General features: G+C 42.1%; 52 protein-coding genes, 20 tRNA genes, 2 rRNA genes and 1 riboswitch (1 of these 75 running past the window's edge). Of the genes, 16 read left to right on the top strand and 58 right to left on the bottom strand.

Annotated features, from left to right (window positions below):
• Positions 1-185: 185 nt before the first annotated feature.
• Genes MKZ11_RS10345 through MKZ11_RS10330 form a run of 4 tightly spaced genes read left to right on the top strand, consistent with a single transcriptional unit; the run spans position 186 to position 1,860 of the window.
• A complete protein-coding gene (locus tag MKZ11_RS10345; protein WP_340794365.1) occupies positions 186-509 on the top strand; it encodes a PadR family transcriptional regulator in 324 nt (107 codons plus the stop codon).
• Complete coding sequence (locus MKZ11_RS10340) at positions 502-1,530, top strand: DUF4097 family beta strand repeat-containing protein (protein WP_340794364.1); 1,029 nt, start codon at positions 502-504, stop codon at positions 1,528-1,530. The genes MKZ11_RS10345 and MKZ11_RS10340 overlap by 8 nt, the downstream gene beginning before the upstream one ends.
• A complete protein-coding gene (locus tag MKZ11_RS10335) occupies positions 1,508-1,705 on the top strand; it encodes a hypothetical protein (protein WP_340794363.1) in 198 nt (65 codons plus the stop codon). The genes MKZ11_RS10340 and MKZ11_RS10335 overlap by 23 nt, the downstream gene beginning before the upstream one ends.
• Entirely contained in the window at positions 1,702-1,860 is a 159-nt protein-coding gene (locus MKZ11_RS10330; protein ID WP_340794362.1) for a hypothetical protein, read from the top strand. The genes MKZ11_RS10335 and MKZ11_RS10330 overlap by 4 nt, the downstream gene beginning before the upstream one ends.
• 151 nt (positions 1,861-2,011) lie before the next feature.
• On the opposite strand, the gene MKZ11_RS10325 is transcribed toward MKZ11_RS10330, so the two are convergent.
• Together MKZ11_RS10325 and MKZ11_RS10320 are read right to left on the bottom strand one after the other, a co-directional pair.
• Positions 2,012-2,515, bottom strand: coding sequence for a DinB family protein (locus tag MKZ11_RS10325; RefSeq protein ID WP_340794361.1), 504 nt, complete (start codon positions 2,513-2,515; stop codon positions 2,012-2,014).
• Positions 2,516-2,617: 102 nt separating this feature from the next.
• A complete protein-coding gene (locus MKZ11_RS10320) occupies positions 2,618-2,854 on the bottom strand; it encodes a hypothetical protein (RefSeq protein WP_340794360.1) in 237 nt (78 codons plus the stop codon).
• A 110-nt stretch (positions 2,855-2,964) separates the two neighbouring features.
• On the opposite strand from MKZ11_RS10320, the gene MKZ11_RS10315 reads away from it, so the two are divergent.
• Together MKZ11_RS10315 and MKZ11_RS10310 are read left to right on the top strand one after the other, a co-directional pair.
• The gene (locus MKZ11_RS10315) at positions 2,965-4,290 is read left to right on the top strand and encodes a M28 family peptidase (protein WP_340794359.1); all 1,326 of its coding nucleotides are present in this window, start codon (positions 2,965-2,967) and stop codon (positions 4,288-4,290) included.
• Positions 4,291-4,350: 60 nt separating this feature from the next.
• Positions 4,351-4,797 (top strand): YaiI/YqxD family protein, encoded by a 447-nt coding sequence (locus MKZ11_RS10310; RefSeq protein ID WP_340794358.1) that lies wholly within the window; start codon positions 4,351-4,353, stop codon positions 4,795-4,797.
• A 389-nt stretch (positions 4,798-5,186) separates the two neighbouring features.
• Here MKZ11_RS10310 and MKZ11_RS10305 read toward each other — a convergent pair whose 3' ends face one another.
• Together MKZ11_RS10305 and MKZ11_RS10300 are read right to left on the bottom strand one after the other, a co-directional pair.
• Positions 5,187-5,414: a hypothetical protein gene (locus MKZ11_RS10305; protein ID WP_340794357.1), complete on the bottom strand. Its 228-nt coding sequence runs from the start codon at positions 5,412-5,414 to the stop codon at positions 5,187-5,189.
• Between the two features lie 271 nt (positions 5,415-5,685).
• A complete protein-coding gene (locus tag MKZ11_RS10300; protein ID WP_340794356.1) occupies positions 5,686-6,690 on the bottom strand; it encodes an LLM class flavin-dependent oxidoreductase in 1,005 nt (334 codons plus the stop codon).
• Positions 6,691-6,825: 135 nt separating this feature from the next.
• Between MKZ11_RS10300 and MKZ11_RS10295 the strand changes: the two genes are divergently transcribed.
• Both MKZ11_RS10295 and MKZ11_RS10290 read left to right on the top strand, forming a co-directional pair.
• Positions 6,826-7,905: a type III polyketide synthase gene (locus MKZ11_RS10295; protein ID WP_340794355.1), complete on the top strand. Its 1,080-nt coding sequence runs from the start codon at positions 6,826-6,828 to the stop codon at positions 7,903-7,905.
• Positions 7,906-7,917: 12 nt separating this feature from the next.
• The gene (locus MKZ11_RS10290) at positions 7,918-8,448 is read left to right on the top strand and encodes an isoprenylcysteine carboxyl methyltransferase family protein (protein WP_340794354.1); all 531 of its coding nucleotides are present in this window, start codon (positions 7,918-7,920) and stop codon (positions 8,446-8,448) included.
• 143 nt (positions 8,449-8,591) lie between these two features.
• On the opposite strand, the gene MKZ11_RS10285 is transcribed toward MKZ11_RS10290, so the two are convergent.
• The 15 genes from MKZ11_RS10285 to MKZ11_RS10215 all read right to left on the bottom strand — a co-directional run bounded on the left by MKZ11_RS10285 (position 8,592) and on the right by MKZ11_RS10215 (position 25,103).
• Entirely contained in the window at positions 8,592-8,846 is a 255-nt protein-coding gene (locus MKZ11_RS10285) for a GlsB/YeaQ/YmgE family stress response membrane protein (RefSeq protein WP_340794353.1), read from the bottom strand.
• Between the two features lie 297 nt (positions 8,847-9,143).
• Positions 9,144-9,467, bottom strand: coding sequence for a hypothetical protein (locus tag MKZ11_RS10280; RefSeq protein ID WP_340794352.1), 324 nt, complete (start codon positions 9,465-9,467; stop codon positions 9,144-9,146).
• Positions 9,468-9,704: 237 nt separating this feature from the next.
• Complete coding sequence (gene nhaC, locus MKZ11_RS10275; protein ID WP_340794351.1) at positions 9,705-11,093, bottom strand: Na+/H+ antiporter NhaC; 1,389 nt, start codon at positions 11,091-11,093, stop codon at positions 9,705-9,707.
• A gap of 448 nt (positions 11,094-11,541) precedes the next feature.
• The gene (locus tag MKZ11_RS10270) at positions 11,542-12,408 is read right to left on the bottom strand and encodes an MBL fold metallo-hydrolase (protein WP_340794350.1); all 867 of its coding nucleotides are present in this window, start codon (positions 12,406-12,408) and stop codon (positions 11,542-11,544) included.
• Positions 12,405-13,823, bottom strand: coding sequence for a Na+/H+ antiporter NhaC (gene nhaC, locus MKZ11_RS10265; protein ID WP_340794349.1), 1,419 nt, complete (start codon positions 13,821-13,823; stop codon positions 12,405-12,407). The genes MKZ11_RS10270 and nhaC (MKZ11_RS10265) overlap by 4 nt, the downstream gene beginning before the upstream one ends.
• A 543-nt stretch (positions 13,824-14,366) precedes the next feature.
• Positions 14,367-15,107: a thermonuclease family protein gene (locus MKZ11_RS10260; RefSeq protein WP_340794348.1), complete on the bottom strand. Its 741-nt coding sequence runs from the start codon at positions 15,105-15,107 to the stop codon at positions 14,367-14,369.
• Between the two features lie 112 nt (positions 15,108-15,219).
• Positions 15,220-17,283, bottom strand: a complete 2,064-nt coding sequence (locus MKZ11_RS10255; RefSeq protein ID WP_340794347.1) for a catalase — start codon at positions 17,281-17,283, stop codon at positions 15,220-15,222.
• 59 nt (positions 17,284-17,342) lie between these two features.
• Positions 17,343-17,705 carry a fluoride efflux transporter FluC gene (locus MKZ11_RS10250; protein ID WP_340794346.1) on the bottom strand — a complete coding sequence of 121 codons (363 nt, stop codon included), beginning with the start codon at positions 17,703-17,705 and terminating at the stop codon, positions 17,343-17,345.
• The gene (locus tag MKZ11_RS10245; RefSeq protein ID WP_340794345.1) at positions 17,702-18,079 is read right to left on the bottom strand and encodes a fluoride efflux transporter FluC; all 378 of its coding nucleotides are present in this window, start codon (positions 18,077-18,079) and stop codon (positions 17,702-17,704) included. Before MKZ11_RS10245 ends, MKZ11_RS10250 begins: the two co-directional genes overlap by 4 nt.
• A complete protein-coding gene (locus tag MKZ11_RS10240; RefSeq protein ID WP_340794344.1) occupies positions 18,076-20,232 on the bottom strand; it encodes an ATP-dependent helicase in 2,157 nt (718 codons plus the stop codon). The genes MKZ11_RS10245 and MKZ11_RS10240 overlap by 4 nt, the downstream gene beginning before the upstream one ends.
• A gap of 145 nt (positions 20,233-20,377) precedes the next feature.
• The gene (locus MKZ11_RS10235; protein WP_340794343.1) at positions 20,378-20,791 is read right to left on the bottom strand and encodes a hypothetical protein; all 414 of its coding nucleotides are present in this window, start codon (positions 20,789-20,791) and stop codon (positions 20,378-20,380) included.
• A 107-nt stretch (positions 20,792-20,898) separates the two neighbouring features.
• Positions 20,899-22,182: a S41 family peptidase gene (locus MKZ11_RS10230; protein WP_340794342.1), complete on the bottom strand. Its 1,284-nt coding sequence runs from the start codon at positions 22,180-22,182 to the stop codon at positions 20,899-20,901.
• Positions 22,183-22,320: 138 nt separating this feature from the next.
• Positions 22,321-22,869, bottom strand: coding sequence for a GNAT family N-acetyltransferase (locus tag MKZ11_RS10225; RefSeq protein ID WP_340794340.1), 549 nt, complete (start codon positions 22,867-22,869; stop codon positions 22,321-22,323).
• A gap of 133 nt (positions 22,870-23,002) precedes the next feature.
• Positions 23,003-23,530, bottom strand: coding sequence for a signal peptidase I (lepB, locus tag MKZ11_RS10220; RefSeq protein WP_340794338.1), 528 nt, complete (start codon positions 23,528-23,530; stop codon positions 23,003-23,005).
• Between the two features lie 457 nt (positions 23,531-23,987).
• A complete protein-coding gene (locus MKZ11_RS10215) occupies positions 23,988-25,103 on the bottom strand; it encodes an IS4 family transposase (RefSeq protein WP_340792764.1) in 1,116 nt (371 codons plus the stop codon).
• Positions 25,104-26,375: 1,272 nt separating this feature from the next.
• Here MKZ11_RS10215 and MKZ11_RS10210 point away from each other — a divergent pair.
• Positions 26,376-26,603, top strand: a complete 228-nt coding sequence (locus MKZ11_RS10210; protein WP_340794337.1) for a hypothetical protein — start codon at positions 26,376-26,378, stop codon at positions 26,601-26,603.
• 483 nt (positions 26,604-27,086) lie between these two features.
• Complete coding sequence (locus tag MKZ11_RS10205) at positions 27,087-27,449, top strand: hypothetical protein (protein WP_340794334.1); 363 nt, start codon at positions 27,087-27,089, stop codon at positions 27,447-27,449.
• Between the two features lie 313 nt (positions 27,450-27,762).
• Here the strand turns inward: MKZ11_RS10205 and MKZ11_RS10200 are convergent, their stop codons facing one another.
• The 3 genes from MKZ11_RS10200 to MKZ11_RS10190 form a co-directional block, all read right to left on the bottom strand.
• The gene (locus MKZ11_RS10200; RefSeq protein WP_340794332.1) at positions 27,763-29,763 is read right to left on the bottom strand and encodes a methyl-accepting chemotaxis protein; all 2,001 of its coding nucleotides are present in this window, start codon (positions 29,761-29,763) and stop codon (positions 27,763-27,765) included.
• 219 nt (positions 29,764-29,982) lie between these two features.
• Positions 29,983-30,576, bottom strand: coding sequence for a histidine phosphatase family protein (locus MKZ11_RS10195; RefSeq protein WP_340794330.1), 594 nt, complete (start codon positions 30,574-30,576; stop codon positions 29,983-29,985).
• Between the two features lie 97 nt (positions 30,577-30,673).
• Positions 30,674-31,462, bottom strand: a complete 789-nt coding sequence (locus tag MKZ11_RS10190) for an alpha/beta hydrolase (protein ID WP_340794328.1) — start codon at positions 31,460-31,462, stop codon at positions 30,674-30,676.
• Between the two features lie 119 nt (positions 31,463-31,581).
• Between MKZ11_RS10190 and MKZ11_RS10185 the strand changes: the two genes are divergently transcribed.
• On the top strand, positions 31,582-32,094 hold the full coding sequence (locus tag MKZ11_RS10185) for a gamma carbonic anhydrase (protein WP_340794326.1): 513 nt from the start codon (positions 31,582-31,584) through the stop codon (positions 32,092-32,094).
• Between the two features lie 78 nt (positions 32,095-32,172).
• Positions 32,173-32,382 (top strand): hypothetical protein, encoded by a 210-nt coding sequence (locus MKZ11_RS10180; RefSeq protein ID WP_340794324.1) that lies wholly within the window; start codon positions 32,173-32,175, stop codon positions 32,380-32,382.
• A 209-nt stretch (positions 32,383-32,591) separates the two neighbouring features.
• Here MKZ11_RS10180 and MKZ11_RS10175 read toward each other — a convergent pair whose 3' ends face one another.
• From MKZ11_RS10175 to metK, 4 genes are all read right to left on the bottom strand, one after another.
• Positions 32,592-33,263 carry a glyoxalase gene (locus MKZ11_RS10175; protein ID WP_340794322.1) on the bottom strand — a complete coding sequence of 224 codons (672 nt, stop codon included), beginning with the start codon at positions 33,261-33,263 and terminating at the stop codon, positions 32,592-32,594.
• 77 nt (positions 33,264-33,340) lie between these two features.
• Positions 33,341-33,781, bottom strand: a complete 441-nt coding sequence (locus MKZ11_RS10170) for an NUDIX hydrolase (RefSeq protein ID WP_340794320.1) — start codon at positions 33,779-33,781, stop codon at positions 33,341-33,343.
• 1,177 nt (positions 33,782-34,958) lie between these two features.
• Entirely contained in the window at positions 34,959-36,074 is a 1,116-nt protein-coding gene (locus tag MKZ11_RS10165; RefSeq protein WP_340792764.1) for an IS4 family transposase, read from the bottom strand.
• Positions 36,075-37,134: 1,060 nt separating this feature from the next.
• Positions 37,135-38,331 (bottom strand): methionine adenosyltransferase, encoded by a 1,197-nt coding sequence (gene metK / locus MKZ11_RS10160; RefSeq protein ID WP_340794318.1) that lies wholly within the window; start codon positions 38,329-38,331, stop codon positions 37,135-37,137.
• Between the two features lie 191 nt (positions 38,332-38,522).
• Positions 38,523-38,640: riboswitch (SAM riboswitch) on the bottom strand.
• A gap of 182 nt (positions 38,641-38,822) precedes the next feature.
• Between metK and pckA the strand changes: the two genes are divergently transcribed.
• Positions 38,823-40,409 carry a phosphoenolpyruvate carboxykinase (ATP) gene (gene pckA / locus MKZ11_RS10155; RefSeq protein WP_340794316.1) on the top strand — a complete coding sequence of 529 codons (1,587 nt, stop codon included), beginning with the start codon at positions 38,823-38,825 and terminating at the stop codon, positions 40,407-40,409.
• A 149-nt stretch (positions 40,410-40,558) separates the two neighbouring features.
• Here pckA and MKZ11_RS10150 read toward each other — a convergent pair whose 3' ends face one another.
• The 5 genes from MKZ11_RS10150 to MKZ11_RS10130 all read right to left on the bottom strand — a co-directional run bounded on the left by MKZ11_RS10150 (position 40,559) and on the right by MKZ11_RS10130 (position 42,941).
• A complete protein-coding gene (locus MKZ11_RS10150; RefSeq protein ID WP_340794314.1) occupies positions 40,559-41,350 on the bottom strand; it encodes an alpha/beta hydrolase family protein in 792 nt (263 codons plus the stop codon).
• Entirely contained in the window at positions 41,340-41,801 is a 462-nt protein-coding gene (locus MKZ11_RS10145) for an NUDIX hydrolase (protein WP_340794312.1), read from the bottom strand. Before MKZ11_RS10145 ends, MKZ11_RS10150 begins: the two co-directional genes overlap by 11 nt.
• A 46-nt stretch (positions 41,802-41,847) precedes the next feature.
• Positions 41,848-42,156 carry a transposase gene (locus tag MKZ11_RS10140; protein ID WP_340794310.1) on the bottom strand — a complete coding sequence of 103 codons (309 nt, stop codon included), beginning with the start codon at positions 42,154-42,156 and terminating at the stop codon, positions 41,848-41,850.
• An 89-nt stretch (positions 42,157-42,245) separates the two neighbouring features.
• Positions 42,246-42,398, bottom strand: coding sequence for a putative motility protein (locus MKZ11_RS10135; protein ID WP_340794308.1), 153 nt, complete (start codon positions 42,396-42,398; stop codon positions 42,246-42,248).
• A gap of 93 nt (positions 42,399-42,491) precedes the next feature.
• Complete coding sequence (locus tag MKZ11_RS10130; RefSeq protein WP_067206501.1) at positions 42,492-42,941, bottom strand: Dps family protein; 450 nt, start codon at positions 42,939-42,941, stop codon at positions 42,492-42,494.
• Positions 42,942-43,044: 103 nt separating this feature from the next.
• On the opposite strand from MKZ11_RS10130, the gene yidD reads away from it, so the two are divergent.
• Both yidD and MKZ11_RS10120 read left to right on the top strand, forming a co-directional pair.
• A complete protein-coding gene (yidD, locus tag MKZ11_RS10125) occupies positions 43,045-43,275 on the top strand; it encodes a membrane protein insertion efficiency factor YidD (RefSeq protein WP_340794307.1) in 231 nt (76 codons plus the stop codon).
• Positions 43,276-43,435: 160 nt separating this feature from the next.
• The gene (locus MKZ11_RS10120) at positions 43,436-44,404 is read left to right on the top strand and encodes a metal ABC transporter solute-binding protein, Zn/Mn family (RefSeq protein ID WP_340794305.1); all 969 of its coding nucleotides are present in this window, start codon (positions 43,436-43,438) and stop codon (positions 44,402-44,404) included.
• 86 nt (positions 44,405-44,490) lie between these two features.
• On the opposite strand, the gene MKZ11_RS10115 is transcribed toward MKZ11_RS10120, so the two are convergent.
• The 5 genes from MKZ11_RS10115 to MKZ11_RS10095 form a co-directional block, all read right to left on the bottom strand.
• Positions 44,491-45,936, bottom strand: a complete 1,446-nt coding sequence (locus MKZ11_RS10115) for an o-succinylbenzoate--CoA ligase (RefSeq protein WP_340794303.1) — start codon at positions 45,934-45,936, stop codon at positions 44,491-44,493.
• Positions 45,937-46,031: 95 nt separating this feature from the next.
• On the bottom strand, positions 46,032-46,850 hold the full coding sequence (gene menB, locus MKZ11_RS10110; RefSeq protein WP_340794301.1) for a 1,4-dihydroxy-2-naphthoyl-CoA synthase: 819 nt from the start codon (positions 46,848-46,850) through the stop codon (positions 46,032-46,034).
• The gene (gene menH, locus MKZ11_RS10105) at positions 46,847-47,692 is read right to left on the bottom strand and encodes a 2-succinyl-6-hydroxy-2,4-cyclohexadiene-1-carboxylate synthase (protein WP_340794298.1); all 846 of its coding nucleotides are present in this window, start codon (positions 47,690-47,692) and stop codon (positions 46,847-46,849) included. Before menH ends, menB begins: the two co-directional genes overlap by 4 nt.
• Positions 47,685-49,397 (bottom strand): 2-succinyl-5-enolpyruvyl-6-hydroxy-3-cyclohexene-1-carboxylic-acid synthase, encoded by a 1,713-nt coding sequence (gene menD, locus MKZ11_RS10100; protein ID WP_340794296.1) that lies wholly within the window; start codon positions 49,395-49,397, stop codon positions 47,685-47,687. The genes menH and menD overlap by 8 nt, the downstream gene beginning before the upstream one ends.
• Positions 49,390-50,775, bottom strand: coding sequence for an isochorismate synthase (locus MKZ11_RS10095; protein ID WP_340794295.1), 1,386 nt, complete (start codon positions 50,773-50,775; stop codon positions 49,390-49,392). Before MKZ11_RS10095 ends, menD begins: the two co-directional genes overlap by 8 nt.
• Positions 50,776-51,580: 805 nt before the next feature.
• Between MKZ11_RS10095 and MKZ11_RS10090 the strand changes: the two genes are divergently transcribed.
• On the top strand, positions 51,581-52,321 hold the full coding sequence (locus MKZ11_RS10090) for a TraR/DksA C4-type zinc finger protein (RefSeq protein WP_340794293.1): 741 nt from the start codon (positions 51,581-51,583) through the stop codon (positions 52,319-52,321).
• A 97-nt stretch (positions 52,322-52,418) separates the two neighbouring features.
• Here MKZ11_RS10090 and MKZ11_RS10085 read toward each other — a convergent pair.
• The 22 genes from MKZ11_RS10085 to MKZ11_RS09980 form a co-directional block, all read right to left on the bottom strand.
• Positions 52,419-52,490: transfer RNA gene (locus MKZ11_RS10085), tRNA-Glu, on the bottom strand.
• A 10-nt stretch (positions 52,491-52,500) separates the two neighbouring features.
• Positions 52,501-52,591 (bottom strand) — tRNA-Ser (locus MKZ11_RS10080).
• 11 nt (positions 52,592-52,602) lie between these two features.
• Positions 52,603-52,677: transfer RNA gene (locus tag MKZ11_RS10075), tRNA-Asn, on the bottom strand.
• Between the two features lies 1 nt (position 52,678).
• Positions 52,679-52,755 (bottom strand) — tRNA-Ile (locus MKZ11_RS10070).
• Between the two features lies 1 nt (position 52,756).
• Positions 52,757-52,830 (bottom strand) — tRNA-Gly (locus MKZ11_RS10065).
• A gap of 7 nt (positions 52,831-52,837) precedes the next feature.
• Positions 52,838-52,913, bottom strand: a tRNA-Phe gene (locus tag MKZ11_RS10060).
• Positions 52,914-52,975: 62 nt separating this feature from the next.
• Positions 52,976-53,051 (bottom strand) — tRNA-Asp (locus MKZ11_RS10055).
• A 3-nt stretch (positions 53,052-53,054) separates the two neighbouring features.
• Positions 53,055-53,129 (bottom strand) — tRNA-Met (locus tag MKZ11_RS10050).
• A 40-nt stretch (positions 53,130-53,169) separates the two neighbouring features.
• Positions 53,170-53,262 (bottom strand) — tRNA-Ser (locus tag MKZ11_RS10045).
• Positions 53,263-53,279: 17 nt separating this feature from the next.
• A tRNA-Ile gene (locus tag MKZ11_RS10040) sits at positions 53,280-53,356 on the bottom strand.
• Positions 53,357-53,363: 7 nt separating this feature from the next.
• Positions 53,364-53,437: transfer RNA gene (locus MKZ11_RS10035), tRNA-Met, on the bottom strand.
• 22 nt (positions 53,438-53,459) lie between these two features.
• A tRNA-Ala gene (locus tag MKZ11_RS10030) sits at positions 53,460-53,535 on the bottom strand.
• A gap of 82 nt (positions 53,536-53,617) precedes the next feature.
• Positions 53,618-53,694 (bottom strand) — tRNA-Pro (locus MKZ11_RS10025).
• Positions 53,695-53,734: 40 nt separating this feature from the next.
• Positions 53,735-53,811, bottom strand: a tRNA-Arg gene (locus MKZ11_RS10020).
• 22 nt (positions 53,812-53,833) lie between these two features.
• Positions 53,834-53,919, bottom strand: a tRNA-Leu gene (locus MKZ11_RS10015).
• Positions 53,920-53,926: 7 nt separating this feature from the next.
• Positions 53,927-54,001 (bottom strand) — tRNA-Gly (locus MKZ11_RS10010).
• An 8-nt stretch (positions 54,002-54,009) separates the two neighbouring features.
• Positions 54,010-54,091: transfer RNA gene (locus MKZ11_RS10005), tRNA-Leu, on the bottom strand.
• A gap of 31 nt (positions 54,092-54,122) precedes the next feature.
• A tRNA-Lys gene (locus MKZ11_RS10000) sits at positions 54,123-54,198 on the bottom strand.
• 6 nt (positions 54,199-54,204) lie between these two features.
• A tRNA-Thr gene (locus MKZ11_RS09995) sits at positions 54,205-54,280 on the bottom strand.
• A gap of 17 nt (positions 54,281-54,297) precedes the next feature.
• Positions 54,298-54,373, bottom strand: a tRNA-Val gene (locus MKZ11_RS09990).
• Positions 54,374-54,514: 141 nt separating this feature from the next.
• Positions 54,515-54,630 (bottom strand): 5S ribosomal RNA (gene rrf / locus MKZ11_RS09985).
• 153 nt (positions 54,631-54,783) lie between these two features.
• A 23S ribosomal RNA gene (locus MKZ11_RS09980) occupies positions 54,784-57,671 on the bottom strand; it runs 45 nt beyond the window's last position.

The raw sequence follows: 57,671 nt of genomic DNA, 5'->3' as shown, positions 1-57,671 counted from the left end.
AAAAAGACGCTGTGACTACCTACAGCGTCTTTTTGTATTCACTACTATCAGTTGATAGTAATCATAACTTTCTTTTTAGAACAGTACCTTGCAATGAACAATACCATATGCTATATTATTGTCAGTTAGTACATTCCATAAGGTAGTACTATTCATTAACTAATAGTGAAAGGAGTTTATCTTACATGAATGTACAATTCAAAAAAGGTGTGCTGAACTTATGTGTACTTGTCCTGCTCGACAAGCAAGATCGGTACGGCTATGAACTTGTGCAAAAAATTTCGGATCAAATTTCAATTTCCGAAGGATCGGTTTATCCCTTACTTCGGCGGTTAACAAAAGAAGGTTATTTTACGACATATTTGCAGGAATCAACGGAAGGGCCTCCTCGTAAATATTATAAACTGACGGATGCCGGTCGCGAGTATCTATACGAGCAGTTAGAGGAGTGGAAGAATTTCACGAATGGTGTAAATACATTAATCGAGGAGGGTGTACGGAATGACTGAAAATCAATTTATAGGTGAACTTGAAACTGCTTTGAAAAAACTACCTGCTGAGGAACGCAACGATATCATTAAAGATATTCAGGAGTATTTTATTAACGGTCGTGAGGATGGAAAATCAGAAAGTGAGATTGCTACTTCTCTCGGGTCTCCCGAAAGTATTGCTAACGAATTGCTCACTTCCTATTCATTTGTGAATAAAGAAGTGGATGTGCAATCCTCGAATGAAGTCATTACAATCGAAGATGATCGATTTACAACTATCGATATCAACGTCCAGCATGGTGCCCTTTTTGTGAGACCTTCTGATAATTCGATAACGACAGTTGAATTGATTGGATCGAATGAAAAATTGCAACTGACTGCGGAAGTTGTAGGCGATACGTTGTTCGTTCGACTTAAAAATTTACGCCACTGGTTATTCATGTTCAATTTTAATATGAAAGCGGTGACACTAAACGTGTTTATTCCAACGAAGTTATACCAATCAATTGCGATGAAAACGGATAATGGGAGAATTTCCGCGGAGAAACTGCTCGGGAAAAAAATCGGTGCGAACACCGACAACGGAAAGATCCAATTAAGAGAGATTGCTGCCACGACGTTGACTGCTGAAACAGATAATGGTCGAATCGAAATTGATAAGGTGCAAGCCGATCTTTTACGAACAAAAACTGATAACGGGCGCATTGAAATGCGTCATGTCGATGCGGACAGCATTGCAGTTGAGTCTGATAACGGTCGAATCGAGCTTGAGCATGTATCCGGATCCATCGTCGGCAGTACGGATAATGGACGAATTACACTACAGACGGATAGTCTGGATCGTAATATCGATTTACAAACTGATAACGGAAGCATCGTTATCCAATCTAGTATTGAGCCTAAAAATGTTTCCATTCATGCGAAGACGGGCCACGGTAAAGTCGACATTTTTGGAGACCGCAATTCACGGACGGTCATCGGTGCCGGAGAACATACGATTCGATTGAAGTCGGATAATGGGCGGATTACCGTTAGTTGAATTTGGTATGTATGTCAGTGATATGATCGGTTGGTGTGGTTTTATGATTGGTACGCGTGGTTATATGATCGGTCCGCATGGCTATATGATCGCTCCACGTGGTTATATGATCGGTCCGCATGGCTATATGATCGGTCCACGTGGCTATATGATCGGTCCGCGTGGCTATTTGTGATCGGTCCACGTGGTTATATGATCGGTCCGCATGGCTATATGATCGGTCCACGTGGTTATATGATCGGTCCGCATGGCTATATGATCGGTCCACGTGGCTATATGATCGGTCCGCGTGGCTATATGATCGGTTGGCGCTTCTATATGATCGCTTAACGGAGTTATATGATCGGTCTACCTAGGGTTATATGATAGCTTAGCTCCATTATATAATCGCCTTCCACCGTTTATAATCTACTCTTTGATAAAAAATAATAAAGCAGATCATTCACCGATTCACTGGTGTCTGATCTGCTTTTGTATGTCATTAAACTTTCGGTGCTTCCTCACCGAACAATGCCCACTCTTCACGCGACGGTCCATAGACGCCGGGTACACTCAAACCCGCTTGTCTCATGAGTACAGTCATCTGTCCACGGTGATGCGTTTGGTGTGATGTTAATATACTTAGAATTGTGGCGACTGACCATTGCTCCCCGTACATTTCCTTTAATTCATTCAAAGTTTCTTCATTCCACTGTTCTTTAATTGCGGCGACCATCGTATTGTTTGAAGAACGGTATGCTTCCGCAATTTCAGAAGCTTTTTCTGGAACAGGCGCATCATGGGGAGTCGCTTTGAAATCGAGTCCTGTTCGCGACACCATCTCATCAAGGGTTGTAACGATATGCCATGCAATTCTGCCAAGCGTGCGATCTTTAGGCGAGACTTCTTGAGATAATGATTCATCTGTTAACGTGTCAAGGATTTTTTGGGTTGATTCGCTTTCATGATCCCAATTGGTAAGGAATTCTTCAATTGAATTAAACATGTACAGCCCCTCCGATGTGTTTGTTATCCTTATACGTTTCGTCATTTACTTAACGTTTTCCTTCATTGGCAGAAAAAAATGAGGATAGCGTAGCATCCTCATTCAACTATTTATGGAACTGGATGTCTTGTCGTCGTTCATGTTTTTAAAATTTTGCTCCCCAACGCGTTGCCTAATTTCTTCTTCTGTAAGTGGAGGCGGGACTTGATCGACAGTTAGTGCAACTTTTTCACTTTCTATCTCAACATTTTCATACTGTGCACTTCTTGCATTGATATCACGCCCGTACTTCTCCGACTCTTCCTTTGTCAATCGTGCATTTTCGGGTTTGTCGAACATATTATTTGCTCCTTTTCTAAAAAAAGCTTTTCAACAACTATTCCCCTTTTTGGCGTTAAAGAAACCACACGGCCATGGTATAATTTCCATAATTGGAATGGAGGATTCTCGTGACTTATAAAAGACTGCTGTTCTCGTTACTATTAGTACTATCTATTACTATGACAGCTTGTTCATCGAAAGATTCGATTGTAGAAAATCCTGAATTCGCTCAGGAACAAACGGACTTTATTAATGAACTAGATGTTGAAAACATTTATGCTTCACTAAAAAAACTAACGAAGGAACCCCGTGTAGCGGGAACTGATTCTGAACTACAGGCAGCCGCCTTTTTGACCGCTCAACTCAAAATGACTGGTTACAAAGTAGATGTTCAACCATTTGATTTCGAGAGATATGTGATGCCCGATTCGCACAGCCTTGTCGTTGAAGGATTTGACAGTCCTCTCTCCCCTGCCCCCTTTCAATATTCGGTTGCCGGGAACGCCACTGGAGAATTGGTCGACGCGGGACATGGATTGAAAGCCGATTACAAAAAGCTTGATGTCAAAGACAAAGTTGCGCTTGTCGCTGTTGCTGACACCCCCTTTTACGAACTCGTTTTATCCGCTTCGGATGCTGGTGCAAAAGCGATTTTACTCTATTTTCCTGATGAATCGGAAATTGATAAATGGTCTCTTGGCAGAGAGCGATATGAGGAATTCATTCCAGCACTTGCTCTTACCTACGAAGAAGGAAGGAAGCTTCTCGATTTTGTAAAATCCGTAAAATCCGCCAATGCTGCAGTCTCAATTGAAGGTGCCCGTATTGAAAAGGCAACATCACAAAACTTGATTGCTACTAAACAATCCTCTACAGAATCGAATGATGATATCATACTAATCGGCGCTCATTATGACTCTGTTGATGAAGCACCCGGTGCAAGTGACAATGCGAGCGGTACAGCAGTTGTCCTTGAACTGGCAAGGATATTCAAAGTGGTTCCAACAAATAAAGAAATCCGATTCTTATTTTTCGGCGCAGAAGAAGAAGGATTATACGGATCGGAAAAGTATGTAAGTGCACTTACGAAAAAAGAAATCAAACAATCTATCGCCATGTTTAACTTGGATATGGTGGGCAGTGCCGATGCGGGCGAATTATCCATCCAAACAATAGACGGAGCTGATAATACCGTTACAAAAGCTGCGAGCAGAGCAAATAAAGTTCTGAATGGTAAATCAATCGAGACTGACTTCGGAGACAGAAGCGATCACACACCGTTTCATAATGCAGGAATCGACGCAGCGTTGTTCATATATGATCCAGTTGAAGAGTGGTATCATACACCAGAAGACACAATTGAGAAAATAAGCAAGGAACGACTTCTTAACGTTGCTGAAATTGTAGGTACATCGGTTTTTAAATTGACTTCTCCAAGTATCAACAATGAGTAATATAATATGGGTTCTTTATTCATCAAGTTTGACATAATAAAGGTAAAGGAGTGCTGCTTGATGACGACAATTCTAATTGATGCAGATGCGTGTCCGGTTGTGAAAGAAACAATCCGAATAGCAGGGACTTTCGGTTTTCGTTGCATTCTTATCTGTGATACGACACATGAAATGCATCGGGATGGAGCAGAAACAATCATCGTCTCGAAAGGAGCAGATGCAGTCGACTTTGTGCTTGTGAATCGCGTACAGAAAGATGATATTGTCGTTACACAGGATTACGGTTTGGCCGCTATGGTGCTTGCAAAAAAAGGCCATCCTATCGATCAAAACGGACGACTTTATACGGAGGAGAACATTGACCAGCTGTTGTATGCCCGTCATACTGCTCAGAAAGTTCGAATGGCCGGCGGTCGATTACGCGGGCCCAAAAAGCGTTCTAAAGAAAGTGATTTGAAATTCGAAGAGAGTTTGAAGAAGCTGTGTACACAGCTTGTAGAGTTGTAGGGAAAAAGCCTGGCGATATCGCTTGAATTACAGGCAAAAGCCAAACTAACAATAGAGGGCGAGCTCTAAACCATAATCGGTTGAGCTCTTTTTTGTTGGTCTGACTGCATCATAAACTCATTTTACAAACGACCATGCAAAAAAACGCTGAACAATGAAGTTCCGCGTTTTATGGTTATCGTTATTTTTATCTCTTATTTCTTCTCAAAGTTCTATTACACGGTTGTTTTGTATTTGAATGGACTTTACCCTTTTCTTTATTACGCTTGAAGAAAAAACACAATAAGTACAATAGCAATCCTACAACTAATTCCTATGCAATCAATGCCGCAATATAGCCTTTTAATGTAAATAGCTTCCATTTAGGTATTCCTTACATTATCAACAATCTATACCTTTTTCTTCAATTCATCCCGTATTTCTTTCAGATATTCATTTCTTTGTTTCGCTGACTTTAAAATAGTAAGAACTGCATAAATACCAAATATTATAATTCCCCAATAAATTAAGAAGGGGAAAAATACCAATAAACTCATAACTTGAACCCCCTTTATTACTACTACACTACCACAATTGCCCATACCATTTTCAAAAAGATATATATGTTTTTCAATCATTTAGAATCCGAAATCGATGTGACCGCAAATGCAGTCTCCCCTTCCTATATCCTTCTTTACCAATTAGAGTAGTTAACCCTACTAAAAGTTCCTTCGAAATTAAATTTATTTCTTTCAAACAAAATAAAAGCACCGTCCGAAGACAGCGCTAATCTATGTCGTTACATAAAATTACTCTAGCAAAACGAAAACTGTACGGTTATTGATAGATTTTTTATCAGTTTGTCATCTTTTGTACAAGTTATGCGTAAGTTGAAGGGTAGTCAATTTTTCAGGATAACATTTCTTTGGCAATCAATTCATAGGATTTCAGCTTGTCTTGGAAATCGTAAGCAATCATGACGAGCATTACTTCATCCGCATTGTACTCTTCTGCAATCTTTTCGATTTCTGCCCGTACTATTTTTGGTGTACCAACAATCATCCGTTTGCGATTTTCTAGCACTCGCAATTGTTCATAATGACTGTATGGGTAAGCCTGTGCCTTTTCGGGCGAAGGCGTTCCTGTTGAGGGCATTCCTTGTTCAAGCATGACCATGGTCAAATCAAGTGACGAAATAATCCGTTCCGCTTCTTCTTCCGTTTCCGCGCAAGCGAAAAATACAGCGACTGCCTGCTTCGGCGTTTGTAAATAAGCAGATTGCTGGAACCTTGTATGGTAATGGTTCGCATACGTTTGGCCGCCTTCTCCGTTGATGAACTGCGCAAACATATACGGCAGCCCTTTTTCTGCGGCAAGAAGGGCGGAACTTTGGCTCGAGCCCAGCATCCAGACCGGCGGCGCCTCTTCAAGGACAGGTGTCGCTTTTAATCCCTGATAAGGATGATCCGCTGGCATTGTATCATTCAAATACATGAGCAAGTCATCTACTTGAGCCGGAAATTTATTGACATCCCGGTAGTTCCCGTCATGCAAGGCATATGTAGCCCGCGGCATTCCACCCGGCGCACGGCCAACTCCTGCGTCAATCCGTCCAGGAAAAAGTGCTTCAAGCAGTTTGAAATTTTCGGCGACTTTATAGGCGGAGTAATGAGGCAACATGACACCGCCGGATCCAATACGGATTGTAGATGTAACAGATGCAAGATGTGAGATGAGTATTTCAGGAGACGAACCGGCAAGTGTCGTTGCGTCGTGGTGTTCGGAAACCCAGAACCGAGTATAGCCCCATTCCTCGGCCTTTTGCGCGAGTTGGGCTGTATGTTTTAATGATTCCATTGCGTTACTGCCCTCAGAAATCGGTGATTGATCTAAAATACTTAATTTGATGGACATATACGATCCCCCTATCATCATTCCCTCCATTTTACATGAATTATACTGTTTATATGGTGGGCATGCTCAGTATCTGCGTTTGGTATATTCATATTTAGGTTATGTGTAGTATATAAATGAAGCTGGAGGTAGCCTATGCCGAAAATTCTTTCTGTAAGTACATTCAAACCACCTCATGAAGTGAAACAGCAACAAGCAGTGGAATTGACCCGTTCACTTTTCAGCAAGAAATATAAAGATATTGAGCGACTTTTGAAAGTCTTTCAAAATGGCGACATCGAGACACGCAATGTATGCATGCCGCTTGAATGGTACGGCAAAGCACATGACTTCGCGGAGCGGAATGATTTATACATCCATCATACAGTCGACTTCGGTGTACAAGCCATACTGACGTGCCTTCAAGGGGAAGGAATGCTTGACGCGCCGATTGAACCGTCTATGATCGACGCTATCTTTTTCATTTCAAGCAGTGGAATTTCAACACCAAGTATTGAAGCACGTATTATGAACAAAATTCCTTTTCGTGATAATACGAAACGTATTCCAATCTGGGGGCTCGGATGTGCTGGAGGTGCCGCCGGAATTAGCAGGGCGTATGAATATTGTCTTGCATTTCCCGAGGCAAATGTCCTCGTTCTATCCGCAGAATTATGCAGCCTTACATTTCAAAAAGACGACTATTCAAAAAGTAATCTGGTAGGCGTATCATTGTTTTCCGATGGTATTGCATGTGCGTTAGTTTCTGGTGATAAATCATCGGTGAGGGTAAAAAAAGCGATGCCTAGTGTTATTGCTACTACTTCAAAACTGATGCCGGATTCTGAGAATGTAATGGGCTGGGATGTGAAAAACACTGGACTCTACGTCGTCTTTTCAAAAAGTATTCCCGCCGTCATTACAAATTGGCTTGGTCCATTTGTCCATGAATTTCTAGGTGAACAAGGACTGACAAAAGATGCTATTACACATTTCGTCGCGCATCCCGGTGGTAAAAAAGTGCTTGAAGCCTATGAGACGGCGCTAGGGTTTGATCCGGCTAAAACAGATATTTCACGCGACGTCCTTCGTCACAACGGGAATATGTCGTCCCCTACGATTCTTTACGTTCTGGAGAAGTTCATGCAGAGTGAACCTGCAGCTGGTGATTATGGACTGATGGCTGCATTAGGGCCGGGATTTTGCGGTGAACTGCTGTTATTGAAATGGGAATGAGGTGTTTAATAGATGGTGTTTTCCATTGTCATTTCAATCGTTATCTTGCAGCGTCTCATTGAACTCATCGTCGCGAAGCGCAATGAGAAGTGGATGCGCGGCCAAGGTGCTTACGAAGCGGGTGCCGCACACTATCCCGTCATGGTTTCTATGCATATAGCGTTTTTCATTGTCCTTCTTGCAGAGGTCTTTCTGTTCGAAAGAGCGCTATCTCCAGTGTGGATTTTATTTCTCGCTATTTTTTTAACCGCACAAGCGGCACGGATTTGGTGTCTTACTTCACTAGGAAAGTATTGGAATACTAAAATCATCATTCTTCCAGGGGCGGATGTTGTACGCAAAGGCCCTTATAAGTGGGTGCGTCACCCGAATTATGTAATCGTGGCGACTGAACTGCTGGTTCTTCCCATACTATTCAGTGCTTATTTCACTGCTATTATTTTCTCGTTGCTGAATGTTTGGATGATGTCCGTGCGGATTCCCACAGAGGAAAAAGCGCTGAAAGAAGCGACGAATTACAGCAAAAAGTTTTCTTTGAAATAATGGATTTTGAAATATATTCATTACTTGCACATGAAACACATTTTCTCTGAACGATAAAAAAACGCTGAGCTTCTTAACTAGTCAGCGTTTTCCTATTCCCTTTACCATTGAATCGCTTGAATATAACCAATCATTTTAAAGAATTAATATCTCGTACGCATGGACTTCATAATAAAACTCACAATAATCACGAAAATAAGTGCGCCAATAATGGCCGGGACGATATAAAACTCAGCCAATTTCGGACCCCAATTCCCTAGCAACCTACTGCCGATCCATGCACCAATGATACCAGCAATTACATTACCTATGACTCCGCCCGGCATATCTTTTCCGGCTATTAACCCTGCTAACCAACCGATGATGCCACCGATAATTAAATACAATAGTAAACCCACGCCATACACCCCTTTGAAGTTATTTTTGCAACCTCTAGAACATGTTGAAAACGGGCTGAATAATTAGGAAAGACAAGCGGTACGTCACCACTCCTCCCTTTATCTAGCCCTACTAGTAATAAGTTTTTTTCATTTTTTGACCTACAAATGAATTCATTTTCTGGATTCTTTATAAGATAGTACGCTTTACAATTTGGGATTATGCCTTTTCTTCATAACTCTTTCCGCTTTCAATAGCTTTTAATTGAGGATTGTCCAAAGTAAACAAAATGCTGACGAATAACGGAATTCCTCAAACTACCCTTCATACATTCCTATATAAGGTATCTCCTTACCGCCCACTATTACAATGTATACGGGAGTGTCTGTTTCATAGATTTTTGTTCCTACAGGTAACTTGTTAGCGGTACCACTTTTAAATTCCGCTGCTATGTCGGTTTGTTTTGTTACTTTTCCAACTTGCTCACCCAAGGCATACGTTAACTCATTTACCCATTCTATATCCTGTGCGTTCGAATAGACGATGCTGTCCAGGACAAAAATATCTGCAGCACTACTTCCAAGAAAGTCTTTTGGAATTGGATTTCCTTTATAAGCTTCATTACAACCAGCTAATCCCAATAGAAGTAAAAGTTATTAAGAATAATAATTGACCTGGTTTCATGGACATACGAGCCCTCTCTACAGATGACTTACATACATAGTCATTCTCAAATTACTGGATGACGATTCGTGTTGGAGAAACATGATTAAACCGATAACCTATAGAATAGTTTCAAGCAAATGATTCATTTTCAAACAAAAAGAGCACTACCTAAAAAAGGCGTGCTCCTATACAAATCGTACTTTCAATTCCCATCACTTCTTATCTGCAGTATACGTCAGTGTCTTCCCAGTAAATCCGAACAATACCGTTAACACCGGAGATAACAGGCAAAAGAATGCAAATGGCAAGTATTCCACTGTCGAGACACCTAATACACCCGTGATGAAGATACCGCAGACACTCCATGGCACTAACGGGTTCACGACTGTTCCTGCATCCTCCATCACTCTACTTAAGTTTTTGCCGGCGAGGCCCACCTTTTCATATTGTGATTGAAAAGATTGTCCTGTCAATAAAATCGACAAATACTGTTCGCCAATCAATACATTGATACCTATCGCAGTTAGTGCAGAAGCCGCGATCACCGAGGAAGCTTTCTTCAAAAGTTTTTCGACTTTCGACAACAGTGTTTGGACAATTCCTAGTGTGAATAGTAACCCGCCCATACTGAGTGCAAGCAATACTAAACCGACTGTAAACATCATACTTTCCATACCGCCACGCGTGAGTAGCGCATCAATGTCCTCAATCCCTGTCGTTGAAACAAAACCACTGAATAATATGTTGAACACTTCTGTTACACTATAGCTTTGATGTAAAAATGATATACCAACAGCACTGATAGAGCTTAACGCCAATGTCATTAGCGCAGGTACTTTCATTATCGTTAAAATGAAGAGCACAACTAACGGAATTATCGTATACCAATGAATCATTCCTGTTCCCAAAAGCCCTTCCTTGAAAAAGGAAATTTTATCGACTTCAGTTACTGTGACACTGGGGGAAAGTACACCGAAGATACCTAGTGATATAACAAAGGCGGGAATCGTCGTCCAGCCCATATTCCGGATATGTTCAAACAAATCGACGCCGACGATTGATGATGCCAAATTTGTCGTATCCGAGAGTGGAGACATCTTATCCCCGAAAAATGCCCCCGAAACAATTGCACCGGCTGTTATCGCCATTGGCAAATCAAGCACAGAAGCCATGCCGATAAATGCAACACCAACCGTTGCAACCGTCGTTAACGAACTGCCGATTGAAACACCAACAATTGCAGTGACAACAAATACGATTGCGAAGAAAAATGAAGGTGTTATCAGATTAAAGCCTGCGTAAATTAACGTCGGTATCGTCCCGCTCATCATCCAGCTGCTGATTAATATCCCAATGAAGAAAAATAGGAATACAGCACTCATACCGGCCCCCGCGCCTTGCACTAAACCGCCTTCAAGTTTACGGTAAGATACTTTTTTGACCAGACCATAGCAAATCAATAACAATATGGAAAATAAAATCGGCAGATGCGGAACCGACTTAAATTTTATGATACTGACACTTATTATCGTTACAATTGACGCTACAAGTGCTAACGCCTCTATGAATGTGGGTGAAATAACTTCCTTTATTCGAAACATGGTGAAATCCTCCTCGATGGTTGAAAACGTATAAACCTATTTTTGGAATACAAAAAAGCCCCTTCAATCCCTTGGAAAGGGACGAAGAAGCTCTCCGCGTTACCACCCTAATTGATGGACCAGTTCTGGACTGGCCATCCACTTCATTAGTTGTTGAGAAAATCGGATGGCGTACTTCATACATATTGCTGCCTGAATTCTCACCCACCATTCAGTCTCTTGTTGCTGCACACAATATGTTTACTGGACCATCTCTCAAATCTATTTAATTTTAATGATTATCTTTTGCACAAAAGTAATTGATTTGAATCTTATCACGTTACAGTTGTAAGTCAAGTTATTATTAAGTCTTAAATTTCTCACTTTTCCACCATTAAGACGAGTTCATCTTCTACTTTTCATCCGAATACGTCTTGCGTTCAACTGCCACTATTTCCAGCACCTTTTATCACAAAACAAACTCCATGCCTTCCTCCGCAAGATGAAAGCCCTTCATTTCAATCTCTTTACGAATCGTTTTATCCGAATCGATGGCGGGATTCGAGTGATTGAGGTGAATGAAATAAATCTCAGTCTTTTCAACTAAATCTTGTAATCGATCCATTGTTTCTACCATGAGCGGGTGAGGAATTTCCCGATAATCACGGCCAATCTGTTCAAGATCTTCAGCCGAATGGAATGTACCATCAAGTAAGCATATGTCCGCTTCTTCGCACGCTTTGTAAATATCTTTATCCCATTGTTCCCAACGATCGATATCCGGTATGTAAAGAACTTTCTTCTTCGTCCCTTTAATCCAAAAAGCAAATGTCTCAGAAAATTCATTTCTGTGAGGGACATTAACGGGTATGACGGTGGCATGGGGTGAAACGACAATTGTTTGTCCATCACTAATTTCTTGTAGGTCAATATTGCGAAGTTTTGATAGTTGGCTCCAAGGTGCTTGTTCTTCTAACATTTTCTTCATTTTCGGGCCTGCCATTACAGGTACCTTATTTGCACCAATCGCTTCTTTTCCTAAAAACAATAACCCTGGGTAATGACCTAAATGAGCATGAGTTAAAAAAATGCTCGCCATTAGCTGACCTTGCATATTGTGTTTGATTTGTACACCTGCCATTTGCTCTTTTAAGTCTGGTGTTGCGTCAATCAAATGCCAAGCCTTCTCTTCAGGTAGCACAATTGCTAATGACGCCGCAGAGCGCCTATACTCTGGATTGCCAATTGCCTCCGCACAGTTTTTACAAAAACAATTCGGATGTGGAAGGCCAGCATCTTGTGCTGTTCCTAACACATGTAAAATGACTTTGCTCATAATTGTATTTCCCCTTTATTCTTTATTTCACTATCATCATTATAGTTTTTCTTAGTAATGGTCCAACCTGTGAATCCAAAAATGATATTGATGAGTGGAACGAGAAATGCGAAGAAAGCGTATGGGATGAATTCACCCGGACTAACGCCAAGTATACTTACTGCGAAAACGACAGGAACACTCCATGGGACAAGGTTAATTCCTACTGTACCTGCTGCTTCAACACATCTTGAAAGATTTTTTGTGTCAATTCCCATCTGTTTATACGTTTTGACAAATGTTCTTGCCGGTAAAATAATCGCTAAAAATTGTGCACCACTTGCAAAAGCTACGACAAAAGTTGATAAGATTGTCGAGCTAATCAATGTTCCAGTTGAGCGTACATTCTCCATCATTCTTCTCGTTAACACTTCAAAGGAGCCGGTTTCTTCTAGGATTCCCCCTAGGGATGTCGCGATGACTAACAGACCGATTGTAGCTAGCATGGACATGAGACCCCCACGATTAAGCAATGAATCCACTGTAGCCACACCTGAATCTACCGAAAATCCACTCGTCATCACTTGAACAATCGAGGAAGTGGAAACTCCTTGAACAAGGACTGCAAGTACCGCACCTAGAAGACCTACAATTGTTAACGCTGGAATCGCGGGTATGCGTTTCATCATTAAGAATATCGTGAACACCGGCATGAGTAATAGCAGTGGATGAATGACAAAGACACTTTCCAGCCCTTTGATAATCAAGTCAATTTCACTCGTATCTGCAGTATTGTAAGCTACAGCTGAATTCCCCACGAACCAATACAGAATAATTGAAATGACAAATGCAGGAATCGTGTCCCAAAGCATGTGTTTAATATGACTAAACAAATCCGTTTCCGCCATGGCAGGTGCGATGTTTGTCGTATCGGAAAACGGCGATAATTTATCGCCAAAATAGGCGCCTGAAATGACGGCTCCCGCAACAAGCCCTGGAGCAAAACCAAGTCCTTCTCCAATCGCCATAAAAGCAAGTCCAACTGTCGCAATTGAAGTAAACGAACTTCCTAAAGTAATCGATATAATTCCAGTAATTAGTGCAACAAGCGGTATAAACAGTGTAGGTTCAATAATCGATAATCCATAGTAAATCATCGTTGGGATAACGCCACTTGCAATCCAAGTTCCAACAATGATTCCGATGATAAGTAAAATAAAAACAGCAGGCAATGCCCGGGATACCCCATTAACCATCATTTTTTCTACTTCATGCCAACTCCAACCACAAACTTTCGCAATGACAGCGGCAACAATCACCCCAGTCATTAATGGAATATGCATCCCGGCCTCCCAAATGAAAATGGACGAAGCTGCCGCTGTAACTAACGCGAATATTGGGATAATTGACATTACAAAAGATAGTTCCTTTTTCATTTTCTCCATCCCCTTTTCGTTGATGATACGACTTGATTTTTTTGAGTGAGCGAAATCTTTCTTTATCGCAATCTACTTTCCATGCATTCTAAAATTTGATTGGTTTTAAGCTAAATGTGGGTGGTTTGATTTGTACAGCAATCTTAAGTAGTTGGTGACAGTCACTCACACAGCTTCGGCAAATGGAGTTAGACAAAAAATGAATACAAAAAAGCCCCTTCAATCCCTTGGAAAGGGACGAAGGAGCTCTCCGCGTTACCACCCTAATTGATGGACCAGTTCTGGACTGGCCATCCACTTCATTAGTTGTTGAGAAAATCGGATGGCGTACTTCATCCATATCGCTGCCTGAATTCTCACCTTCCATTCAGTCTCTTGCTGCTGCTCACAATATGATTACTGGACCATCTCTCAAATCTATTCAATTATAACGATTAGCTTTTGCGCAAAAGTAATTGATTTGAATCTTATCATGTTCACTCGGCATGTCAAGTACTTTACGAAACACAGAAAAATGAGTATTTTCTTTCTCTTCTCTAAGTGTCAACGTTCACACGCAAACCCATCCTTATTGCCATCCATTTTTTCAGAGTAAGCAGGATGCCCTTTTTTCACACCATTTGGATATTTCTTGCGCAGTTCCGTACAGTTTTTGAATGATTCCTTAGCACCCGATACGGGCTTTGTCGTCGTCTCTTTTTCGGCATATGTGTCACTGTCAAATCCGCGCTCTGTCGCATAGTCTTCAAGTGTCCAGATACCGATTCCCGCCTTTTTCGCTTTCTCTTCCGCTTCCTTGTATGCATCGAGATGCCTCGTGTTCGGCGGATACACATACGCAACGCGGGCAAGCCCTTCTTCCAAAAGTTTCTCTTGGACACTTACACCATCAATGTAAATATAGGCAAGGAGTCTGTCATACTTATCTGTTTTTCCGCCTATGTCAAATTCAATCTCGAGTTTCCCGCTGTTCATGAGCTCTCGATTGCGCTCTTTTGCCTTCTCTCCGAATGGCTGCTTTCCGAGACGCGGATGATTCGTTTCCGGTGTATCAATGAGTAAATAACGAACATTTTGTTCTTTGCCTTCATACCTAATTTTAATTGTATCGCCGTCAATCGTTTTCACAAGTTCGACTGGGATTAGACCTGCTCGGCTCGGTTCTGCTTCCTGTTCAGGAAAGAAAATATTGTACACAATCAACGCGAGCAAGACGACACCGATACTGACGATACTCGCCGGTTTTTTCAGTAAGGTGCTAGTATTCTTTTTGTTTTGCTTCATGTATCCGTCATCCTTTTACTAGTTCATTAGTTGTAACATTCCTATGTTATCAGTTCTGTAGCCAAATGAAAACAGCCGCCACATAAGTGACGACTGCTTCACTTTCAATCCATCAATAGATTTTACGTTCCCAATGCCGGTGTGCAGCGACTGCGGCTATGAACTCGCTGTTGAAATTCGCTGCACCCGCCAGTACGATACCTGGACCAACTTCCGCGTCTGATGCCTCGAAGAAAGGCTGGCCAGTCGTGGCGATGCCTATTGGTTTGTAATGCTGAAAAGCTTCGTTGATAAAATTGACGATATCTTTCTTAAGTTTCCTTGGATTTTCCGCGTCGCCTCCGACGACGTATAGTCCATCATACAAAACGGAATGGACAGTGAGGAATGTTTCCGTCACTTCGACTGCCAATTTATCTTCGCCATAAACCAATCCGAACTTCTCGCCGACAATATCAACTGTCATCCCCGCATCCAGGCAGGCTTTGACAACCGCTTCCACTTCACCGCCATTAAACTTTTCACCAATGAGAATGGCAATTTTGCGTGTAGCGGGCGATTTCGCCGTTAATTCTTGGCTAAGAGCTGGTGACGATTCGGTCACTTCTGATTCCTTGCCCTCGGGGTGATTGACGCCGACCGCTTCAGCAATAGCGGTTGCCAACCCTTTGTCGACATTGACAAACATATCCACCACTTGCTGTTTGACGTTTTTATCTTTCACTTTACCGACTTCAAAACTGAACGCATCGACAATATGCTTTTTTTCCGGCAGTGTCATACTGTTCCAGAATAGACGTGCTTGCGAGAAGTGATCATTGAATGATTCACTGCGCGCTTGAATTTTGCGTCCCTCCACTTTTTCTTGGTTATGGACGAAACCGCCTTCGTCTTCAGTAGATGTCGTCGGTGTATTGTTAGCCAAAGAATTTTTATGGTAGCTGACCTGTCCCACATTGATTGTCTGTCTGCCGTAGCCATCACGCTGATTGTTATGGATCGGACATACTGGGCGGTTAATCGGCAGCTCATGGAAGTTCGGTCCACCAAGGCGGATGAGTTGCGTATCCGTATACGAAAACAAGCGGCCCTGCAGCAAAGGATCATTTGAAAAATCGATCCCCGGCACGACATTTCCTGGATGAAATGCGACTTGTTCTGTTTCGGCAAATACATTATCCACATTGCGATTCAATGTCATCTTCCCGATGATTTTGACGGGCACTTTTTCTTCCGGCCATATCTTGGTCGGATCTAGGATATCAAAATCAAACATGAACTCATCTTTTTCTTCAATCAATTGGACACCGAATTCAAATTCGACGAAATCTCCTTTTTCAATGGACTCCCACAGGTCCCGGCGATGGAAGTCAGGATCTTTTCCGCTGATTTTCTGCGCTTCATCCCACACGAGGGAGTGAACGCCGAGTCTCGGTTTCCAGTGGAATTTCACAAAATGCGCTTTCCCTTCAGCGTTCACCAACCGGTATGTATGAACCCCGAATCCTTCCATCATCCTAAAACTGCGTGGAATCGTTCGATCGGACATATGCCACATGATCATATGTGCAGATTCCTGATTGCTTACGACAAAATCCCAAAACGTATCATGTGCAGAAGCCGCCTGTGGCATTTCGTTATGCGGTTCAGGCTTTACTGCATGGATAAGATCAGGGAATTTGATGGCATCCTGGATGAAGAACACCGGTATATTATTACCGACTAAATCATAGTTCCCTTCTTCGGTATAGAATTTCACCGCAAACCCGCGTACATCGCGGACTGTTTCTGCTGACCCTTTACTACCGGCAACAGTGGAAATCCGGGTGAATACCGGTGTTTTCGAACCAGGCTCCTGCAGGAAATCAGCCTTCGTATAGTCTTTCATCGATTCATACAATTCAAATTCACCGTGGGCCGCGTAGCCTCTTGCATGCACGACTCTTTCAGGAATCCGTTCATGGTCAAAATGTGTCATTTTTTCACGGAAATGAAAGTCCTCCATTAATGTTGGACCACGCAATCCTGCCTTCTGGGAATGTTCGTCCTCTGATACTTTAAGTCCTTGGTTCGTCGTCATCTTTTTGTCCGCATCATGCGAACGGAATGTCTCTAGTTGTTTACTCTTACTGTTTTCATTAATATTTTGTTTACTGTCCAATGTCGTTTCCTCCATTCGGAATTTTAGTAGTCTTCTACTCTATTCCCCAATGGACTCAACTCAAACGGACAAAATTAGTATATACTGCTTCCCACTAGATAGCCGAGAAAGGCAAGAACAATTCCAGAAACATATAAGAACAGTAGATAGCGTATCGCATTCCCTTTCTTGCCATTTTCCCACATGATGAGTAACTCTTTATTCATCGTGGAAAATGTCGTCAGCGCTCCCGCAAAGCCTGAGGCCAACAGTAATGTCGTCCATAAAGGCAATTCTAGACCGAAAACAAATCCAATGAGCAGGGCCCCTGTCAAATTCACCAGTAATGTTCCCGTTGGAAAACCATTTCGCTTATTCAATTTCATTGAAATGAAATACCGAATGACAGCGCCGAAAAAGCCTCCGATTCCAACCATCACTAAATCCACGAACGTCATGTACGCACCCGCTTCCTACCTAGGCGAAAACCGATCGCGCCGGCAGAAAGTCCACCGATTACACTAAAAATGATATAGAATCCAGCCAATATAATCTGATCATTTTCCATAAGTAAAACAGTCTCTATGCTTAATGCTGAAAATGTTGTAAATGAGCCTAAAAAACCTGTCGTCACAATATCTTGCACTTCGTTATACGCTGCTAGTTTACGAAAAGCTCCTGCCACTATGAAACATAACAAAAACGTTCCCACTATATTTACGGCTAGCGTAGAATAAGGAAACCCCGAGTCATCAAAAACTAAATGACCAATTGCCACTCGCATAATCGCACCTGCAGCCCCTGCTACACCAATCCATAAGAGCTTTTTCATATGGCAACTTTCTCAAGCAATCTTAGAGAAATAACCGTTTCAAGATCAAGTCTTTTCTCGATTTTACCGAATTGAATATGAATTTCATCACCGTCGTGCCGGATTATTTCACCTTGGCCAAAGACACGATGCTTGACCGCTGTTCCGACTTCTAGTTCACCACTATCTTGGATGCCATTGGGATTTAATTCAATCGATGCTTTCGTCACTTTCACCGGTTTCTGCTCTTTTTTCGCTTCCCCCGGTTTTAAAAGGAGTCCACGAACTTCATTTAAAAACCTTGAATCTTCTTTCGGTTTTCCTTCATCTAGACCGTATGACAGCAATTCAAGACGGTTTTTCGCACGTGTAATACCAACATAGAAGAGCCTTCGCGCTTCTTCGAGCATCGCCTCGTCGCCTTCATCTTCCTCGGAGGGAATGACCCCTTTCAGCAAATCGATCATGAACACACGCCGGAATTCAAGCCCTTTGGCACTGTGGAATGTCGATAACGTCACCGCATTTTCAGGTGCATTGAATTTTGCATTTTGCACTGCTTGTTCAAGTTCTTTCAATCTGTTCGCAAATTCAACCATCGTCTTAAGTTGCGATGCAATTCCTTCGAGCGTATCTAAAATGCTAAGGAGGCTATCGAACCGGTAGCCGAATTTCTCAGCTCTGCTTTTTAGTGCTGCCTCATAGCCTAGTTCATTCCGCACTAGCTTTATCACTTGTGCAGGACGCATATCAGGAATCCTGTCGTATGCAAGTTTATAGTCAGTCAGCTTTTTGATCTGACTATCTTTCAATTCGACCGTTCGGATGAATGTACTAAAAACATTTCCTTGTATATCGTTATTTTCAAACGTTGTCAGCATGCTGCGCGAGATGAATGCATTCATTTTCATAATGATTTTTGCGAATATATCTTTGCGTTCTGTATTGAAACTGAGTCGCATGAAATTAAGGATATCCTCTACAATCCAATGAGAAAAAAACTTATCGTCTGCATCCTTCATATAAAATGGAATGCCCCGCCTGTGCAATTCGCTCACGAACATTGTCGAAGATGAGTTATTCCTGAACAATATGGCAATCTCATTCAAATTCTTTTCGCTTAGCAGTTCATAGGTTACATATTCAAGCTGTTGTTTCGGATTATTGAGCTGTTTAATGTTGATTGGCTCCATCTTGCCATTTTGCGTATGCATGTCTTTTGGATAGCGCTTTTTATTGCGTTTGATGAATTTCGAGGACATCTCCACAATTTCTTTTGACGAACGATAGTTGCGTTCCATCATCAGCACTTGAGCGTCTGGATAGACACGTTTAAAATCCAGCAGATAATCTGGTTCAGCTCCGCGCCACGTATAGATGGACTGATCATCATCCGCGACTACGCATAGATTGCCATGATGCGCTACAAGATGCTCAACGATCTTATGCTGCACAAGTGACGTATCTTGGCTTTCGTCTGTCAGGAGATAGTCGTAACGGTTACGGTACTCCTCACTTAGCTGTTCATCTTCCCGAAGCGCCTGCTCCGCAATCGTCAGCATATCATCGAAGTCGAGTAGAAGATGACCGCTTGTCCGTGTTTTATATTTTTCATACCTTCTAGCAATGCGTCCCGCCTTGTCGACAGGCCCTTTAAGCTCTTCCCATTTTCCAAGCGGAATTAATCTATTTTTAATTGAACTGATGAACGTTGAAAGTGACGAAAGTTCGTCATCCGTGCACTCTTCCTTCAATACTTCTTTATAAAGTCCTTTTAATAAAAAGGATTTGTTGACCGACTGGCGCCCTGTCCCGCTGCCTTCGATCAGTTCATACGTCGTACCGCTTTTTTCTAGATACGTTCGCGCAATCGTGAACGCTAAACTGTGTATAGTGGAAAAGTCGACCCGCGCACTTTCGGGGAAAAATCGTGTGAATCGCTCTGTCATATCCCGCGCGGATGCCCGGCTGAACGTAATCGCTTTAATCCGTTTCGAGTTGACCTTTTTTTCTTCAATTAAATAGCCGATTCGCATAATCATCGTCGTCGTTTTCCCGGATCCCGGACATGCCAATAGAAGAAGCGGTCCTTCTGTTTGCAGTACCGCTTTCTTTTGCACATCGTTCAAATCTATATTCAATTCTTTCTTTTTTCGTTCAAAAAAGTCATTCATATACCTGTAACTCCTTTTACTTGCAGTGTACTAAATTTACCATACGGATACTTATTTGTAGAGGAATCGAGCATCGGTCATATTAAGAAAAGCGCAAAAAACCTCTACTGAATAAGCAAAGGTGACGGTTCATAAATACTATTAATTATTTTCTTAATTCTTCTCCTGTTAAAATCTCATAAAGATTTGCTGAATCTTGATTTGTTAATTTCACATATCTATCGCTTTCGGTACTAATCTCTAAGTTTTCACCATTCGGTGTGATCCATAGTAAATAAGACGCTATTTTGTCTTCGTTGTTACTCTTGAACGGAAATTGAAATTGGTAGTCAGCGTAGCCAGTACTTTCAACTTTTTCAATTTCCCAATTAGCATTTTCCACTATTTCTATCGCTTTTCGAACCTGTTTTCTTTGCGTAACTTCTTTGAAGTCTTCAAAAATTTCATCTTCACTATTTCGTTTTTGAATCGTTATTTTTTGCCCTCTCATTTCAGCCAAACACCCCGAAGCAATTAACAAAACAGCCAGTAGAGTAATAAACAGTCTTATTTTTTTCAATTCATTCCTCCCGCCTGAAGAATCGCTCCCTATACAACAAGTAGAACTACAAATTATCCAAATCACTTGCCTATAAGAGTCCTGAATAGTAATTTTCGACTTTCAAATTATCTATTCTGTACAACCATTAATTCTAACGCAGTTTCTAATTCGGTATCCTTTTGTAAATGCTCTGGAGTCCATGGAATGTAAATGTCTGGTTGAATCCCTTTACCATGTATTTCATGGAATTCTGTTTTAGTTTCAAGTCTAGAAATTGGATAGTAGAATGTATATTCATTATTCCAAGTCACCGCCAATAAGTCGCTATAATCATTGACACCCCTTGTCGCTCGTCCGATGACCGTTACTTTGGAGGATTGCTTGCAGACAGCCACAAATTCTTCAGCAGCACTAGCCGTATAACAATCTGTCAGTATGATGACATTATTAGGATGCGCATTCCCAACAAACTCTTTCTTGAATTCTTCCAAATAGTTAGAAAAGTCAAATCGGACGAATCCCTGGCCTCGAAATGTCCGAAATTGCTTTTCAGCAAATTCAAGCATTGAAAGTGTAGCTTTATCGTTCGTTATCTTTCTTGTATCTTCACATAACTTAATGAATAAATCGGAATTTCGAGCTGTACAATTAAATTCCCTTGGCTTTGGCTTAGCATTTGGTTCTTCTCCCACTGGAAAAATAAAAGGAAATAAAGATGAAATTGAATTTGCATTTCCACCATAGTTTTGACGTATATCAATAATTAAATTCCTGCACTCTTTAAGTTTTACTGTAAGTTCATCAATAACCCTTACAACTTCATCTGTATTTTCGAAATTAGACAGTGTCAGTAATAATGTATCTTCTTCTATATTCTCAAATGTATGAATTGAATCTAACGGTATTGAGTCATACTTATTCACAAGTAAACTTGTACTTTCATCGGACTCATTAACAATCTCAATAGTTGAAGCTCTATTTAGGATTGATTCCCAACTTTCTCTTTCGGGATAGCTCTCTCTAAGAGCATTTCTTTCTAAATCACTAATACTATCAATCGTCTTACCATCAATTGAAATGATTTTTGTACCAATTGGAAATCTCGTTTCCCCTCCTGTTTGAATAACATACAAAATGTTTTCAAACCGTCTTACACGAAAACCGCATGTTTTGGACTTCGCTTCTTGGGATTCAGTATGAACAAAATACATATGTCGATCTTGAAAGGCTACTAAATATTGATCCACTATCTCTTTAAATTTTTGCGCACCGATTAACTCTTTATTCTCCAAGTCTATTATTTCGTTCAAATACCTTTCAGGAAAATTCCATCCTTTTTTTTCATCCCATCCAGCATAATCCTGATGTGTGATTGAAATAATTTCTTTAAATATCTCTGAAAACTTCATTGATTTACTCTACCTCTTCTCATTTTGATAGTTAGAGTCTATTTCTACGTTTATGTTTGCGAGCAAAGTATTTTCCTCCTTAGTTCGAGAGAAAAACCATTATCCTTGTTTCAGTAGAACTTTTATTAGTTAACTTTCTCAACTATTCGGACTTCTGTCAGTATTTAGCTTTGAAAAAATCATTGCATCATGAGAAAGTCCGCTTTGAAATAAATAACTTCGCAACTTGCCTTCTTCGATGAATCCATTTTTCTTTAAAAGTCCGATAGATGCATCATTTGCAGGGAAAGTGACCGCCCCTATCCGGTGCAAACCAAGTTCGTCAAATGAATAATCCAAAACGGCTCGCAATGCCTCAGAAGTGATGCCACTTCTCCAGAAGCTAGGATGAATTTCAAATCCGACTTCAGCTTTTTTCATACCTAACGCCAAGTTATTCAATCCAATTGTGCCAACAAACTGGTCCCCGTTTTTCAAGGTAATCGCCCAGCGAATTCCTTTTTTCATTTCATAACTCTTCTTGAAATGTTGAATTATTTTTTCGGCCTGAATCAGCTCGTCCATCGGATCCATTCCATAATACTTAACTACTTCGGGATTTGAAAAAACTTCAAATAGTGCGGTCGCATGGTATGTTTCTACTTCAGTCAATCGAAGTCGTGGTGTAGCTAAAATTGGAAATGTCATGTTAGTCCCTCTTTCACTTCATTTTCAATTGCATTGACTGGCGCCTGTGGGTTGCATTTTATTCGCTTACGTCGTTTTTCCAACCTAACTAGACCATCACTTCCAATGGACTAAGACCGATTCGCCTGAGTTTTCACTTCGGTATTCCGATTTCACGAAACGGATAGAATCTGAACTTCACTGAGCCAACGACCGACTTTTCGTCGATGAAACCAATGATTCTGCTGTCTGTGCTATTTCTTCTGTTATCCCCAAGTACGTACAAATAGCCTTCAGGTACCTCCACTTTGAAGTCCTGCGTTAACTTCTGGCCTTCAAAAATTTCATCTTTATTTCCCTGAATATAATCCTCCTCATATTCCTCACCGTTAATATAAAGCGTGTCATCTTTCATCTCGACAACATCCCCTGGAAGACCGATTACCCGCTTAATGAAGTCATCTTCCGAATTCGGTGCATGGAAAACAATCATGTCAAAACGATCAATCTTGTAAATTTTCGAAATGACGATTTTATTATCATTTTCAAAAGTAGGATGCATTGACTGACCGGATACGACGACTGGTGTAAACAAAAATTGGCGTATGACAATCGCAATAACAAATGCAATTGCAACCGATTGTATCCATGAAATGAGTTCACTTTTAGTGCCTTCTTTCATCCCATAACCTCCGGACTGTATAGTTATATTAGTTACTTACATAGCGTTATTAGTCTTTTATAAACTACTATGCTTTATATTCTATTCTTAATCCCAGATTCCTGCCCAACTTATAAGTTCTTTTTAAATGAATGGCGTTCTTCTATGTTTTGGATGCTTTAAAACAAAGCTGTAGCAAGACATACTACTTATTATCATGAAATTTGAAAAACATTGCCACCGTTTCAGTTAAGCCCTTGCTGGTGTAATCATTGTAAATCAATAGTCGCAGAACTAAATGCTATAAATAATAAAATTATAAACAAAATTACACTAGTGTTGCATAAAAAAATGATTTAAAATTCTTACTATTTATTTTTACGGCGTTGAGCCAAAAAGATATACACTCCAATAAAGGTGGTCCGTCCATTTGGTTTTTATTTACAATTAGACATTTGCGGCAACGACAGTTTAGTTGTTACGGGACTGCTGTCCCTTTGATTTTACGAATCCAAATATGTGCAGGTTTCCAAAGAGAAGCCTTTAAATAGCGACTAATTTTCAAGATTTTATGTTTACTCCGTGTCTTTATTTGCACCAACACATTCAAGCAATATACGATGAGTGCGATATATACCTGATTATGAATGGCCCATTCGCTTTGACCATAGAACTTTTTGATGTTCAAATGTTGTTTGATCCATTTAAAAAACAGTTCAATTGCCCAGCGTGATTTGTACATCTCGGAGATTTCGTCTGCACTCAGGTCAAACCGATTGGTGATGAGTTGTAGTTCATTCCCTTTCGAGTCTATTACTTTGAGTAAGCGAAAGATGTTTTCAGCACGATTTTGAGTTGTACCAATCAACACCGCTTGATCCGATAATACCGTTGTGCCTTCTGGCAATTGGAAGTCTTCACATTCATGGATTACTGCATTTTTACGTAGTCTGGATAAGAAAAAGTAGCCGTCATCTGTCATGCGATCGAAACGTTCGTAATCTAAATATCCACGGTCGAAAACATACATGCATTCCTTGTCATCAACCATGACTTCAAGCTGATTACGATCATGTTCATTCGCTGTTGTAAGCACGGCTTTTTCAGGATAGGACGTTCCTTTTTCCATAAACACAAGACGTAAATGAAGCTTTACCCCAGCTTTCGTTTTGCGGAATTTAGCCCATCGGTGATTGGTTAAATTGAGTGGCAATGTGCTCGAATCAATGATTTTTAAAGGCATAGTGATTTTGGCATAATTTGTTTTTTGATGAATTTGCGCGACTAAATCAAGAAAAAGTTGTTGAAATAGCACGGGATTCATTCCATTGAGCCTGCGGGATAATTGAGAAACGCTTATAGAATCAAGGTTTGTGCTGACTTGAAGATGTTTATTAAAAAGACAATCACTCAGCGCGTGCAGACTTTCCGTTTCATGAAGCTGTGCAAAAAGCAGTAATTTTAAGAATGAATCTGTCGTAAGTTTCTTCGTATAAGCATCTAATCTCATTGTTTTCACGTTTTCTTCAACTAATTGAATATTAATAGGTGAAAACCATTGTCCAAATGAAGTTTTTCGTGTAATCTTGTCCATGAGTAGTTCCTTTTTTAGTGGATTTGGACGGGTTACCACCTGACTTTATCCATTATAAAGGAATTTTTTTATGCAGAAAATAAAGTTAGTGAACATTTCGGGAACTTTTTATATTGAATATATTTTAATGCAACACTAGTGACAAAATTATAATAATATGAAGGCAGATCTCTACAAGAATACAAACTTTTCCCTATACAGCCGATTCTCATTTATTCTTATTTGTATTATTAATTTCTACCATACTTTTAGAGGATAAAAATTTCCCAATTACTCCGAGAATTATTCCGATGAAAGGTTTCATCAGGGCTAATATACCCACTACCAATACAACAGTCGAATTACTTTTTTTTACATATGTCCAAAATCAGACTTACTTTTCTTAACGTGTACTAAAATATCAGCCTGCTCTGCTAGTATATTGAGATAAACGATTTTCCTTTATTATATACAGGAAGAGTTAATCATTACCAATTAATTAGTAAATCGCTCTTAATAATCATGTTAATTCGTCTATATTATAATTATCGAATTTTTGATAATGTGATTGTATAAACTAATGTAAATAGACGAGTGATAAGTCTGAAACTAAAATGGATCTTTACCGTCTATATATGTTGAACAATTGAATTTGGTATATACGCTTTACAAGGGCTTTTGAGAGAAGACTGAAAAACTCCTAATACTTGGAACGAATTATAACTCCGGCTATCACGAGATCGCGCCTGCGCTGGATGGACTATTTGTGAAAGCGCATTTCGTTTTCGGGGATGGGACCTACAAACTGGAGTGCCATAAATAGATTGAAAGTGATAAATGAATGTTCCAATACATGATGAATGAATTAGTCATCCTTCTAATACCGCTTCAACGCTTTATGGATGCCTCTCGCGATAAGCCAGAAAGGAGAGCACTTGGGAGGGATTGAGCTGCATCCCTCCTTGCTCTTATCGCTCCGGCTACCACGAAGACGCGCCTTCGCTGGATGGTCTATGTGAGGAAGAGCTTTTCGTTTTCGGGGGTGAGACCTACAACCTGGAGTACCATAAATCAATTGAATGTGATCAACGAGTGTCCCAATACAGGAGTAATGAATTAAATATCCTGCTAATATCGCTTCGGCGCTTTGTGGATGCCTCCCGCGATAAGCCAGAAAGGAGAGCACTTGGGAGGGATTGAATTGCATCCCTCCTTGCTCTTATCGCTCCGGCTACCACGAAGTCGCGCCTTCGCTGGATGGGCTATTTGAGAAAGCGCATATCGTTATCTGTGATGAAATCTGCAACCCGGAGTGCGTCTTTCTTCACTATAAATCTATATGTTGAACTATTGAATCCGGTGTATAAACTGAGTATAGGCGCCTATTCGGTGCCAGTTGCTGACACAATTCGTAGGACGTTAATTGTGTCAGTAACTGGACAGTGGTTAGCCGAAGCCATAAGACTGGCGGCGAAGCTGCTTGGCTTATGGGAAGCCACTGAAAAAGTTCTTTTTTTGTAAGAACTAGTTGATTGTAGTGGAGAGCGGTGACTCCAGCGGGAACAGAAAACAAAGATGGGAAGAGAAAGTTCATTCTTCCTTAGCTGAAGACCCCGCAGGAAGAGCCGTTACGAAGAACGGCTTTTGCGAGCAAAAGCGCTAGCGTTGGGAGCACGGGGCAAGAATGCTAGCGTTGGGAGCACGGGGCAAGAATGCCTTAATTTCTGCAAAGAACACAGAAATTAAGGCCAATCGAACCCTTCGTAGTTCGATTGGCTGAAGCCGTGCCCGTGGAAAGCGTCCGCTCGGAACGGATATCAACGGGATTGAAGGAAATCGTACTTTTTCAGTCCCCTCGCTTATGGCGGGAGGCATCCCAAAAGCGCCAAGCGTTCTGCAATCCTCTCCCCGAATTACAACTCTCTCATTAGTGAGCGCCACAGCGGATTCAACGGAATTTTTTAATTCAACATACATACTAAGAAAAGGGGTTATAAATATTACATGAGAAAGGTAGTTTTATACCTTGCACTAACTATATTATCAACTTTTTTAGTCGTTGGTTGTTCCGATATTCAAAATGCAGAAAATAACACCGAAAAAGATAGTTATGATGAGGTAAGAAAAATCGCTTGGGACTTCGTTGTAGATAAAGGTTGGAACGATACCGCAAAAGAGAATTGGCAAAGTGCAAAAGTAACAAAAGTCGTTGTCGAAAACAACTATGAATTGTTAGATGACACTCATGAAGCAGAAGAAGCTTTATCCGTGTCCTTTGAAGATAAAGAGAATGTCGTAGTTGGTACTCCTTTAATACTAATCGATACAAATACAAACAAAGTAATCGGTTATATGCTAAGTGAATAGAAAGGATTAGACATCTCCCCTAACATGCCCCGTTCTTGCTTCATGAATGGTTTTGAGCAGTTTTGTTATATCATCTAGCTTTTCAGAAAAAACCTTGTTTGATAGTGTAAAATAAAACCATTTGCTCTGAAATTGCAGTCTATCAAGTTATTTTTAGTATGGTTAGGAAAGCAATGCTCTATATGAAAACAGCCTACAAAAAAAGAAAAGCACCGCAAAATGCGATGCTAATTAAGACAGCAATTTAAACGGTAATTGCCTTATTTATACTTCCGAACGTTATCTGGAGCCATTTACAAAAAACGAACTCTTATTAAATTTTGAAATGGCTAATGGCTGTGTGCAGATCATCGCTTAGTCCAGACAGGGCGTCCGCGGCTTGGGCTACTGCGCGGATTGCATGTAACTGTTCGTCTGTTGATGCACTGATTTCTTCGCTTGCTGCAGCTGTTTCCTCAGCTGTCGCCGCCATCGTTTCAATCGTCTGCATGACCGTTTCTTTATGTTCGACGACTTTATTTACTTCTTCATAGACACTACCGATCGATTGTTCCAACTTGTCCATGAGTCCTGAAATGTCTCCGAACGTAATTTGTGTTGCTTGTACGACTTTTCCTTGTTCCTCGAATGTCTCCCCGGTTTCTCGCATTTGAATGGAAACTTGACGAGAGCCGTTTTGAAGTTCTTGAACTGTCACTTTTACTTCCTCTGTTGCACGTGCAGATTGTTCAGCGAGCTTACGAACTTCATCAGCGACAACTGCGAATCCTTTACCATGTTCACCTGCACGCGCCGCCTCAATGCTCGCATTGAGTGCCAGCAAGTTCGTCTGTGTGGAAATTTGAGTGATTGTTTCCATTACAACCCCGATCGCGCCAACTTTTGATTCCAAATCACCAACGACATTCGCCATCGATTGCAAGTTTGTCTTCCAACCATCGAACGATGATTGAAGCTGATTAACTTGGCTAAGCCCACTTTTATTGACCTCTTCCGCTTCGGTCGCAATGTCAGTCATAACGCCCGCTTTTTCTTGTATCCCTATAATTTGTTCACTTAAATAATCAACGGTTTTCGTCACATCTTCTGTATCTTGCGCAGATTTTGTAGCGCCAGAAGCGATGTCGTCGATGGCACCAGCCATCTGTTCACTAACAGCATTTGTCTCTTCCGCAGAAGCGCTCAAACCTTCTGCAGATAGCCGGACCTCTTCCACTGACTTGTTAACCATCGTGATAACTTCTCGGACTTTGCCTGTCATAAAGTTGAAATTGGTTGCCAGTTGACCGAATTCATCTTTTGACTTCACATTCGCATAAGAGTTTAGATCTCCTTCTGCCACTCTGTCCATCGCTGAACGAATCTCACCAAGAGGACTAACGATTTTTGAAATTAAGTACCAGAGAACAATTATCATGATGATTCCTGCCAGTATGAAAATCATGATGATTAAATTCCTAATTTGACTTACAGAACCATCGATTGCATCTTGATTGAATGCGGCACCGACTGTCCAACCGAAATGTGGAACTTCCGTAAAGACGCCGACCATTTTTTCCTGTTCTTCATTATATTTTCCGATTCCTTCAGTTTTTCCATCACCAAACAATGCCGTCATATAAGACAAATCTGCCAATTCCTCTTCTTCTGTCAGTAAGTTAGGATGAACAATTGCACCACCATTTTTGTCAAATAAGAACGGATAGCCTTCAAATCCGAATTCACTTTTGGAAACACTATCTGTTATATTCCCCAAACTAATGTCTACGCCAATAACACCGATAAGTGAATTATTCTGTTTCATCGCCTTAGATGCCGTAATGACATATCCGCCTGACGCCGCATCGACATATGGATCGGACCAAACGACTTTGTCCGGTTGATCACTTGCTGCTGTATACCACACACGAGTAGTCGGATCAAATCCATCGATAACGAGGTGGGGTACAAATTTCGTGTATTTGTTTTCAAATGCAAAATACATTAAATCCGTGTCTGTCAATTGTTCCATGTAATTAGTAAACGCTTTTTCAATTCCACGGTTCAATTCACTATCATTTTCCTTTCCATACTGTGTCTCTATAAAGGATGTGACTGCTGGATTTTCGGTAAGCAAGTATAACGTTTTTTCATATTGCAACATATAATTTTCAATTGATCGACTCATTTCTTTTACCGCAACTTCACTTTGATGAGTGAGGACACTTTCTGTTTGTTTTTGCATTTGAAGATTAACAAACAAATTTACCACTGTCAGGATAATGATAAATAAGGTAATAACACTTACAATGATTTTTGCTTTAATTGACTTCATATGGCTTACCCCCTCTTGTTCAACAACTCTATCTCACTTACAAACTTTAGTAGGATAAGGTCATTTAAACTATTATAGTCTATTAGACTATAATAAGAAAGAATATTTAGAATAAAATAAAATGCAAGATGCAATATTACAGGTTTTCATATAAATAAACCGCCCTCCATATAAATGGAAGACGGTAATACGTAAACTTTGATATAGTTTATAGCTACTTTAACGATGGTCATCAATCAATTGTAAGTGTTTTGTACAGTTAAATAAATGGCATAGATTTCTTTCTTTCTGAAGCTCAACGATTGTAAGTGATGTATTTTCGAGGTTTTGCTCTAAATCCCCATATGGCACAAGTTCTTTAATAAGCCGGCCGATGAATCCTCCATGGCTGACGACCAAAATTCTTTTCCCAGGATACTGCTCAGTCATTTCCTCAATGAAATCAAGTCCGCGCGATACAACTTCGGCATGTTGTTCCAGACCAAGATCCAACTTTCTCCATGCATATCCCCACTTTTCAACACGTTCCGCTTCCGTCATTCCTTCAATTAGGCCCCCACCCGATTCTCGCAAGCGATTATCAGCTAAAAGTGGAATCCCCGGCTTACTTTCCGCAATGATTTCAGCCGTCTTTGCAGCTCTGATTAAAGGGCTTGTGTAAATGATATCCCATTGTTCATCGATAAGCCTTTTCGCTACACGGTTGGCCATTTCAATTCCTTCCTCGTCGAGCGGGATATCTGAACTTCCTTGCGCCCTTCCTTCTTTATTCCACGCAGTAACTCCATGACGTACAAATCCAATTGTTGTCATAACAAACACCCCTTCATTTTTAGTCATATATCTATTCTATCTTCTTTTAGTTTTGAATTCAGTCCAAAAGAAAAAAACGTCAGTTCACTGACGTTTCTCACACAACATATCCAAGAGATCTCAACACATTATCCATAAACGACTCCGTATACTTATACACTTCTTCGCGCTCCGGTTCTTGGTAGATGTCATGATAAAGCCGCTTCCATTGTTTATATTGAAATTCAGAAAGGTCTTGACGGATAAACCATCTTTTCGCAACTGAGAGTTCTGTGATTTTGTCATCTTCTGCACTATGCATCAGTACAGGTATATCAAAAATACTGCCCTCGTGCTGGGCCACCAATTTCATGAACGATTGCAGATCCCTGTACCAAGTTACAGTGCTGACCGGTCTGTAATAGTCATCTTGCCTAGCTTCTTCATATAAATCCGTATTTCGTGTCAAAAGCTCTATACTAACCTCATGATCCAACTTCATAGAAGATGAAAACTTTGACAGCATATTCGAATACTTGGGCGGCACATGACGAAGTGTCAACCACGGTGAACTGAAAATAGCTCCCGCACACTCAATTTTCTTTCGTTGTAGAAGGCGCATAACGATTGTAGCCCCAACGCCGTGTCCTAAGATGAAGAGTGGCAAATTATCATCCAGGCCAACTGCTATTAATTTATCCACATATTTGATGTATGTATTAAATTGCTCATCATGAATTTCACTAGTGCCCTCCGCTCCATGCCCAGGCAAATCACCTGTCACAACATGGAAACCGCTATTTCGCAGTTTCTGAATGAGCCATGCATATCTACTATGATGTTCGTACACATTATGAACGATGGCCACAACAGCTTTCGGCTGTCCTTCCGCTTCCCATTTCCACATGGTCATCTTCCCCTTATCTCGCAGTTCTTTTTCTATATATATTTCCCCATTTGTCTATAATAAAAACCTAATCTTTGTTAAGGTAATTATACACTACATAAAGAAAAGAGGAGAACGCTATGATCTATCCATATAAAGACAAAACACCAGTAATTGATCCGTCTGTATTTATAGGGGACTATACAACAATCTCAGGGGATGTAACAATTGGGCCAGAATCTACAATTTGGTTCAATACAGTGATTCGCGGAGATGTATCACCAACAATCATAGGACGTAAAGTAAACATTCAAGACTTGTGCTGCCTTCATCAGAGCCCACAGTTCCCGCTTATCCTTGAAGACGAAGTGACAATCGGACATCAAGTAACCTTACATAGTTGTACAGTGAAAAAAGGTGCGCTTATCGGAATGGGATCAATTATATTGGACGGTGCTGAAATCGGAGAAGGAGCGTTTATCGGTGCTGGCAGTCTCGTTACGCCAGGGAAGAAGATTCCGCCGAATACACTTGCACTCGGTTCGCCAGCAAAAGTGGTGCGGGAGTTAAATGACGACGACCGTGCGGATATGGAACGGATTGTGCGCGAATATGCGGAAAAAGGACAGTATTATAAAAGTCTCCAAAAATAAGGAAGCCATTAGTCGATAGAAAAATGCTTCATGTCAAAGTTACAGCAAATATAATACAAGGGGCTATAGGATAGTACAATGATTTTTTTAGAGAAAGTATTTAATTGGATGCTTGTAATTGGAATGGTGTTATTAGCAGGGCGAATTATTACGATGGTGTTCAGATTTCTTGATATCCCGTTTATCAACTTTTTTAAAGACTACAGTATCATTTCGATTATCATTTTACTAATAGGTTTGATTGGTACAGAAATTATAAAAAATAAAAAAAAGACTATATTGAAGTAAAATAGGCTTCAAACAAGACCCTCTTTCATTAAATGCTATAAAAAATGATCATATGAATTAAATACATGCATAAACTGAGCGTAGGCGCCTAACCAGGGGTAGCCGGAGCCATAAGACTGATGGCGAAGCAGTCAGGGTTATGGCGGAAGGCCTCCCCAAAGCGCCGAAGCGGATGAAACGGATGAACGTTTTTATCTTTTACGACTTTATTATAATAGACCTAATTTAATATTTCCTAGCTCATCCATTGAAATTATTTTAACTTTGTCAATTTCTATAGAAAGCGGGTGTATTTTCGCTTCTTTATCTGAAAAGAACGATTTTCGTTTTTCACTTCCCAAAAGCAAAAATGCTCCTTTGCTTCCCATGAAGTTAAAACTCTCTTCCAATGAATTCTCATCTCTTACAGGAATACCGAAATCAATTAATTGATTGCCACATGATAAAACATCATGGGTTGTGATATTTATTTCACTAATATTTAAAATACTGATGGCGGAAAATATGTCGTTACTTTTCGGCGATAGAGATTGTCTCGATATAAATTCTACGATATTATCAGATGGGTCTAAAAAGTAAAATGAATAAGCATCTGACTGTTTAAAATAAACTTCATCCGAACCTTCTTCTGTATTTAAGGCCACTTTTGTTTTTGCCCAATTCTTCGCCTCTTTAAATTGGTTCGAAGGAATATTAAAGGCAAAATGGTAGAACGGGTTTCGATTAGCTGGATCATTTTGAAATTCTAATTCGCTATCTCCCACTTTAATTTTAAAACTACTTTCTTTACTATTTATCAATTCAAATCCAAGTTCATTGACATAAAACTGTTTCATTTCATCTATCACACTGCTGTAAATTATTACTTTGCTTATCAACAATAAAATACCCCCTTATCAATAAAGAAACAAGCTTGGATTGTCAGGCCTCTTAATCCATTCTTAGAAGATGATTACCTCTAACAGTACTTTTGAATTAACTCTGGTAGCGTTTCAGGAACAAGTCTTAAATTCCCATTTTGAAATTCACTCAAAGGTTTCCAAATTAATTTTATTAGTGTCCCGTCATCTTCTTGTCCCTCAAAAGAATCTTTGCCGTAAAACGACGTGTCGATAAAAGCGGCATCATAAACCATAACAATTTCATGACCTACATTTCCGTTAAAAGTAAAAATATTTTCAATCGTCCCCAAATATTTTATGTTTTTGATTTCGGCTCCAATTTCTTCTCTGACTTCTCTTATTAAGGCTTCAGCGCTTGTTTCACCATATTCAATTCCCCCACCAATTGGACGGTAAAAGTTATCCCCCTTTACTAAATCATGACCTTCAAAAACAAGAATAGCGTCTTCATGTTTAAATAAGCAGATAACTAATGGTCTTATTATTCCTTTACGCATAAAGATCCCCTTTCGTATTCCTTCATAATTTCATAAGCCGTCGAATACGATTTTTTGATGCTTTATAAAAAAAGCATAGAGCCCTGAGCCAAAAACCAGTAATTCAAAGTTATACGGTATCTTCACCAACTCTTGTAGTATATATTGAATAAATGAATACGGCGTATGCGCTTTACAAGGGCTTTTGGGAGGCCACTGAAAAAGATCTAATACTTGGAATTGATTAGAGTTCCTGCTAATACCGCTTCGCCGCTTTGTGGATGGTCTATTTGAGAAAGCGCATTTCATTTTCGAGGATGGGACCTACAACCTGGAGTGACATAAATCGATCGAATGTGATCAACGAATGTCCCAATACAGGAGGAATGAATTAGAAATCCTTCTAATATCGCTTCGGCGCTTTGTGGATGCCTCCCGCGATAAGCCAGAAAGAAGACCACTTTCAGTCTTATCGCTCCGGCTACCACGAAGTCGCGCCTTCGCTGGATGGTCTATTTGAGAAAGTGTATTTCGTTTTTCGGGGATGGGACCTACAACCTGGAGGGCCATAAATCGAGCGAATGTGATCAACAAATGTCCCAATACAGGAGGAATGAATTAGATATCCTGCTAATATCACTTCGGCGCTTTGTGGATGCCTTCCGCGATAAGCCAGAAAGGAGAACACTTTCAGTCTTATCGCTCCGGCTACCACGAAGTCGCGCCTTCGCTGGATGGTCTATATCGAGAAATCGCATTTCGTTTTCGGGGGTGAGGCCTACAACCCGGAGTGCCATAAATCGATTGAATGTGATCAACGAATGTCCCAATACAGGAGGAATGAATTAGAATTCCTGCTAATGCCGCTTCGGTGCTTTGTGGATGCCTCCCGCGATAAGCCGGAAAGGAGAGCACTTTCAGTCTTATCGCTCCGGCTACCACGAAGTCGCGCCTTCGCTGGACGGTCTATTTGAGAAAGTGTATTTCATTAGCTGTGATGAAATCTGCAACCCAGAGTGCGTCTTTCTTGACTATAATTATATATGTTGAACCACTAGTGTTGCATAAATAATGATTTAAAATTCTTACTATTTATTTTTACGGCGATGAGCCAAAAAGATATACACTCCAATAAAGGTGGTCCGTCCATTTGGTTTTTATTTACAATTAGACATTTGCGGCAACGACAGTTTAGTTGTTACGGGACTGCTGTCCCTTTGATTTTACGAATCCAAATATGTGCAGGTTTCCAAAGAGAAGCCTTTAAATAGCGACTAATTTTCAAGATTTTATGTTTACTCCGTGTCTTTATTTGCACCAACACATTCAAGCAATATACGATGAGTGCGATATATACCTGATTATGAATGGCCCATTCGCTTTGACCATAGAACTTTTTGATGTTCAAATGTTGTTTGATCCATTTAAAAAACAGTTCAATTGCCCAGCGTGATTTGTACATCTCGGAGATTTCGTCTGCACTCAGGTCAAACCGATTGGTGATGAGTTGTAGTTCATTCCCTTTCGAGTCTATTACTTTGAGTAAGCGAAAGATGTTTTCAGCACGATTTTGAGTTGTACCAATCAACACCGCTTGATCCGATAATACCGTTGTGCCTTCTGGCAATTGGAAGTCTTCACATTCATGGATTACTGCATTTTTACGTAGTCTGGATAAGAAAAAGTAGCCGTCATCTGTCATGCGATCGAAACGTTCGTAATCTAAATATCCACGGTCGAAAACATACATGCATTCCTTGTCATCAACCATGACTTCAAGCTGATTACGATCATGTTCATTCGCTGTTGTAAGCACAGCTTTTTCAGGATAGGACGTTCCTTTTTCCATAAACACAAGACGTAAATGAAGCTTTACCCCAGCTTTCGTTTTGCGGAATTTAGCCCATCGGTGATTGGTTAAATTGAGTGGCAATGTGCTCGAATCAATGATTTTTAAAGGCATAGTGATTTTGGCATAATTTGTTTTTTGATGAATTTGCGCGACTAAATCAAGAAAAAGTTGTTGAAATAGCACGGGATTCATTCCATTGAGCCTGCGGGATAATTGAGAAACGCTTATAGAATCAAGGTTTGTGCTGACTTGAAGATGTTTATTAAAAAGACAATCACTCAGCGCGTGCAGACTTTCCGTTTCATGAAGCTGTGCAAAAAGCAGTAATTTTAAGAATGAATCTGTCGTAAGTTTCTTCGTATAAGCATCTAATCTCATTGTTTTCACGTTTTCTTCAACTAATTGAATATTAATAGGTGAAAACCATTGTCCAAATGAAGTTTTTCGTGTAATCTTGTCCATGAGTAGTTCCTTTTTTAGTGGATTTGGACGGGTTACCACCTGACTTTATCCATTATAAAGGAATTTTTTTATGCAGAAAATAAAGTTAGTGAACATTTCGGGAACTTTTTATATTGAATATATTTTAATGCAACACTAGTGATGTTGAACAAATGAATCCGGTGTAAAAACTGAGCGAAGGCGCCTATTCGATGCCAGTTGCTGTCACAATTCGAAGGACGTGAATTGTGTCAGTAACTGGACACCGGGTAGCCGAAGCCATAAGACTGGCGGTGAAGCTGCTTGGCTTAGGGGAAGCCACTGAAAAAGTTCTTTTTTTGTAAAGACCTAGTTGATTGTAGTGGAGAGCGGCGACTCCAGCGGGAACAGCGCGAGCTGAAGACCCCGCAGGAACGTAGTGACGAGGAGGCTGAAGCCGTGCCCGCGGAAAGCGTCCGCTCGGAAAGGAAATCAACGGGATTGAAGGAAATCGTACTTTTTCAGTACCCTCGCTTATGGCGGGAGGCTACCCCTAGCGCCGTAGCGGTTCAATGAAATTCTTTATTTCAATATATAGTATCGAATAGTAATCACCTTATAATCTCGGAATATACATCTCAAAATCACATTTCTCTCAATAATGAACACTCTAGCGCAGGCGCGGCAAAGGCGTCGCCGAAGCCGTAAGACTGGATGCGAAGCCGCTAATCCAGGCTTATGGCGAAAGGCTTCCCCTTTGCCGCCAAGCGTTCTACAATCCACGCCTTGAATTACAACTCTCTCATTGGTGAGCGCCACAACAGATTCAATGGGCTTCTTTAATTCAACATATATAATATACAATCAAATTCATAATGTTTCATTAATTATATAAATTAAAGTATAGAATACGCTATATAAACTGGGTGTAGGCATCCCCTAGCGCCGAATTGGGTTTGAAGGAAATCTTTTATTCACTAATATTTAGAATGACAGTGCATCAATTATTTGCACCAAACAAAGTAATCTTATAAAAACTGCTTCTAACAAAAAGACGCTGAAAGACAAGGCAAATTCCCTCGCTTCCAGCGTTTATACTAACTTATTGTCCCGCTTGTTCTTTCAATGCAGCAGCTCTATCTGTCTGTTCCCACGGCAAATCAATGTCTGTGCGACCGAAGTGACCGTATGCAGCTGTTTGTTTATAAATTGGACGGCGTAGGTCTAGCATTTTGATGATGCCAGCTGGACGAAGGTCAAACAGTCCACGCGTTAGCTCAACAAGTTTACTTTCTTCGACAGTACCTGTCCCAAATGTATCAATAGAAATCGAAACGGGTTGAGCGACACCGATTGCATAAGCAAGTTGGACTTCACAACGGTCTGCAAGTCCTGCAGCGACGATGTTCTTCGCAACATAACGAGCCGCGTAAGAAGCAGAACGGTCGACTTTCGTCGCATCTTTCCCAGAAAATGCACCGCCTCCATGACGGGCATAACCGCCATATGTGTCAACAATAATCTTGCGACCTGTAAGACCCGCATCCCCTTGAGGGCCCCCTATTACGAAACGGCCAGTCGGGTTAATAAAGTACTTCGTGTCTTCATCAATCAGATTTTCTGGTACAACCGGATTAATGACGTATTCCTTAATATCACGCTGAATTTGTTCAAGAGTCGTTTCTGGGTGATGCTGTGCTGAAATAACAATTGTATCGATTCGTACGGGCGTATTCGTTTCATCATATTCAATCGTCACTTGCGTTTTACCATCCGGACGCAAGTACGTAAGCGTTTCGTCTTTACGTACTTCTGCAAGACGACGTGAAAGTTTATGCGCTAAACTGATAGGTAACGGCATCAGTTCGGGTGTTTCATTACATGCGTAACCGAACATCAGGCCTTGGTCACCTGCTCCAATATCTTCAAGTTCGTCCTCTGTCATTGAACCTTCTCGCGCTTCAAGTGCTTGGTCCACGCCCGCAGCAATATCGGCAGATTGTTCGTCAATGGCAGTTAGGACTGCAGATGTTTCCCAATCAAAACCGTATTTGGCACGCACATAACCAATTCCTTTAACAGTTTCCCGAACAACTTTTGGAATATCAACATATGTGGATGTTGTAATTTCTCCAGCAACAAGGACTAGGCCTGTTGTGATTGTCGTTTCACATGCAACGCGTGCATTCGGATCCTCTTCTAGAATCGCGTCTAGAATCGCGTCCGAAATTTGGTCGCACATTTTGTCTGGATGCCCTTCAGTTACCGATTCTGAAGTAAATAGTCGGCGGTTAGTCATTTCGTTTCCTCCTTATATCCTACGAGATTGATACGGTACTCATATGTCCCATGTAGAGTCTTTCCATATGTGGAATAGACTACAAGCCATTTCGAGCTCTATACACGAGGATTAAGGGCGATATCATATAAAAAGCCCTTCGCTCACGTAATAATACATGAGGAAAGGCATGATTTCAAAAGCACCTTTCACTCTTATCATACAAGGACTGTGCCTTGCTACAGGTTTGGCACCTTCGCGCAGACCAATTGTCATTGCAGGTTGCCGGGTTTCATAGGGCCTGACCCCTCCACCAGCTCGGGATAAGAGTATCCGTTCAACTATATATGCTACGAAATAACTTCGTGCATGTCAAATCTTTTTGCCTAATTTGCAACTAAATGCTTGAGGTTTGAATTAGTATAGTTTATTATTCTTAATGTGTTATACTATTTAAGAAATGTGATGACACCCAATTATATGGGACTATACGCAAAGGACGGTACATAATTATGATATCTGCGAAAATTAGCGACGACCTTAACAAACTTCTTTCTGGTGAAAATGTAAAAGTTCAACTTTCAGTTCCACAGCTTGTTGAAAAAGCGATCTCACGAGGTGAAGCCCAACTGACTTCAGATGGAGCAGTTACGGCTCAGACAGGAAAGTATACAGGTCGTTCTCCTAAAGATAAATATATTGTCGAGGAAGCGTCCTCCAAAGACAAAATCGATTGGGGCAGCGTCAATCGTCCAATCTCTTCCCAAAACTTCGATTCACTATATAATAAAGTGATTAATCATTTGAAAACAAAAGATGAGCTGTTCGTCTTTAACGGTTTCGCTGGTGCAGATCCTGCTTCACGTCTTTCCATACGCGTCGTGAATGAATTTGCATGGCATAACCTGTTTGTTCACCAGCTGTTTATCCGTCCGACAGAAGAAGAGCTAGCAACACACGAAGCACAATTTACAATCGTATCGGCTCCTTCATTTAAAGCGAATCCTGCAATAGACGGCACGAATTCTGAGACATTCATTATTGTCTCAATGGAAAAACGTATTGTTCTTATCGGCGGAACTGAATATGCCGGCGAAATGAAAAAGTCAATCTTCTCTATTATGAACTACTTACTTCCTGAACAAGATATCATGCCGATGCACTGTTCTGCAAACGTCGGGGAAGATGGAGATGTTGCATTATTCTTTGGTCTCTCTGGAACAGGCAAAACAACGCTTTCTGCAGATGCTAACCGTAAATTGGTCGGCGACGATGAACATGGCTGGTCTGATACTGGTGTATTCAATATCGAAGGCGGCTGCTATGCAAAATGTATTAATTTATCTCAAGAAAAAGAACCTGAAATTTTCGGCGCAATTCGTTTCGGATCCGTTTTAGAAAACGTTGTCGTTGATCCCGATACGCGCATTCCCGATTATGACGATGGCACATTGACAGAAAACACACGTGCAGCATATCCGATTCAGGCAATCGATAATATCGTCGATCCTTCTGTAGCAGGTCATCCGAAAACAATCATTTTCTTGACGGCAGATGCATTCGGCGTACTGCCTCCAATTTCTAAGTTAACGAAAGAGCAGGCGATGTATCACTTCCTAAGCGGTTTCACTTCTAAACTTGCTGGAACTGAGCGCGGAGTCACTTCACCTGAAGCCACTTTCTCAACTTGTTTCGGATCACCTTTCCTTCCACTTCCAGCGACAGTATACGCTGAGATGCTCGGGAAGAAAATCGATGAGCATGGTGCACAGGTCTTCCTTGTTAACACAGGCTGGACTGGCGGCGTCTATGGCGTCGGTAAACGTATGGATCTCAAATATACACGTGCAATGGTACGCGCAGCACTTGCAGGTAAATTGAACGATATTGAAACAGAAACGAACGGCGTATTCGGCCTTGAAATGCCAACATCCATTGAAGGCGTTCCAACAGAAGTGTTGAACCCGCGCAATGCATGGGCAGACGGTGATGCTTACGATGTAAAAGCAAACGAATTGGCAAACATGTTCCGTGAAAACTTCAAGAAATTCGGTACAGTTTCTGAAGATATTTTACGTAAAGGCGGACCAGTTGCATAACTAAAACTGAAACGGATTAGCACATTCACTTGTGCTAATCCGTTTTTTTGTGCGACGAAACTGTAATTGCTACACTTCTCTCCAATTTGCACCTTTTCCCACAGATAAATGCTCCAAACTTTTCACGTTGAAAATTAATTTAACCCTATTCACTTCCCTTGCCTTCTCATCCAACCACATAAATCACGTACAAGCTGAGCGTTCATAGCAGGTGGGATGAAGTGCGTGTACTCAGGAAAGTACCATGTTTCATAGACTTTATTGTGTTCAGATAATGCGTTTTCAAGTAATCTTGCTTGTTGGAAGGACACATTCTCATCAATCATGCCGTGAATGATGAGTACGGCTGCCTCAATTTCATCTATACGAAACAATGTCGTTCGTTTCCTGTATTCATCTGGCATATTGTTCGGTGTACCGCCGATAACCCTTTTCATCATCCTTCGCATATCTACCCGTTCTTTGTATGTAAATATGATATCGGATACACCTGCCCATGTAACGACCGAAGTGATATCATCTCTTAAAATAGCAGTCCAAAGTGCCATGATACCGCCTCGCGAAAACGCAAATAAATGAATTCTTTCCGCATTTATTTTCCGGCTCTGCTTCAGCACATCGACAGCGCTCACTGCATCTTGACGGTCTGCCCCTGCAAACTCATCCCGGCCTTCTCCTCCCCTATTCCCACGATAATAGGGTGCGAAGACAACGAATCCCTGAGAAGCAAACTGGGCGATTCTAGCAGGACGAACCATTCCCATATGCTGCATACCGCCCCTTAAATAGATAATGCCTTCATAATTCCCCGCTGCAATTGGTTCCGCCATAAGCCCCTTCACTTTCAAACCATCTGATAAATATGTAATTTCTTCAAGGCTGACATTCGGGTTTGGAGAAGGATAAGACCTGCTATGAACAATAGCACCATCATGACTCATGTTCTTCCACCCACTTTCTTAATACTTCCATTCCTGTATCTTTCATATGAAAACTTAATTCTTCGCAAGCATCAAGTTCTTCATTTGACATCCACAGTGCGCCTTCCGTTTCGTAAAGTTTCGGATTATCAGCAATTTCTACAACTTTTCCTGTAAAAACTGCTTTACAAAAGGTGATATTGCTCTGAACGACATACTCGGCGAAATTAACAAGACCTGAAATAGTCACGCCTGTTTCTTCAATTGTTTCCCGAATAGCTGCTTCCTCGATTGTTTCTTCCACTTCTGCTTTTCCGCCCGGAAATTCGATTCCTCTTAATGAATGTCGAGTTAGCAGCCATTTCCCATTATGTTTAAGTATAACGAGAACGTGTCTTGCTGGCATTCCAAACTGGTTCATTCCAAATGTCAGCTCAACACGCCCGCCATTTATATCATTAAATTCAAGCATGGTGATCACGTCCTTTTGTACAGTCTAGCGAAGGACAGCAATCCTTTCAACGGAAATACGGGAGCTTCTCGATAAAACGCTTCGACTTCTCATCCGTGAATTCATGAATAAGTGCATAAATCTTCATCGTGCGTTGATCGACGTTATGATTATTCCGCCCATAGTGATAAGGCATAAACGGTAAATGCGCTCTCAGGAAATTCCGGAATTCCAGTTCGTCTATCTGTTTAAATAAACGATGAAAAATCGGAATATACTCACGTTCGACATCGACCTCATATTCCCACGGTGAATCATCCGCCTGATAATAAATTTGTTGGTTCACGACCGAAACGTACATTTTGTATTTTTCCATGCCAACCATCCTTTTTTTCTTTTTAGCATGGCTCAATATGAATAAAAGCATGCATCCCCTTTTACTGGAGATACATGCTTTTTCTCAATTTACGCTTGCACGTCAACCGAAGCTCCCTTATGAGGATGGGCTGCAGCAGGCTGATCAGATAAACCTTTCAGCATTTCTGTTGCAGCTGAAGTGTTCATTGAAAGAGCATTGTTCAATACGCTCATCTGAACAGTCGATTGTAAACTTCTCAATTGACTTGCCATGATGGAGGTCATATCCACTTGCCATCACTCCTTTCACAAGCTTATTATCGGCATTTTTCTAGTATTTTCAATAAAAAATAATTATTTGTTATCTTCACCGAGAAATGCATTCAGCATCCATTGATGTTTTTCGATACTTTGATATGTCGCGTTCAACAAGTCTTCCGTCATATCGTCGCCATCTTTCGCAGCCAGTTGCATGCCTTTTTTCAACGATTTCATAATTTCACCGAAATCATTAACGACAGTTTTCACCATGCTGTCTTCTTTTTCATCTCCCGTTGCTTCTTTCACGACAGATTGTTCAAGATGTTCTTTCAGCGTTGCTACAGGATCTCCGCCGAGTGTTAAAATACGTTCTGCGATTTCATCCATATGTAACGTCGCTTCATTATAAAGTTCTTCAAACTTTACATGTAACGTGAAGAAATGATGACCTTTTACATACCAGTGATAGTTATGGAGTTTCGCATACATCACCGACCACGTGGATACTTGAACATTCAATTCATTGATAAGTTCTTTAGACATAAAAAATCTCTCCCTTTTGTTGTTAGCTATAATTCATCTCTCTGTTCATTTACCACCAAACCCACTACAATAAACCTAGAGGCATTAATAGGGAGTAATCGAAATGAAGAAAATCTTGATCGGTATCATTAAATTATATCAAAAAATTATTTCGCCATTGACACCGCCTTCATGTCGTTTCTATCCAACCTGTTCCCACTATGGGATTGAAGCGGTTGAAAAGCATGGAGCATTAAAAGGTTCCTGGCTTGCTGTACGCAGGATTTCAAAATGCCATCCATTCCATGAAGGCGGTTTTGACCCAGTGCCGGAGAAGGATTCGGACAAAATGTAGGATTAATAGCAAGACGGTTCGGCAAGAATGCTGAGCCGTTTTTCTTTGTTCAAAATAAAATTGCTCATTTAGTTGCCAAATCGGAATCTCTCTTGTATGATAAAAAAGCAAGTTACCTAAATCGGAATCATTACTATTAAAACACGGAGGATATTACCCTATGAACAAGAAACTATTATTAATCGTTTCACTAATTACAGTTTTACTACTCGCTGCTTGTGGCACTAAAGTTTCAACAACAGAAAAAGCTGCAACCGGAACAACTAATGATAAGCTCTCCATTTATACAACTGTCTATCCACTTCAATACTTCACGGAACGAATCGGCGGCGACTATGTGGATGTGAAGTCTATTTATCCCGCTGGCTCGGATGAGCATACATTTGATCCTACTCAAAAAGATATGATGGCACTTGCTGATTCAGATTTGTTTTTCTATGTGGGACTTGGGCTTGAAGGTTTTGTGGATAATGCTAAGAAAACCTTGAAGAATGAACATGTAAAAATGATAGCGACGGCCGAAGCAATTCCTGAAGAAATGCTTGATGAAGGACATGAAGAACACGAAGAACATGAAGGTCACGAAGATCATGATCATGGCAGTCTCGATCCGCATGTCTGGATTTCACCAGTGCTAAGCGTCGAACTTGCAACTTCCATCAAAGAGGCATTAAGTGAAGCGGCTCCCGAAATGAAAGTTGAATTCGAGAAGAACTTTGACCAATTGAAAGTTGAACTTGACGAACTCGATGGTAAATTCAAAGAAATGGCGGACAATGCCCCATCTAAAACGTTCTATGTTTCACATGCGTCATTCGGTTACATTGCCCATTCTTACGGCCTTGAGCAAGTCGCCATTGCAGGACTCAATTCTCAGAGTGAACCTTCACAAAAGCAATTAGCCGAAATCGTGAAAGAAGCAAAAGAAAGGAACGTCCACTCTGTACTATTTGAACAGAACGTATCTTCCAAATTAACAGAAGTCGTCCGCAAAGAACTCGGTGCTGAATCACTTATGCTTCATAATCTAGGTGTATTGACAGTTGATGATATAAAAAACAACGAAACTTATTTTTCTTTGATGGAGCAAAACATCGAAACGTTGAAAAAAGCATTGAGTGGTAAGTAATTAAAGTAAGGCCGTCCCGTATACCGATCTTCTGGTATACGGGACGGCCTTTTTTGCGATTTGCTATGACAGTCCAAACTCTACCTTTACTCCGAGTCCAACAGTTCTTTCAACTTACGCCGCAATAATTTCTTGGATGCATTTCTTGGAAGTTCGTCGATAAAGCGAAATAGTTTCGGTACTTTATAGCGGGCCAACCGCTCTTCACAAAACGATGTTAACTCTTCCGCGGTTACATTTCCTGACACAACAACGAACGCAACCGGGACACTTCCCCACTCGGAATGTTCTTGCCCGCAAACACCTGCCTCACGGATATTCGGATGCGCTGCAAGTACATTTTCAATTTCGGCCGGGTAAATATTTTCACCGCCTGAAATAATCAAGTCAGATCTTCTATCAACAATGTATAAATAGCCTTCTTCATCAAGATAACCGATATCGCCTGTCGGAAGCCAGCCATCGTCCAATGGATCTAAACTTGCGAAACGGCCGATATAGCCAGGCGTAACGTGGGGACCGCGTATAAATACTTCCCCTTTTTCATTAGGGGTAGTTGTTTCGCTGATCTTGATTTGATTGAAAAATAATGGTTTACCTGCAGACCCCAACTTTCTCATAGCATCAGCCGCAGATAGGGTAGCTGTTTGTGAGCTAGTTTCCGTCATGCCATATGTTTGAAGTACGGGAACTTCAAGTGTCTGTGCCCGGTTCAAATAATCGATTGGCACTGGACCACCCCCTGCAAGCATCGTTTTGAACCAGGGATGGGCCCCCATACTGTCCTTTTCAAGTTCCCGAAGGACCTTATCCAATGTAAGTGAAACGACGGACATCCGTGTCACTGACCCATTCTGAATTGCTTTCGCAGATCTAACGGCATCAAACTTCTCATGTAACTGGATCTCCATTCCATAAAGCACAGAACGGACGAGAATCGAGAAACCGCTAATATGGAAGAGCGGCATCGCACAGAGCCAGACGTCTTCTTCATCTAGCCCCAGATTCAAAACTGACGACAGCGCACTTGAAACGTGGTTGCCCGCTGTTTGTCTTACACCTTTAGGAAATCCCGTTGTGCCTGAGGTATACATAATAGTGATGGTCCTGTCGGATTTCCATATTTCCTGGGTCACAAATGATTGTTCAGCACTGGCATTAATTGCAGAAAAAGTAAGCTGCTGCATCGTCGTATCAGCAATGAAGCCTTTTAATTCATCTGCCACGATAACCGTTGTGGCACCTGAATCCTCCAATTGGTATTCAATTTCTTTTTTCGACAATCGACTGTTCAACATGACGATTTCAAGTCCTGCGAGTATACAAGCATGGATTATGAATACCATTTCTGCATTGGAAGGTCCAAGTAGAGCAATCCGACTTCCCTCATTCAGGTCGTTCGTTCTCAGTTTTCGTGCGAGAATCATTGCACGCTCTTTTAGCTGTGCAAATGTCCACTTGTTATCTTCAAAAGAAAAAGCAGTTTTGTCAGGCGTTAAATATGCGCGCTGTATTAACCAGTTTGGAATCATGCAATCACCTTCCATTCAGAAAAAGCTGCCCGATGAGAGGCAGCTTTCTTAGTTTTTATTCAGTGTAAGCACCAGAATGCTTTCACTTTTATTGATTAAGGAAAGCGCGGGAATTGCCCGAAGTCCGGTTTGCGTTTTTCTTTGAATGCGTCGCGGCCTTCTTTCGCTTCGTCTGTCGTGTAATAAAGAAGTGTTGAGTCGCCAGCTAATTGCTGAAGTCCCGCAAGTCCGTCCGTATCCGCATTCATTGCCGCTTTTACGAAACGAAGTGCCGTCGGGCTCATACCAAGCATCTCCTCACACCATTGTACGGTCTCGTCTTCCAGTTGCTCGTAAGGAACCACTGTATTGACAAGCCCCATGTCAAGCGCTTCCTGTGCATTATATTGACGGCATAGGAACCAGATTTCACGCGCTTTCTTATGTCCGATGATTCGTGCCAAGTAGCCCGAACCATAACCTGCGTCGAATGAACCGACTTTTGGTCCTGTTTGTCCGAAAACCGCGTTTTCTGCAGCAATCGTCAAATCACAAACGACATGAAGAACATGTCCGCCGCCGATTGCATATCCTGCAACCATTGCGACAACCGGTTTCGGTATAACGCGGATCAGACGTTGCAAGTCTAAAACGTTAAGACGTGGTATTTCATCATCCCCGACATATCCGCCGTGACCGCGTACAGATTGGTCTCCGCCTGAACAGAATGCTTTCTCGCCTTCCCCTGTCAGCACGATAACACCAATGCTTTGGTCATCCCGTGCACGTGAAAATGCGTCGATTAATTCCATTACCGTTTTAGGTCGGAATGCATTGCGCACTTCCGGACGGTTGATTGTTACTTTTGCAATGCCGCCATACTGTTCATATTTGATGTCTTCGTATGTACGTATCGTTTCCCATTGACGTGTCATAGTGATCCTCCTCGATTTTTCAACTCTGAAATATGTTCCTCTATCATTGTAGCAAATGTATCCGGTTTTTCCACATGAATTGCATGTCCAGTATGATCTATCGTTTCATGGCGGACATTAGGGAAATAGCTCTGCATTTCCCGGGAAATATTTACGAATTTCGTGTCGAGTTCCCCCGTTATGAGCAAAACAGGAAGATTGACTGTATGGAGTCTGTCCCAATAAGAAGCTTGGCTGCCTGTTCCAATTCCGCGCAAGCTATTTGCAAGGCCCGTTTCACTTTGACTAAGTCGTTCGTTTTTCACTGCCAACTGTTTTTCCGCCAGCAATTTCTTTTGTGATGAGAACAAGGGAATATTTCCCCAGAAATCGATGAATGCCCGCAATCCCTCTGACACTATTCTGTCCGCCAATCGGCCGTCAGCTGCTTGGCGTTCCATTCTCTCGTTTTCTGTTTTCAAACCTGGGGATGAACTCTCAAGAATCAACGATGTCACCCGCTTTGGATAACGGATCGTATAAGCGAGTGCAACACGCCCCCCCATTGAATAACCGACCAATTTAAATTGTTGAAATGATAACGCATTAAAAAGTTCTTCTAGATCCTCGACTTGCTCGTCCATGGAGTAGCGGTTAACATCTCGTGGAATACTCGTTTTCCCATGTCCAGTCAAATCGATAGCTACTGTCCGGTATTTACCTTTTAGCATTTTGGTCACTTCTTGCCATGTTGCAGTACTTCCTGTAAAGCCATGCAAGAAAACGATGGTTGGTAAATCCTCTGCACCTGCGGTTTCCACATAATAATCGATTCCCCGGACACGGATAGTATTTTCATTCATCCTGATCAAGTCTATTCGTAATTTGGGCCCATAGCTCACGATGAGCTTTTACATTCGCCTGGCGATTCGTGAACACTTCAATGATGCGCACTGGCTTATCTTTGGCTTTAGCTAGTTCGATACTGAATTCTTCAGGCGTTCTGATTACAGCATACTGGGCATTGTACATTGCGGCAATATGGTCGAATGTCAAGCCTGTCGGGGTACCAAATAGTTCTTCAAAATGATCATCTGTTTCAGCTTGTGGAAGATACGAAAATATTCCACCGCCGTCATTATTGATAATGACAATGGTCAAATCTGACTCGTGAAAACGAGTAGCAATGAGTCCGTTGACATCATGCAGGAATGATAAATCGCCAATTAACAACCATGCCGGCCGCTGTCTCGCAGCTTGAATACCAAGAGCCGTCGAAACAACACCATCGATACCATTCGTGCCGCGATTCGCAAATATGGTGACGTCCTTTTCTGTCTTCCTAAAAAACGTATCGACATCACGGATTGGCATGCTGCTGCCGCTTACAAGATCGCTGCCGCTAGGAAGATGCTCAAATAACATTTTTGCAAAAATGCCTTCGTCGCCCTCAGTCCCCTTATAACTGTCTGTAATTGCGGATGCTATATCATTCGCTCCTGCCCATAACTCCGCATAAGACGTCTTAGGTTTATCCACAATAATTCGCATAATATTTGCGGGTGATGTTTGAATATGATGCGTAACAACGCCCAGTGAATCTCGAAATTCTGGTGATTCGTCCACCGCAATAACTGTCGCAGGCCGAACCTTTTTCAAATAAAGCGATAGTGGTTTCGCTACTGGCTGTGCACCGAATCGAATCACCGTATCAGGTATGGCTTTCTCTTTGAATACCTTGCTTTTTAATATCGCGTCATAATGATCGATACAAAGCGACACACATTCTTCTGGCAATTCCGCACGAAGATTTGATAGTGGGTCACATAATACAGGCCATTCCAGCGCATTTGCAAACTTCCAAAATGCAGCTTTATCAAATCCAACCGGCATGTCACCAGCAATAATGAATCCCTTCTCTGAATCGGTAAGTAACTGCATTATTTGTTGTACTGCAGATGCATCCAAGCTATCTGCACCTTTAATCTGTTTTTGGAAAGTCGATTTCGGCACTTCCCGATCAAAATCAATTAGAAGGGGTTCCCGGAAAGGCACATTCAAATGAACTGGACCGCGGGGAACCGAAGTTGCCACCGACAAAGCCCGGCTTACATGCCGATCGATAAAGTCATCAATATCCGTATTATTTTCCGCAAGCGGGAAATCAACGCTATATTTCACATGCTTACCATACATTCGAATTTGATCGATTGCCTGCGGTGCACCTACTTCTCTTAACTCAGGAGGCCGATCTGCAGTGATGACAATTAGCGGGATGCGCGCATAGTACGCTTCTGTAATTGCAGGATGATAGTTCGATGCTGCTGTCCCAGACGTGCAGAGAAGGACGACAGGAGCACCTGACGCCTTCGCCAATCCCAACGCGAAATAGGCAGCCGATCTTTCATCGACTTGCATATAAACATCAAGTTCTTTTGTTGATGCAAAAGCATAGGCAAGTGGTGTCGAACGTGAGCCTGGGCTGATAACTGCTGCCTTTACATCTGCCTTCATCAGTCCATCCGTTATTCTCCGAACATAATCCGTTAAAGCTGTACGGTTATCCATTCAGTTTTCCTCCAAGCGCCCGCATGACAGGTCTGAATTTCACCCATGTTTCATCGTATTCCTTTTCTGATTCAGAATCCGCCACGATTCCTCCACCTGCGTATAAATAAGCGCTGTCCCTGTCAAGAAGTGCAGAGCGGATGGCCACAGCGAATTCACCGTTTCCGGCCGTGTCTGTCCAGCCAACTGGCCCAGCATAATAACCCCGATCCATATCTTCCTCGGAACGAATCATTTCCATTGCTATCTCTCTCGGGACTCCACCGAGCGCCGGGGTGGGATGAAGTGCCTGAACTAAACTAAATATATCAGTTCCTTGTTCAACTTTGCCCTCAACTGGTGTGAATAAATGCTGAATATCCCGTACTTTCATTAATCTTGGAAATTTTGAAATCATAACATCCGTACAGAACGTTTGAAATACTTGTGAAATCATATTAACAACGTATTGATGCTCTTCCCGATTTTTGCTGTCATCGATAAGCTCATCACCGAGTTCGCGATCTTCAGCTGCCGATTTGCCACGTTTAATAGACCCTGCGACACATGCCGAGTACGCACGCCCGTTAGAAATTTCAATCAGACGTTCCGGCGTAGCACCGAAAAATAGCTGGCCCTCTTTTTGCAAACCAAAGTGATAGCTTTCTTGCTGTTCATTTGAAATATGATGGAGTGCAGTCACAGCCGACACTTCATCTGCAAAATTAAGTTTCACCGAACGTGCAATAACTACTTTTTCAGCTTCTCCATTATTAATTTTCTTTGTGACACCTTCAACAGACTTCATATAATTTTCTTTCGATAGTTCCTCTATGGATACGACTTCCGGTTTTAAAAGAAGTGCGGATTCCTCCACTTGTGCAATATGAATTAGCCGATCCCTTTCGATCCGTAACCCTTCAAACTGTTCTGCTGCATCATTACTTTCTGTCACAAGGTTAATGGAGATTGCTGTCTTGCCATTCGTAATCGATAGTTGGAAAGATGGGACTACGAAGTAAGCGGTTGGGAATGAGCTCCACACTGAGTTCTTGACACTTTTCGGATCAAATGAGAAGCCTCCGAATAGAACAGGTTCTTTATCATTTTCTTCTTTAATAAGAGCAGCACACAATTTTTTCCAACTGGCGGAAATTTGTGAAAAACGTTCATCTGCTCCCTCACTTTCCAATACAGTAGCATGTCCAATTCCAACAAGTGTTAATGTTTTATCTGCATTTTGCCAATAAAAACGTTCATCTTTATAACACGAATCCCCTGCTTCAAAAAATGCAAGTGGTGAAATCCGTCCCGCATCGACAGTTTCAGTGAAAAATCGTAACTCGTTCTGACTTATATTCAATTGAGATTCAGGGGTTGCGGTCAACTTCCGGTTCATTATTTTCCCTCCGTACATTCATTCGACTAATTAAGAGCATATACCTATATTCTATCATACCGAATTCGTGCCGTTTCAGCACATAATAAGCAGTGTGTATGTTCACTCCACTCATTTTGGATTACAATAACACGGTCCTTAAAATGATAGGGAGAGAACTATATAGCAACAGACAATAAAAGCTCTCCGAAAGGCGTATTTGGTGACAGCGTATACGCCTTTCGGAGAGCCTTTTTCCGGTGTAGTTAAGGGAATGCTGTTTTATCCTCATTGCATGCTATATGTAAACAGGAACAGTAACGACAGATGTAATTCAGTTCTCCATTCCAAGTATGTTGCTAGTCGGCAAAATTATGCTGCAAATACTATACGAGATTTGGAAGGCCATAAGGAAAGCGGCCGAAAAACACTTGCAATTCTTGTTGGCCGCTCCAATGCAATCCCAATTTTAATGTTGGTTTTTATACTTTCTTATGCCTAGATTATAGCGCTGGTCATCTTCGGCCATCTTACTTCAGGGGCACTACTTGTATTTCTTGGCCTCAAGAAACCAGCAACAGGAATCAGCGTATTCCGGAAAGCACAGAAACCGTTATAGATTAAAACTCTACACTTTCTTCTCTTTCAATAAAAAAGCCCGAAGCATCGTTTTAAATGATGCTCTGGGCTTTTTCGTATTCATATGTTTAAACCGGTCGTAATAAAGGGAAGTTAATGAATAATAGACAACAATCTATTCCTTTATCAATTACCAAAGATTTAAATGAACAACCTGTTGCTATTACTAAAAAGGACGTGAGAAAACGTGTTGAATGAAAATCAGAAAAATACATTAAAAAAAGAATTACTTGAAATGATGAATGACTTAACAAAAACGGAAGAAGAAACGGATATTAAAGAAAGTGCTCAGGATGCTGCTGGTGAGTTATCGATGTATGACAATCATCCCGGCGACATGGGCACAGAACTGTTTGAAAGGGAGAAAGACATGGCTTTACACATACATGCTGGCTCTGAGCTAGACAAAGTGGAAAGCGCCTTACAAGCGATGGTGGATGGTTCTTACGGTAAATGTGAAGTGTGCCAAGAAGATATTCCCTTTGAACGTCTTGAGGCAGTCCCTTATACAACTCTCTGCATTAATCATGCGACAGAACAAGAAGTACCCAACGACCCGCCTGTCGAAGAAGATATTCTTATTATGGCAAACCCCAATTCATTTGCCGATAGAAGATCTGGGGCAGCCCGAGACGGAGAAGATAGCTTTCAGGAAATAGCGAAATCTGGAACATCCGAAACTCCATCCGATTTCATTGGAGATCATGATAACTATAATACTTTATATGACACAGATATTACAGACGGTGCAGCTGAAGATATCGAAGAATTCACAGGTACCGATATTAACGGTAAATCACGCGGTTTTGTCAGATCAGATGCTTCAGAAAAGTATGAAGCGGAGCTGGACGCTGAAGGAATCGAATCCCCCCTTGGTGATATTCCTTACCATGAAAAGGACAGTTATACTGATAATGAAAAGAAGTGATATTATACCATAAGCCATTTAGGCTTATGGTATAAATGGACAAATTAAAAAGTAGCATTACAAGTTCACTAGAAACTTGTAATGCTACTTTTTTGCATGACCCCTACGGGATTCGAACCCGTGATACCGCCGTGAAAGGGCGGTGTCTTAACCGCTTGACCAAGGGGCCAAAATATATATGGCGGAGAAGGAGGGATTCGAACCCTCGCACCGCTTTCGCGATCTATACCCTTAGCAGGGGCACCTCTTGAGCCGCTTGAGTACTTCCCCATATATATAAATGGCTCCGCAGGTAGGACTCGAACCTACGACCGATCGGTTAACAGCCGATTGCTCTACCACTGAGCTACTGCGGAATGGTGGGCCTAAGTGGACTCGAACCACCGACCTCACGCTTATCAGGCGTGCGCTCTAACCAGCTGAGCTATAGGCCCTTGGAGCGAGTGAAGGGAATCGAACCCTCATCATCAGCTTGGAAGGCTGAGGTTTTACCACTAAACTACACTCGCATAATAATGGTGGCTCAGGACGGAATCGAACCGCCGACACAAGGATTTTCAGTCCTTTGCTCTACCGACTGAGCTACTGAGCCATATATTCGGTTCACATTAAGCAGTTAGCTTAACTTAAACCTTACTATACTACTAATAAAAATGGCGGTCCCGACCGGGATCGAACCGGCGATCTCCTGCGTGACAGGCAGGCATGTTAACCGCTACACCACGGGACCATTTGGTTGCGGGGGCAGGATTTGAACCTGCGACCTTCGGGTTATGAGCCCGACGAGATACCACTTCTCCACCCCGCGACAACAATATATTACTTTTTCTTACACCACTTTTAAAAAATGGAGGAGGTAGAGGGATTCGAACCCCCGCGGGATTTGACTCCCCTGTCGGTTTTCAAGACCGATCCCTTCAGCCGGGCTTGGGTATACCTCCGTGATTATATAGAATAGTGGTGGACCTTGCAGGACTCGAACCTGCGACCGGACGGTTATGAGCCGTCTGCTCTAACCAACTGAGCTAAAGGTCCTTTAAGATGGCGGCAGAGGGGATCGAACCCCCGACCTCACGGGTATGAACCGTACGCTCTAGCCAGCTGAGCTACGCCGCCAGGATCTTTATTGAAATTGTGTTGGTGGAGCCTAGCGGGATCGAACCGCTGACCTCCTGCGTGCAAGGCAGGCGCTCTCCCAGCTGAGCTAAGGCCCCATTCTAACTGATTATTATTTAAGCAACAAATCTGCTTAAAATGGTGGCTTCTTTAAGCGGTGAAGCTGCTTAAAGATCTTAATGGTCGGGAAGACAGGATTCGAACCTGCGACCCCTTGGTCCCAAACCAAGTGCTCTACCAAGCTGAGCTACGTCCCGTTAAATTATGAATTATAAAGTGCAAATTGAAAAGTTATAATGGTGCGCCCGGCAGAAGTCGAATCCACAACCTCCTGATCCGTAGTCAGGTGCTCTATCCAATTGAGCTACGAGCGCATATGATTAAAAATGTTATTAATGCCGAGAACCGGAATCGAACCGGTACGGTAGTCACCTACCGCAGGATTTTAAGTCCTGTGCGTCTGCCAGTTCCGCCACCCCGGCAAAAATATGGAGCGGAAGACGGGATTCGAACCCGCGACCCCGACCTTGGCAAGGTCGTATTCTACCACTGAACTACTTCCGCATTATAAGTGCGGGTAAAGGGAGTCGAACCCCCACGCCCGAAGGCACTAGATCCTAAGTCTAGCGCGTCTGCCAGTTCCGCCATACCCGCAATATAAATCATGACTGCTAAGTCATAAAAATGGTGAGCCATGCAGGATTCGAACCTGCGACCCTCTGATTAAAAGTCAGATGCTCTACCAACTGAGCTAATGGCTCGAAAAGTGGTGCCGGAGAAAGGACTTGAACCCTCAACCTACTGATTACAAGTCAGTTGCTCTACCAGTTGAGCTACTCCGGCGAAAGAATTAAAGTAAATGGTGGAGGATGACGGGCTCGAACCGCCGACCCCCTGCTTGTAAGGCAGGTGCTCTCCCAGCTGAGCTAATCCTCCTGGGTTATATTTTATAATGAATTGATAAATTCATCAGCATTTTCATCCACACTGTTTTTTCTATGTATTAATTGCTTGTCCCACTATGTGTGAAATGCAAGCCACTTACTACAAAGACTTTTTATGTAATGAATCTCACAGGCCCGGCGGCGTCCTACTCTCACAGGGGGGAACCCCCAACTACCATCGGCGCTGAAGAGCTTAACTTCCGTGTTCGGTATGGGAACGGGTGTGACCTCTTCGCAATCGTCACCAGACCTGCATCATCTTTTCTCAAAGACAATATTCATTATATCAGTTTCTAAACTTAATTGCAAGTACTTTTTTTTATGAACGGTACTTATTCGCTCAAAACTGAATGAAATAGACATTGTGCTACACGAATCAGGGTAATCAAGCCCTTTTCAAAATTGGTTAAGTCCTCGATCGATTAGTATCCGTCAGCTCCACACGTCGCCGTGCTTCCACCCCAGACCTATCAACCTCATCTTCTTTGAGGGATCTTACTTACTTGCGTAATGGGAAATCTCATCTCGAGGGGGGCTTCATGCTTAGATGCTTTCAGCATTTATCCCGTCCATACATAGCTACCCAGCGATGCCTTTGGCAAGACAACTGGTACACCAGAGGTATGTCCATCCCGGTCCTCTCGTACTAAGGACAGCTCCTCTCAAATTTCCTGCGCCCGCGACGGATAGGGACCGAACTGTCTCACGACGTTCTGAACCCAGCTCGCGTACCGCTTTAATGGGCGAACAGCCCAACCCTTGGGACCGACTACAGCCCCAGGATGCGATGAGCCGACATCGAGGTGCCAAACCTCCCCGTCGATGTGGACTCTTGGGGGAGATAAGCCTGTTATCCCCGGGGTAGCTTTTATCCGTTGAGCGATGGCCCTTCCATGCGGAACCACCGGATCACTAAGCCCGTCTTTCGACCCTGCTCGACTTGTAGGTCTCGCAGTCAAGCTCCCTTATGCCTTTGCACTCTGCGAATGATGTCCAACCATTCTGAGGGAACCTTTGGGCGCCTCCGTTACTCTTTAGGAGGCGACCGCCCCAGTCAAACTGCCCGCCTGACACTGTCTCCTGCCCCGATAAGGGGCATGGGTTAGAAGTCCAATACAGCCAGGGTAGTATCCCACCAACGCCTCATCCGAAGCTAGCGCTCCGGAATCCAAGGCTCCTACCTATCCTGTACAGGCTGCACCGGAATTCAATATCAGGTTACAGTAAAGCTCCACGGGGTCTTTCCGTCCTGTCGCGGGTAACCTGCATCTTCACAGGTATTATAATTTCACCGAGTCTCTCGTTGAGACAGTGCCCAGATCGTTACGCCTTTCGTGCGGGTCGGAACTTACCCGACAAGGAATTTCGCTACCTTAGGACCGTTATAGTTACGGCCGCCGTTTACTGGGGCTTCAATTCGAAGCTTCGCTTGCGCTGACCTCTCCTCTTAACCTTCCAGCACCGGGCAGGCGTCAGCCCCTATACTTCACCTTGCGGTTTTGCAGAGACCTGTGTTTTTGCTAAACAGTCGCCTGGGCCTATTCACTGCGGCTCTCTCGGGCTTTAACACCCTACCAGAGCACCCCTTCTCCCGAAGTTACGGGGTCATTTTGCCGAGTTCCTTAACGAGAGTTCTCTCGATCACCTTAGGATTCTCTCCTCGCCTACCTGTGTCGGTTTGCGGTACAGGCACCTCCCGCCTCGCTAGAGGCTTTTCTTGGCAGCGTGAAATCAGGGACTCCGGGGAATACTCCCCTTGCCATCACAGCTCAATGTTATAGGAACGGGATTTGCCTCATTCCACACCTCACTGCTTAGACGCGCATAACCAACAGCGCGCTCACCCTATCCTACTGCGTCCCCCCATTACTCAAACGGCGGGGAGGTGGTACAGGAATATCAACCTGTTGTCCATCGTCTACGCCTTTCGGCCTCAACTTAGGTCCTGACTAACCCTGAGCGGACGAGCCTTCCTCAGGAAACCTTGGGCATTCGGTGGAAGGGATTCTCACCCTTCTTTCGCTACTCATACCGGCATTCTCACTTCCAAGCGCTCCACCAGTCCTTACGGTCTAGCTTCGACGCCCTTGGAACGCTCTCCTACCACTGACATCTAAGATGTCAATCCACAGTTTCGGTGATTCGTTTAGCCCCGGTACATTTTCGGCGCAGCGCCACTCGACCAGTGAGCTATTACGCACTCTTTAAATGATGGCTGCTTCTAAGCCAACATCCTGGTTGTCTGGGCAACGCCACATCCTTTTCCACTTAACGAATACTTGGGGACCTTAACTGGTGGTCTGGGCTGTTTCCCTCTCGACTACGGATCTTATCACCCGCAGTCTGACTCCCAAACATAAATCATCGGCATTCGGAGTTTGTCTGAATTCGGTAACCCGGGATGGGCCCCTAGTCCAAACAGTGCTCTACCTCCGAGATTCTTAAGTTTGAGGCTAGCCCTAAAGCTATTTCGGAGAGAACCAGCTATCTCCAGGTTCGATTGGAATTTCACCGCTACCCACACCTCATCCCCGCACTTTTCAACGTACGTGGGTTCGGGCCTCCAGTAAGTGTTACCTTACCTTCACCCTGGACATGGGTAGATCACCTGGTTTCGGGTCTACGACCCCATACTCTGACGCCCTATTCAGACTCGCTTTCGCTGCGGCTCCGCATTCACTGCTTAACCTTGCATGGAATCGTAACTCGCCGGTTCATTCTACAAAAGGCACGCCATCACCCATTAACGGGCTCTGACAACTTGTAGGCACATGGTTTCAGGATCTATTTCACTCCCCTTCCGGGGTGCTTTTCACCTTTCCCTCACGGTACTGGTTCACTATCGGTCACTAGGGAGTATTTAGCCTTGGGAGATGGTCCTCCCGGATTCCGACGGAATTTCACGTGTTCCGCCGTACTCAGGATACACTCTGGAGAGAATGGACTTTCGACTACGGGGCTTTTACCCGCTGCGGCGGACCTTTCCAGGTCGCTTCGTCTAATCCATTCCTTTGTAACTCCGTATAGAGTGTCCTACAACCCCAGGAAGCAAGCTTCCTGGTTTGGGCTCTTCCCGTTTCGCTCGCCGCTACTCAGGGAATCGATTTTTCTTTCTCTTCCTCCGGATACTTAGATGTTTCAGTTCTCCGGGTGTGCCTCGTTTACGCTATGTATTCACGTAAACGTACTGTCCCATTATGGACAGTGGGTTTCCCCATTCGGAAATCTCCGGATCAAAGCTTACTTACAGCTCCCCGGAGCATATCGGTGTTAGTGCCGTCCTTCTTAGG

The organism is Sporosarcina sp. FSL K6-1508 (genome assembly GCF_038007465.1).
In the GTDB taxonomy this organism is placed as follows: Bacteria; Bacillota; Bacilli; order Bacillales_A; family Planococcaceae; genus Sporosarcina; species Sporosarcina psychrophila_B.
Note: the sequence above shows the minus strand (reverse complement) of the source record. Positions and strands in the feature narration are given on the sequence as shown.

Bases quoted from the DNA above. Each gene is read 5' to 3' on its own strand.
- MKZ11_RS10345 (WP_340794365.1), top strand. From the start codon at position 186: ATGAATGTACAATTCAAAAAAGGTGTGCTGAACTTATGTGTACTTGTC.
- MKZ11_RS10340 (WP_340794364.1), top strand. From the start codon at position 502: ATGACTGAAAATCAATTTATAGGTGAACTTGAAACTGCTTTGAAAAAA.
- MKZ11_RS10335 (WP_340794363.1), top strand. From the start codon at position 1,508: ATGGGCGGATTACCGTTAGTTGAATTTGGTATGTATGTCAGTGATATG.
- MKZ11_RS10325 (WP_340794361.1), bottom strand. From the start codon at position 2,515: ATGTTTAATTCAATTGAAGAATTCCTTACCAATTGGGATCATGAAAGC.
- MKZ11_RS10320 (WP_340794360.1), bottom strand. From the start codon at position 2,854: ATGTTCGACAAACCCGAAAATGCACGATTGACAAAGGAAGAGTCGGAG.
- MKZ11_RS10310 (WP_340794358.1), top strand. From the start codon at position 4,351: ATGACGACAATTCTAATTGATGCAGATGCGTGTCCGGTTGTGAAAGAA.
- MKZ11_RS10305 (WP_340794357.1), bottom strand. From the start codon at position 5,414: ATGATTGAAAAACATATATATCTTTTTGAAAATGGTATGGGCAATTGT.
- MKZ11_RS10300 (WP_340794356.1), bottom strand. From the start codon at position 6,690: ATGTCCATCAAATTAAGTATTTTAGATCAATCACCGATTTCTGAGGGC.
- MKZ11_RS10295 (WP_340794355.1), top strand. From the start codon at position 6,826: ATGCCGAAAATTCTTTCTGTAAGTACATTCAAACCACCTCATGAAGTG.
- MKZ11_RS10290 (WP_340794354.1), top strand. From the start codon at position 7,918: ATGGTGTTTTCCATTGTCATTTCAATCGTTATCTTGCAGCGTCTCATT.
- nhaC (WP_340794351.1), bottom strand. From the start codon at position 11,093: ATGTTTCGAATAAAGGAAGTTATTTCACCCACATTCATAGAGGCGTTA.
- MKZ11_RS10270 (WP_340794350.1), bottom strand. From the start codon at position 12,408: ATGAGCAAAGTCATTTTACATGTGTTAGGAACAGCACAAGATGCTGGC.
- nhaC (WP_340794349.1), bottom strand. From the start codon at position 13,823: ATGAAAAAGGAACTATCTTTTGTAATGTCAATTATCCCAATATTCGCG.
- MKZ11_RS10260 (WP_340794348.1), bottom strand. From the start codon at position 15,107: ATGAAGCAAAACAAAAAGAATACTAGCACCTTACTGAAAAAACCGGCG.
- MKZ11_RS10255 (WP_340794347.1), bottom strand. From the start codon at position 17,283: ATGGAGGAAACGACATTGGACAGTAAACAAAATATTAATGAAAACAGT.
- MKZ11_RS10250 (WP_340794346.1), bottom strand. From the start codon at position 17,705: ATGACGTTCGTGGATTTAGTGATGGTTGGAATCGGAGGCTTTTTCGGC.
- MKZ11_RS10245 (WP_340794345.1), bottom strand. From the start codon at position 18,079: ATGAAAAAGCTCTTATGGATTGGTGTAGCAGGGGCTGCAGGTGCGATT.
- MKZ11_RS10240 (WP_340794344.1), bottom strand. From the start codon at position 20,232: ATGAATGACTTTTTTGAACGAAAAAAGAAAGAATTGAATATAGATTTG.
- MKZ11_RS10230 (WP_340794342.1), bottom strand. From the start codon at position 22,182: ATGAAGTTTTCAGAGATATTTAAAGAAATTATTTCAATCACACATCAG.
- MKZ11_RS10225 (WP_340794340.1), bottom strand. From the start codon at position 22,869: ATGACATTTCCAATTTTAGCTACACCACGACTTCGATTGACTGAAGTA.
- lepB (WP_340794338.1), bottom strand. From the start codon at position 23,530: ATGAAAGAAGGCACTAAAAGTGAACTCATTTCATGGATACAATCGGTT.
- MKZ11_RS10215 (WP_340792764.1), bottom strand. From the start codon at position 25,103: ATGGACAAGATTACACGAAAAACTTCATTTGGACAATGGTTTTCACCT.
- MKZ11_RS10210 (WP_340794337.1), top strand. From the start codon at position 26,376: ATGAAATCTGCAACCCGGAGTGCGTCTTTCTTCACTATAAATCTATAT.
- MKZ11_RS10205 (WP_340794334.1), top strand. From the start codon at position 27,087: ATGAGAAAGGTAGTTTTATACCTTGCACTAACTATATTATCAACTTTT.
- MKZ11_RS10200 (WP_340794332.1), bottom strand. From the start codon at position 29,763: ATGAAGTCAATTAAAGCAAAAATCATTGTAAGTGTTATTACCTTATTT.
- MKZ11_RS10195 (WP_340794330.1), bottom strand. From the start codon at position 30,576: ATGACAACAATTGGATTTGTACGTCATGGAGTTACTGCGTGGAATAAA.
- MKZ11_RS10190 (WP_340794328.1), bottom strand. From the start codon at position 31,462: ATGTGGAAATGGGAAGCGGAAGGACAGCCGAAAGCTGTTGTGGCCATC.
- MKZ11_RS10185 (WP_340794326.1), top strand. From the start codon at position 31,582: ATGATCTATCCATATAAAGACAAAACACCAGTAATTGATCCGTCTGTA.
- MKZ11_RS10180 (WP_340794324.1), top strand. From the start codon at position 32,173: ATGATTTTTTTAGAGAAAGTATTTAATTGGATGCTTGTAATTGGAATG.
- MKZ11_RS10170 (WP_340794320.1), bottom strand. From the start codon at position 33,781: ATGCGTAAAGGAATAATAAGACCATTAGTTATCTGCTTATTTAAACAT.
- MKZ11_RS10165 (WP_340792764.1), bottom strand. From the start codon at position 36,074: ATGGACAAGATTACACGAAAAACTTCATTTGGACAATGGTTTTCACCT.
- metK (WP_340794318.1), bottom strand. From the start codon at position 38,331: ATGACTAACCGCCGACTATTTACTTCAGAATCGGTAACTGAAGGGCAT.
- pckA (WP_340794316.1), top strand. From the start codon at position 38,823: ATGATATCTGCGAAAATTAGCGACGACCTTAACAAACTTCTTTCTGGT.
- MKZ11_RS10150 (WP_340794314.1), bottom strand. From the start codon at position 41,350: ATGAGTCATGATGGTGCTATTGTTCATAGCAGGTCTTATCCTTCTCCA.
- MKZ11_RS10145 (WP_340794312.1), bottom strand. From the start codon at position 41,801: ATGCTTGAATTTAATGATATAAATGGCGGGCGTGTTGAGCTGACATTT.
- MKZ11_RS10140 (WP_340794310.1), bottom strand. From the start codon at position 42,156: ATGGAAAAATACAAAATGTACGTTTCGGTCGTGAACCAACAAATTTAT.
- MKZ11_RS10130 (WP_067206501.1), bottom strand. From the start codon at position 42,941: ATGTCTAAAGAACTTATCAATGAATTGAATGTTCAAGTATCCACGTGG.
- yidD (WP_340794307.1), top strand. From the start codon at position 43,045: ATGAAGAAAATCTTGATCGGTATCATTAAATTATATCAAAAAATTATT.
- MKZ11_RS10120 (WP_340794305.1), top strand. From the start codon at position 43,436: ATGAACAAGAAACTATTATTAATCGTTTCACTAATTACAGTTTTACTA.
- MKZ11_RS10115 (WP_340794303.1), bottom strand. From the start codon at position 45,936: ATGATTCCAAACTGGTTAATACAGCGCGCATATTTAACGCCTGACAAA.
- menB (WP_340794301.1), bottom strand. From the start codon at position 46,850: ATGACACGTCAATGGGAAACGATACGTACATACGAAGACATCAAATAT.
- menH (WP_340794298.1), bottom strand. From the start codon at position 47,692: ATGAATGAAAATACTATCCGTGTCCGGGGAATCGATTATTATGTGGAA.
- menD (WP_340794296.1), bottom strand. From the start codon at position 49,397: ATGGATAACCGTACAGCTTTAACGGATTATGTTCGGAGAATAACGGAT.
- MKZ11_RS10095 (WP_340794295.1), bottom strand. From the start codon at position 50,775: ATGAACCGGAAGTTGACCGCAACCCCTGAATCTCAATTGAATATAAGT.